The organism is Sivoneniella epilithica UHCC 1019 (assembly GCF_040830845.1).
Lineage (GTDB): Bacteria > Cyanobacteriota > Cyanobacteriia > Leptolyngbyales > Leptolyngbyaceae > ULC077BIN1.
In genome coordinates this window covers 1-56684 of record NZ_JBFPDP010000026.1, presented here as the reverse complement: position 1 = coordinate 56684, position 56684 = coordinate 1, and the positions used below count along the sequence as shown (strand labels likewise).

The window sequence follows — 56684 nt, the reverse complement described above, 5'->3', positions numbered from 1 at the left end:
AGCTATGCGATGAGCGGGGTCTTGATCCTTGGATTGAAGTGGATGGCGGTTTGAAAGGGAATAATGCTTGGCAGGTAATAGACGCAGGGGCAAATGCGATCGTGGCGGGGTCGGCGGTGTTCAATGCGCCAGATTATGCAGCGGCGATCGAAAGCATTCGTCACAGCAAACGCCCTGAACTCGCGGCTGTGTAGTTAGGTGATTTGTCAAGAGCAGATAGTCGGTAAAGGGCTGTCTGCTTTTTCATTCTTTCAGCTTCGTTGAATCAACGCTTCCACAATTTTGACTAACCGAGCAGTGGTTGCAGATTGCTCTTTAATCATTTCTTTGATTTCTGCAAAGTCTTGTCGAAACTTTTTTACCACCGTAAGTTCTTGACGAAAATCCTGAAATCCTATGGTTACTGCTTCTGTTAGCAGTGCCACCTGGTCAATTAGTATTTCTAGCTTTTCGTCTAGCTTTGAATAGTCATTGGTAGTGGTCATATAAAGTGAGGCGTTGCTGAATGCAGATATGAATTGCCCTCATCCCCAACCCTTCTCCCTGGGGAGAAGGGTGCTAGAACTCTTGTTCCCTCTCCTGTGGGAGAGGGCTAGGGTGAGGGCTGCAAAAGGCTTAAGCACAAAATCATAGTTCTATTCAGCAACGCCTAAAGTGAAGCTAGCTGTAAAGATATCTGCCTGCTGTCAGCAGAAAGAATAACATGAATTTACTGTAGAAGCGATCGTGGGCATCCTTGAGTCTGTCAGTCTATCCACCGAAAATTTACAGCAAGATTTTATATGGTTTTAAATGTTGGCGATCGCGCTCCTGATTTCAGCCTTCCCGATGCCCAAGACAACATCATCAATCTTGCCGATTTGAAAGGCAAGCGGGTTGTGGTGTACTTTTATCCCCGCGACAACACTCCCGGATGCACCACGCAAGCCTGTGCCTTTCGCGACTCCTATGCCGAATTCCAGAATCGGGATGTTGTTGTGTTAGGAATCAGCACCGACGATGCGAAATCCCATGACAAATTCACGACGAAATTCAATCTGCCTTTTCCACTCCTGATAGATGAAGCAGGCACCGTGGCAACCGCTTACGACAGCTATGGTTTGAAAAAGTTTATGGGTAAGGAATATGTGGGCATTACTCGCAATACGTTTGTGATTAGCCCCGAAGGAACGATCGCAAAGATTTATAAAAAAGTAAAACCTGCAACTCACATCGAACAAGTTCTTGCAGATATTGGCTGAAGCCAATGCCCAGTTTAGAATGGCAGATAGATTCATTGCGATCGTAATCATCGATTATTTTCTATCGACATTCAATTAAAGAGAGTTTGTTTGCACTCTTGTAGCGATCGCGATGCTTGCTTATTCTTTCACTATTCTGCTGGAGCAGTTAACGCAGCTTATGGGTCAGTTATGGCATTTTGCACAAACAGTTTTGGGGATTATTTTCCGTCATCCCGTCACAGGCACTAGCATTATTCCCTTATTGCCCGATGGTCAGATTGTTTTAGTCAAACGGCGAGACAACGGCAAATGGGCACTTCCGGGCGGCATGGTTAATTGGGGCGAAGATATCAAAACCACTGTTCAACGGGAACTCGAAGAAGAAACCGGACTCAACCTTGCCAAAGTACGACGCTTGGTTGGAATTTATTCCTCTCCAGAACGAGATGGACGAGTTCATTCAATTTGCATTGTAGTAGAAGTAGATGCCACGGGGGCAATGCAAGTTCGCGATCCAAAAGAAGTTTTAGACATCCAAGCCTTTTCACCAGAGGCAGTTCCCATTGGCACCCTATCTCACGATCACGATCGCCAACTGCAAGACTACTTCAATGGCGACACAACCCTGGCATAGCCGTTAATGTAACAGTTGATCTAACAGCAGTATTTTTTGTTATCGGTTTCTACGAGAATTCACATACAGCAGATGGACTGTAAACTTGGTATTCTATTTTTTTGATTGAAAAATCATTTGTTGTATAAATTAGCATTGCTGAATCAAGATATGAAATTCGTGGGGCAACTCCAAGGGATTGTCCTTCATCCCAAAGAGGGTAGGCACAAGGCGCTACCCCTACCAGTGGAAATCATGTCTGCATTCAGCAATGCTTATAAATTCTGCTAGAGCTATGGGTTCGGAAACCAAAGATAGTTGTTGCAGAATATTTGCTGTAAACAGAAGAATTTTTACTGCTTTTAGCAATCTACCCAACTGTTTTAGGAAGGGTATTTATGTCTCAAGCAACATCTGGCAGCAACGAACCCATGGAATGTGAGGGCAATCCCTTTCCTGAATAGGATGCAATCGCAGCTTCATACGGCTGCCATTCAAGCAAACGAACGTCAAGTGCTAATGCTTATTGCCCAAATTCCCGATGCTCACTCCGCTTTAGCCAAACAATTGACAGACTGCGTAAACGAATTTTGCTTAGAGAATATCATCAAAGTGACTGACCCTCGTTAATTGATCGCTAAATTATGCAAGAGCTTATGCTAAAAGGAGACATTCTAGTTGTAGATGATGTACCCGATAATCTACGGGTCTTATCGGCAATGCTGGGTGAGCATGGATATGAGGTGAGAAAAGTATTAAATGGGCGATTAGCACTAGCAGCAGCGAATTCTGCCCCCCCCGATTTGATTTTGCTTGATATTTGTATGGAAGGAATGGACGGGTATGAAGTGTGCCAAAATCTCAAAGCTTCTACCCAAACCTGTCATATTCCAATTATTTTTTTAAGCGCTCTCAGTGATGTATTGGACAAAGTTAAAGCCTTTGAAGTGGGTGGAGTGGATTACATCACCAAGCCTTTTCAGGTAGAAGAAGTTTTAGCACGAGTCAAAAATCAACTCACCATTCGCACGCTTCAAAAACAGCTTCAAGAACACAACACGGTTTTGGAGAATCGCGTAGAAAAACGCACCAGCCAACTTCAAACCATGCTGGAGTATGAGGCATTGCTGAGAGGAATTACCGATCGCGTGCGGGATAGCTTTGATGAACAGCAAATTTTGCAAGCGGCTGTGCAAGAAGTGGCAACCGGACTGCGGCTGATCTGTTGTGATGTGGGTATTTTTGACCATGAAGCCAATACCGAAACCATTCGCTACGAATATCGTGGTTCCGGCATTGCATCGGCTCAAGGTGAAGTGGTCAGCCTAGATCTATTACCTGGGCTTTATCAACAAAGCCTAGAAGGACATTCTACTCAATTTTGTGTGCTGCCATTAGCTGAAATCAAAGTTCGCGATATTGCAGGTCGGTTTGCGATTTTAAGCTGTCCTTTAATCGATGACCAGGGAGTATTTGGCAATCTTTGGCTGTTTAAGCCGCGAGAAGAAACATTTAGTAGTCTAGAAATTCGGCTGGTGCAGCAGGTGGCAAATCAATGCGCGATCGCCCTCCGCCAAGCCCGACTCTATCAAGCAGTGCAGGAGCAAGTCGAAGAGTTAGAACAGTTGCACCTATTAAAAGATGATTTTCTCAGCACGGTTTCCCATGAGTTGCGATCGCCGATTTCTAATATCAAATTAGCCACTCAGATGTTAGAAGTGATTCTCCAATCAACAGGCATTCTTGAAGATGCTTCTAGCAAAGCAGCCAACTACTTTCGCATCTTGCAAGATGAATGCCATCGCGAAATTCATTTGATTAATAATTTATTAGACTTGACGCGCCTTGATGCTGGAGTTGAACCCCTAACATCAATCAAAATGGATTTAGCCCCATGGATTAGTCACCTAGCAGAACCTTTCCTTGCTCGAACTCACGCACAACATCTACACTTGCATGTCGATGTTCCTAGCCATCTTCCTATCCTGACGACAGACCTGCACTATCTAGAGCGAATTTTGACTGAGTTACTGAACAACGCTTGCAAATATACTCCAGCAGAAGAAAGCATAATCCTTTCAGCCCAAGTGATGCCTCATTCTGAAGGCGATCGCGCTAATCCTGATCCCATCAGTCTACAAATTTGGGTCACCAACACCGGAGTTGAAATTTCTGAAGATGAACGCGATCGTGTGTTTGATAAGTTTTATCGCATCCCCAACAATGACCCTTGGAAACACGGCGGCACAGGGCTTGGCTTAGCGCTAGCCAAAAAAATGTCCGAGCATTTAGGCGCGACTCTTTCCGTTTTCAGCGCCAATCAGCAAACGTCTTTTGTGTTGGAATTGCCCATCTGAGTAAGGCGAGGGGTAAGAGGCGAGAGGAAAATGGCGAATGGCGAACTCAAAACTCAAAACTCAAAACTCAAAACTCAAAACTCAAAACTCAAAACTCAAAACTCAAAACTCAAAACTCAAACTCATCGCTTTTCTGCTTCTTGTAGATAGTGCTGAAACCGCTGCTGTAGCTGGTCTGAGGTGAGTGTTTTCGTCCAATATTCAGTGATTGCATGACCAAATGCCCAGGCGTTGAGTTCGGGTGAGGTGGTGTTGTCTAGCAAAATTGACCAGAGGGACAGCAGGTTGAAGTTCCGGGCGTTGGGGTTATCGTCGCTCAGCAGGGAAAATAGATCGTATGCCATTTGGAGTTTGCCAATAACGACGGGCAATTGTTCAACTGGAATTTGCTCTGCTAAGAGATAGGCAAGGTTTGGAGTGCCTGTGGTGAGGGTGGCGATAAAGGTGAGGACGGGGCTTTTGAGCAGGGCGGTTAATCCTTGAGTGGTCGCCATTTGAAAGGTGTAGCGATCGATGATTTTGGCGGCGGCACTGGTACGGGCTTCTAAGTTGCGAAGGAAGCGGGCAAGGCGAAGTTGCTTGGCAGGGGAGATCGCGTCTACCAGCCCCAAAGACAACGCTTCCAATCCCCAGGCAACCCGTCCGATTTCAGAATCTCCAGCCACCACGGGCAGCACCCAATCACAAAATTTGTCTAGTTGCTCCGCTCGATATTGGGTGGCTTCCCGAATTGCCGTTTCTTTGAGTGATGCGCCCGATCGCCAATCATAGGGTGGGTTCCACTCTCGAATCGGACGCAGCTTATCGACTTGGGTAACAGCGGCGATCGCGGGCAGGTCAGGGATTGCCGCTTTCACATCCGTCAGAAAATCTATATCCATTTGCAAAGCTGGATCTAACGCAGGCGTGACCAACAGCAGCACATCGGCTTGGGTGGCGCGATAGAGGACTAAATCTCGAAAGTCGGCGCGATTTGCCTGCTCATAACCAGGAGTGTCCCACAGGGTCAATGCGTCGCCAGTCGTGGATTGCCAGTGATAATCTTGGATTGCGTCGGTGCTGGGCAATAGATCTACAGTGGCTTTGTGTTCCACAAATAGCGTGTTGATTAAGCTGCTTTTACCGGCTCCAGTCCGCCCTACGAGCAAGATATTGACTGGCTTTTGCTCAACTTGGTCTAGCGGCTCTGCTTGGGACAAAATCTCTTGCAACGTTTGCGTTTTGACGACTGGAATGGTCAGCGTTGGGGCAACGTCTTCTAGAGTTGGCAGTTTGCCGCTATACAGCGCGATCGCCTGATTGCTCAAATTTCGCAGGGCGGCTTGCTTCAAAAGCTGGCTTAAATTGACCAATAGCTGTTGGCTTGCCTGATTGCCGTGGCGTTGGCTGGCTTGTCGGGCAAGAGCTACTGCTGGGTTTAAAAACCATTGTGCCCAGTTCCAGACTCGTAATAGTTTCCGTGCCGATGGTTCTAGCTTGCGATAGACCTCATAGGCTTGCACTGCTTGCCCAACGGTTACTTGGTTCAAGGCAGGAGAGAGTTTGCTCATCCATTGATCCATGTCGTCCACGGTGCCCCGAATCAAGGTATAGGCTTGCGGAATATAGATATTGAGCAGCGGTCGTTTGACTTCAGGGTGATAAACTTGGGCGATCGCGGTCACCAATTCCTGACAGCGCTGCCAAAAGGTTGACCAATCTTCCCATATCGGCGGATCGGCTTGCACAGACTCCAAAATCTGCTGTAATGCGGCTTCTGTTTGTTGCCCCATGCCTCCAGATCCGCCTCCAGACGCGATGGAAGAGGTGCTGGATGCAGCTTGCAGTTCTTCCCGGACTTCTGAAATCACAGCTTCTAGCGGATCGACCGCAGGGCGAATCCAGTGGACGAGCAAAAATCGCCAGCCCACAAGCATCAGGGTGAATATTGCCCAAACCCAACTTAGTCCCCAGGTATGAATCTGAACGCCTGAAGCGATTAGCAAAAAGCTAACAATTCCCGCGATCGGAAGTCCTAAAACTGCCCACTGCCAAAGCTTTAACCGCACCATTGGTTTATTTATGACTCGTCTGCTTCCCAGTCTAGAATTATTTGGGGATCGCAAAAGTAAAAAATAACCGAAAGAGACTATTTTTGATATTTAGCGCTGAATGCTATTTAGATTGATCTGGAACGCTTGCAGATTGCTAAAAGAACTGAAGTTGGATGGAATTGCGCCAGAGACGATCGCTAAAGCGGATGTGATGGCGATCGCATGAATGACTACAGAATAGCGATTTAAAAGTGAATCAGACATAGCAACAAGACCGATTTTAGGAACATCTTGTGCTTAGTCTGGCTCTTGTTTTGCAGATTAAAAGTGATATTTTGGCGTTTTTGTGGTGATGTCTATCACATATCTTCGTTTATTACATTTCTTCATAGCCCTGAATATTCTCTAGCTCAAACTGTCGCAAAATTGCCGTCGATTGGCGCGTTAAGACTTCTGAACCTTTCACAACAATTAAGTATTTGCCAGCACTCAAGCGGTTTCGATAGGGCAACGCATCCCCGCTACCAAAAGCAAGCCCCGCACCGCCGCCGACAAAAAAGCTTCCCATTGCCCCAGATGCTGCGCCCAACAAACCACCAATTACATGATCGCCAAATTCTCCTGCCCAGGCAAAAGTACCTAAATTTGTAATCGAGCTAAAGGCGAATCCGGCGGCAAACCCAAAGGGAACTAACCAAAAGGACATCAATTTTGCGGAACGAGAAGCCTGTTCTCTAGGATCGATCAAGCCATACTCATCCGCACTTTTATATCCCCGCCCTAAAATCGTAATGCCCGTCATCGGCAGCCCCTTTGCTTCCAAAGCAGAGTAAGCAGCCTCCGCCTGAATGCGATCGCTCAGCACAGCCACAAGATAATTCATAAACTCGATAATCCCATTTCTACTGCGACTCATCTTCTCTTTAGGATATCAGGAGAAGGGCGAGGGGCGAACGATGAATGACGAGTGGTGAATGACGAGGGGCGAGTATGAGAAGTTTTGTTCGCAAAGCGTCTCCGTAGGAGATATTTTGAGTTCTTTCTTCCTCTCACCTCTCATCTCTCGCCTCTCCCCTCTCGCCTTTTTCCTACCAATGACATCCTGATGTGATCAGTTCAACTACTTTTTCGGCTGTGAGGGGTTTGGAGAAGAAGTAGCCTTGTCCAAAATCGCAGTCGAGCGATCTCAGTTGGGCTAACTGTTGCGGTGTTTCAATGCCTTCTGCGACGACTTTCATGTTCATCGTTTGGGCAATTTTTACGATGATGGGAACTAGCCCCAACTGTTCTTCGGTGCCATCTAATGACATGACGAAGGAGCGATCGATTTTGAGATAGTCCATTGGAAAGGATTGCAGATAGCTGAGCGAAGAATAGCCTGTACCAAAGTCATCCATACTGAGTTGAATCTGCTGTTGTCGCAGTTTAGCCAAGATATCTGCCGCCGATTTAGGATTGTCCATAATGGCGCTTTCGGTGACTTCCAGTTTGAGGCAACGGGGAGACAATTCGGCTTCTGCCAGAATGTGAGTAATCTGCTGCATCAAATTCAGTTGGGCAAACTGACGAGCAGACAGGTTCACACTCACGCTAAAGGTTGGATCAATCACGCCTTGTTTCTGCCAATTGCGGATCTGATGACAAGCTTCTCTAAGAACCCAAGTGCCAATTTCGCCAATCAACCCGGTTTCCTCGGCGACAGGAATAAAGGTAGAGGGTGGAATAAAACCGCGATCGGGGTGGTTCCAGCGGATGAGTGCTTCTAGTCCGGCAATTTTGCCAGAATCGAGTGCCACAATGGGCTGATAGTTGAGGGAAAACTCTTGTTGGCTAATTGCGCGACGCAGGTCGCTTTCAGTTTGGAGCAATTGCAGCGCTACTCGATGCATCGTAGTTTGAAAGATGCGATATTGGGCTTTGCCGGCGGCTTTTGCATGATACATGGCAGTGTCGGCATCGCGCAGCAAGTGTTCGGGTTTGTCGTAGTCGATTTTGCCAAAGGCGATACCAATGCTGACATTGATGAAGACTTGATGATCGGCTAGAGCGAAGGGTTCAGCAAACGCTGCTAGGATTTGATCGGCAAATTGGATTGTGCTGTCTGGATCAATGATTTGGGTGAGCAGAATGGCAAATTCATCGCCGCCAAGTCGGGCTAAAGTATCAGTGTGCTTGAGATGCTGTTTGAGCCGTTGAGCGATCGCCATAAGTAACTGATCGCCTACAGAATGTCCTAATGAATCATTGACAATTTTGAACCGATCGCAATCTAAAAACAATACTGCAAACGGTAAATCTGGCTGGGCTTTCAACTGGTTTAGCGCTGCATCAAGGCGATCAATAAAAGCAGCCCGATTTGCCAGTTGCGTCAGCGAATCACACAGCGCCATTTCAAGCAGCCGAGCATTGGCAATTTCAAGCTGCTGCGTTCGCTCAATCACCCGTTCTTCCAAGTGAACATTCAGTCGATGAATTTTTTGTTCTGCGGTTCGGAGCGCCAATTGATGCTGCACCCGCGCCAGCACTTCCTCAAAGTGAAACGGTTTTGTCATATAATCTGCCCCGCCCACCTTGAACGCTTTCACCTTATCAAAGGCATCATCCAAAGCACTCAAAAAAATGACTGGAATTTCTGCGGTATGAGGCATCTCTTTTAAGTAAGCGCACACCGCATAGCCATCCATGTCGGGCATCATAATATCTAGCAAAATCAAATCGGGGACTCGCGCTTGAACTGCTGTCAATGCTAGCTGACCATTGATCGCTTTGCGAACTTGATATCCTTCACGAGTCAGCATGGTTGACAGCAGGCGCACATTCTCGGCAGTATCATCTACCACAAGAATATCAATAGGTTGGATATCGGAGGGTTGGATATCGGAGGGTTGGATATGGGAGGATTGGGTATCAAAGTGGTTGTAACTCATGTGATTTTTACAGGTTAAGCCCCAAATTCTGCGCGAGTTGAGTCAGAGTCATAATTTGATCAAACCGAAAGTTATTCACGAGTTTGGTTAAGGCGTGGATAAATTCAGTTTGATCGGGGGGAATCTCCTCAATCAGTTGCAATACCAGAGTATCGCTCCCTTGAGCCGCCGAAGAGTGCAGCTTTTCGAGCCAGTCTTTGGACATGATGGCTAAGGACTGGGCATCTAAAGTGAAATTGGCTGAGGGAGAAGGGAGAAAGTGTTGTTCAGGCGGCGGTTGACTGGGTTCATAACGGTATTTCACTCCTAGATACTCTGCCATTTTTGCCAGCACTTCGTCTCGTTGGAAGGGCTTACGGACAAAATCATTGCAGCCGCTTTCGAGAATCTTTTGGCGTTGCTCTTCAAATACGCTGGCAGTAACGGCAATAATGATGGTGGATTGTCCGATTGGATCTGATTTTATGTGTTGAGTTGCTTCAAACCCGTTCATTACAGGCATTTGCATATCCATCCAAATGATATGGGGTTGCCAATGTTGCCAGATCGCGATCGCATCTTGTCCATTCTTTGCCTCTTGTATATCAAATCCAATGCTTGTCAAGAAGCGTACCAAAATTAATCGATTAGTTGGATCATCATCCACGATCAACACTCGATAATTGGGCTGACCGGGGGCTAATCCCACAGCTTGTTTATACTGGCTATCTTTTTCTCTTACTTGGTCTGCGGCAATTGCGATCGCCGGAATCTCAAACGTAAAATCAGATCCTTGACCCGGTTGACTAACGACCGTAATAGCCCCCCCCATCAACTGCACAAACTTTTGGCTAATGGCTAACCCCAACCCCGTGCCCTCTGAAAATTTTGTTCCTGTTTCAGTTTGCCCAAAGGGTTGAAATAAATGACCAATTTCTGCCGATGTCATCCCAAGACCCGTATCACGCACTGTAAAGAGTAGGGAGTGCAGGGTTGGGAGTGCGGGGTCGGGAGCGCGGAGTGCAGGATTAGAAGTTAGATCTGTTGAACATTCGCCATTCGCCCCTCGCCATTCGCCATTTCCCAAACTGACTTGCACCCAAATATAGCCCGTTGGAGTGAATTTAATCGCATTACTCACTAGGTTGATCAGGACTTGATTGAGCTTGTTTTCATCGGTGCGGATGTATCGAGGTACAGCACTCTCGCGATCGCACACTAGTTGCAGCCCTTTAGATTGACATTTGAGTTGAAACAGCGCGGCTAAATTATCGAGGAGACGGTAGAGATCAAAGTTAGCTTCGCTGAGCGTGATCCGTCCGGCTTCGATTTTGGACATTTCCAAAACATTATTGATCAGCGCCAGTAAATGCTCACCGCTGCGGCTAATGATTTCGACATATTGACGGTGTTCGTCCAATAATAAAGGGTCGCGGCTCATCAATTGGGTAAAACCCAAAATGGCATTGAGTGGCGTGCGGAGTTCATGGCTCATGTTGGCTAAAAATTCACTTTTTGCCTGATTTGCAGCATCGGCGGTTTCTTTGGCGATTTGCAGTTCGGTCGCCTGGCGCTGCGTTTGGGCAAGGAGTTCAGCTTGTTGAACGGCAACGCCTAATTGAGAACCAATTTGTAAGACGATTTTAGTTTCGGTAGAATCCCATTTACGCGGGGCAGAGTTTTGGTAGGCAATTAGCGATCCCCATAGTTGATTGCCAGAGAAGATCGGTACGCTGAGATAGGCTTTTGCTTGAAATTGTTCTAATTGTTCAATATCCTGCGATCGCAGCCCCGCTTGATAAATATCACTGATACAGGAATAGCTGACTCCTAGGGTATCCATGCTGTCGTTTGCAGCCTGTAAGTAGTCAACAGAGATTTTTTCAGCATCTGATAGAGGATTGGATACGAGTGGAATCCATCCCTTTGCAACCGATTCTGCAACAATAGATTCTTGGTTGAATGGGTCGGTGCGAAAAATGACGACGCGATCGCACTGTAAAGCTTGCCGCAGTTCTTCTGTAGTCGCACTAAAAATTCGTTCTAGCTTGAGGGTTTGGCGCATTCGCTGAATCACACGGGCGATCGTCCGTTCCCGCTCCGCACTTTTTCGCAACCGCTCTTCTGTTTCTTTGCCCTCGGTAATATCTGTGACCAATCCATCCCAAATAATGCTCTCATCGGGCTGCAACTCAGGACGAGCATTGCCCCGCAGCCACTTTGTCTGTTGACTAATCACAATCCGCCAGACAAAATCCCACGGTTGCAAGGTACGGGCAGATTCGCCAATTGAATGATTTAAACCCGTAATATCTTCAGGATGAGTTAAATTCCAGCCTGCCCCCACATCGTGGATCAATGCTTCTGGTTCTCTGCCAAACAGATTTCGGCAACCTGGACTGACATATAGAAAGGAAATGTTACCTGTGGGCTTGAGCATAAACTGATAGATCATACCGGGCACATTTTCCGCCAAATTTTTATAGCGCGAGTTGCTGCGTTGAAGGGCATCTTCTGTTTGTTTTTGGTGGGTGATGTCGCTTAAGGTGCAGACGACACGCTCAATAGTGCCATCGGCAGACTGGTGCAGGTTCACGTTGACCAAAAGCCAGCGGCAACCGGAGAGGTCAGGACAAACGACTCCTAAGACGCGATCTCGAATGGGTTGGCGTTGGGCGATCGCCTGTTGAATCGGGAACTCGGCTGCCAACAAAGGGTGTCCATTGTCATCTAAAAATTGCCAGCCTGGATCAGTAGGAAGTTCAAATCGTTTCGCTTTCCCACTGATTCCTAGCAGTTCAATGGCGATCGGGTTACATACCAAAACTTCTGCTTCCGCATTTAATAGCAGCACTCCCACTTGCATGGTTTGCACCAATCGACAAAATTGGTCTTCACTTTTTTGCCATGCCCGCTGATACGTCTGGCGCACCAACAAAAACTGGGCGATCGCCACAATCAACAGAATTGCAATGCTCAAGCCGATCGCAAATGAAAAGGTATTAATGCCCTGAAAAAAAGGTACGGTTTCTAGCGGATAAAGCAGGTCGCCCATAAATTTCGTAGTGAAAAAACGTAATGGCAGCATTCACACCGAATCATCACTCGTATTATCGTCCTGTCCCGCAAAAAACGTAGCGGCTCACAAATCCCTAAGTAAAAGCCTTTATTTCAAAATGCTCATGCAGAAAAGAATACTTTACTTGCAAAAGAAAAACAGTTCAAATCACAGAAAAATCAACAGCACACCACTTCAGATAGAGTAACGCTTTAGCGAGTTGCAAGCCGAGAAAGGTTTTGAGTTTCACGTTTTAAAGGGAAAGCTTTAAACACAGTAAAACGCACCCAAGTAGCCGTAATGCATTAAACCAAGCTCACACCGAAGTCCACATGTTTGATTTTCGCTGGTTTCCCATCCAGTTACAGTGGCAAAATGGTCATACCGTAATTAACAGAAACTAACTATGACGATCGCAATGCTGAATGCTGCTTTAGAGCAGAGATGTGCTTTGAAGGTAATTAGTGGGCTAAATAATTTTGATCGCGATCGCGTTGCTGCCGTGGTCAATGCCGCCGATCAGGGTGGGGCGACCTTCGTAGACATTGCCGCTGATCCAGACCTGATTCGCATGGTCAAGCGCTTAACGAGCCTGCCTGTGTGTGTCTCTGCGGTGGAGCCTGCCAAATTGGTTGCCGCCATGCAAGCCGGAGCCAATCTGGTCGAAATTGGCAACTTTGATAGTTTCTATGCTCAAGGCATTCGGTTTGAAGCCGCTGAAGTATTGGCAATCACCCGCGAGACACGCCGCTTGCTGCCATCCGTAATGCTCTCAGTCACGGTTCCCCACATTTTGCCGCTGGATCAGCAAGTTGAATTGGCAGAACAATTAGTCAAAGCGGGGGCAAACATCATTCAAACCGAAGGCGGCACGAGTAGCGCACCGATTCATGCCGGAACTTTGGGCTTAATTGAAAAAGCGGCTCCAACGCTGGCGGCTGCTAGTGAAATTTCTCGTGGCGTAAATGTGCCAGTGCTGTGTGCTTCTGGGTTATCAAGTGTGACGGTGCCCATGGCGATCGCGGCGGGTGCGGCGGGCGTAGGCATCGGCTCTGCAATCAACAAACTCAACAGCGAGATCGAAATGATTGCAGTGGTACGAAGTTTAGTAGAAGCGCTGGCGGCAAACAAAGTTCGCGATCGTGTGTAGTTAGACTGCATAGAGACGCAATACATCGTGCTATTGCGTCTCTACAGAAAATAGCGGCTTTAGTGTTTGTAGAATAAATACCAAAGCTCAGCCAGCCCATCATTGAAAACAATGCCCCAAGAAATTCTTAAACAGATTATTAACCAATTACAAACTCTAGAGCCATCTGAATTAGAACAGCTTAGTCAAGCAATCCAGAGTTATTTGATAGACAGGGAAACAGCCGCTAAACGAGCCATATTCCATCAAGCATTGGTTGAAACAGGATTAGTGCGACAGATTAAGCACCCTACTGTTCAGCAAAGAACCCGCCCATCTCTGATTCAAATTCAAGGTGAGTCTGTTTCCCAAACAATTATTGCGGAACGCCGCTAGCGCAAATAGAGGGAGTGTTGTGAAACCACCGCAAACTTTAGAAACTCAGCGATTATCCTTGAGACAACCAGTCATTGAAGATGCTGTATCCATTTTTGAGCAGTATGCCCAAGACCCAAAAGTGACGAAGTACATTGGTTGGCAACCTCACAAATCTATTGCAGTGACCCATGAATTCATCAATCGCTGCATCTCCGTTTGGGCGGATGGTTCCGCGTTTCCCTATGTACTGATTCGCCAAGAAGATGCTCAACTCGTTGGCATGGTAGAAATTCGCATCACTAACTATAAAGCAGATTTGGGGTATGTTCTGGCAAAATCAGAATGGGGCAAAGGATATATGCCAGAAGCGGTACAAGCATTGACTAATTGGGCATTAGCGCAGGATCAAATCTATCGGGTATGGGCTTTTTGTGATGTTGAAAACTTAGCATCAGCGCGAGTGATGGAGAAAGTTGGAATGCAAAGAGAAGGAGTGTTAAGGCGATGGTTCATTCATCCAAATTTATCTAAGGAGCCACGAGATTGTTACTGTTATGCGGTGAGTAAATAAAGCTCAAATAGATTGTGTAAAGCAGTCTTGTTTATTTCTATTTGTTCTCCTTTGATCCTGACTTACTTGACTAGATTTGAGATTGTCGAAAAATTAGTACAGAGTGTATTAAAAGTGAATTGGAGATTGCTATGAATGCTCAAATTTCTACCCACTTCACTATTGAAACCGAACAAGAAGAGGATGGTCGTTGGATTGCTGAAATATTAGAGATTCCGGGTGTTTTGGCATACGGTGAAAATCAACAACAGGCGATCGCCCATGTTCAGACTTTAGCGTTACGAGCCATTGCCGATAAGCTAGAGCATGGAGAAATAGCTTGAATCTGCTGAATCGCGATCGCCCTCCTCTTCTTTCGCTCCGTGCCCTATTTCCCACTCTCTCTTAACGTTGCTTTCGCTTGTTGCCAAAGGGTTTCCAGTTCTGCCAGGGTATAGTTTTCCAAGGGGCGATCGGCGACGGCTTCCATCAGTTGCAGGCGTTGAACGAAACGTTTGTTGGTGCCTTGAAGCGCGGCACTTGGATCGAGGTCATACCAGCGGGCAAGGTTGATCACGGTAAACAATAGATCGCCCAGTTCAGATTCTTGATGGGCTTTATCTCCGCTGGCGATCGCGTCTTTAAATTCCGTCAGTTCTTCATTGAACTTCTCCCACACGCCATCTACGGTTTCCCATTCAAAGCCTGCTGCTGCTGCTTTTTGCGAAATTTTTAAGCTTGCCATGATCGGGGGCAGCGATCGCCCATAGCGACTTAATTTTTTGCTCAAAGGCTGGATAACATTAGGATCTTCCCCTTTTTCCACCGCTTTAATCTGCTCCCAGTTTTGGTGTAGCTCGTCAATTGTTTGCACTTTCACCTTCCCAAATACATGAGGATGGCGACGAATTAATTTTTGACTGATTCCCTCTGCCACATCTTGGAGCGTAAATTGTCCTGCATCACTAGCCACTTGAGATTGCAGCACTACTTGCAACAATAAATCACCTAACTCTTCGCAAATGGCGGACGTATTTCCACTCCGAATGGCATCCACAGTTTCGTAAGCTTCTTCAATTACATAGGGAATCAGGGTCTCTGGAGTTTGGGCAAGATCCCACGGACAGCCGCTATCGGGCGATCGCAACTGGGCAACTACTTCGACTAACTGCTGTATAGCGCTCAGAACTTCGGCTTGTTGAGGCGTTGGCTCAAAAGTGCCCATGTTACACCCTCTACGATTAATTCCATGCTTTAACTTTAGCGGCAGTTGGAAACTTTGCTATGCTACAACTGATTCGGGTAGTTTAGTGAGATTCTGCTGTTTTCCTTTAAGTTTTATCCCGCAACAGGGCTTGAAACCGTTGATCGGTGCGGATGCGGTTGAAGTTGGGGTCAGTTTTTGCCATGAGTTGACACAAGTAAGGGCTATAGCCGATCGCTTGCTTCAAGTGTTCGATCGCCCGATCTAAGTTATTTTGCAAGGCATAGCAGCAAGCTTTACCGTACCAGGCATTGGCATTATTCGGCTTTACCTGCAAGGATTTATCAAAACTGGCGAGGGAGTCTTGAAACTGCTCTAGCTTAGAAAGCACCATGCCGCGATAGTTCCAGGCATAGTGGCAGCTAGGCTTGATAATCAACGCATTGTTAAGGCTCGTGAGTGCTTCCGGATAGCGGTTCAGGCAGCTTAGGGCGACTGCCTTGTTATACCAAGCCTTGTAGCTGTCGGGTTTGCGAGTTAACACTTGCTCAAAACTGGCGATCGCGTCCTTATAGCGACACAACCCCATTAAGGCTTTACCGTGGTTTTGCCACGCCCGATAGTCTTCGGGTTGAAACTTTAACGCCCGATTAAAACTGATAATGGCATCTTCATATTGAATCAGTTTTGCTAAAACAATTCCTCTTCCCTGCCATGCGGGGGCATACTTGGGCTGGAGCGCGATCGCCCGATCAAAGCTAACCAGCGCATCTTCATACTGCCCCGCGCTTTCCAAAGCATAGCCCCGACAATTCCACGCTCTATGATCGCGGGGATGAGCGGTTAAAATGGCATCATATTTATCTACCGCCCTAGCATGGTGCCCTAGTTCGCGGAGAACATGCCCATGACTATATAAAATTTGGGAGTCTTCGCTGTGATTCATAGGGACTCTTCAGATATTCACACTCACTCAATGTACCAACAGCGCTAGCTCGTAGAAACTGATTAGAATCTATGCTAATAGAATGCCCCCAACTTTAGAATTTGTTTCTTGAGATTTTAGAATTGATTGCTTGAAGTCATTCATTAACTAGCTTGCAAAATTAAGGTTGCAAACCGCTCATCTGCTCGCAATCCATCAAAATCTGAGTTGGTTTTAGCAATTTCTCGATATTCTTGCGGGCTGAGTTCAACGGCTCGTTGCAAACTAGCAAATGCTAAATCATACTCTTCTTGAAGCGCATAGCAACACGCTTGATTGTAAAAGGTATTGGGGCTGTCGGGCTTTAAAGTTAAGGCTTTATTGTAGCTGGCGATCGCGGCTTCCAAATAACCTAAGTGATACAGGGCATTGCCGCGATTTGTCCAGGCTTCCTCAAAATCGGGCTTAAACTCTACCGCTTTGTTATAGGATGCCACAACGCTTTTCAGCTTTCCCAATTGTTTCAGCGCGAGTGCCCGATTATACCATGCCCAGTAGTAGTCAGGTTTAAATTCAATGGCGCGATCGTAGCTGTTCACTGCTTCGTCATAGCGCTCTAGGTTCCGTAGGGCAATCCCTCGATTATACCAAGCCCAGCAGTAGTTGGGGCGATATTTTAGGGCTTGATCGTAGCTGGCGATCGCCGCTTCATACTGGTGCAAGTCATCCAAGGCACTACCGCGATTGTTCCAGGCTTCCGAAAACCCAGGTTCATATTCGAGCGCCCGATCGTAGCTAGCAATGGCAGCTTGATACTGACCCAAACGGTAAAGGGCATTTCCCCGGTTATACCAAGCATCAGGATAGTCGGATTGTCGCATCAGAACTGCGTCATAGCTAGCGATCGCAGAACTGTAATCCTGCTGTTTATTCAAATACAGCCCTTTTTGAAAAAAGAAAATGACTTCTATTTCTTGAACGTCTGTCATGGTCGGTGCCGTCAATGTGAAAAGTAATCAGGGGGTATAGCAGTACGAGGAGAAGTCAAGACAACAACTGTCCGTTATTCCTTACTTCTCAAGGATTTTTGTGTCCCAAACTATCCATCCGTTGCTATATCTCTAAAGTGCCCCAACCCACCGACTAGATAAACAGCAAATATACAGAAGACTTTGCGGCAAGCTAAAATTTACTCAGTAAACTCCTGTATATCGGACCGTAAAGTTCTATCTGGCTTAGCGGTCGATTTAATATCGGTAATTGTTTGACCTGAGATTATTGAGCGTCAATCAGTTTATGAACAATCAAATTCATTGGCTTGTACCGGGCGATCGCCCGGTCGTCGATTTTGCGGCTCTGGCTCCAGATAAAAATAATCACACCAAGTTAAATGGAGAATGCGACAGATCTTCGGTTGAGACCATGACTGAGTAAAGCTTCTACAATTCAAAATATCTCCTACGGAGACGCTACGCGAACAAAATTCAAAACTCAAAATTCAAAACTCAAAACGGTATCACATTAGGGAGTCACCACAAAGGGGGAGATGATTGGATCTGCTTTTCCGGCATTGACGAGAGCTTGATAGACGATCGCGGCTACTTCTGCCCTAGTTGCCTCCCGATTGGGGTTGAGTTGAGCTAAGGTCGGATAATTAACGATAACCTGACGCTGGGTGGCGGCTGCCACATAGCCCTTTGCCCAAAAGGGAATGCTGCTGGCATCTTGATATCGCATGAGTAAGCTAGGGCTGCCATTACCATAGTTCAACCCACTGGCGAGGGCAACTAAAACCTGCACCCTGGGAATCGGCTGATCGGGTCTGAAATCGCCTTCTGGGTAGCCACTCATAAAGCCCCCTTGCACGGCGGTCTGAATAAATGGATAGCCCCAAAAGCTAGCGTTTACGTCTTTGAATTCTATTCGGGTACGGCGAGGTGCTGGCTCAAACGCTCGACTAATAATCGCCGCATACTGGACTCGTGTCACGCGATCATTGGGCAAAAATACTCCGCCCGGAAAGCCACTGATGACATTTCGCTTAGCGAGGGCTTCGATATATGCCTGTGCCCAGTTACCCTGCACATCCGAGAAGGGCGATCCACTGGAACCACCATTCGTCGAGCCACTAAAATCAACGAGTCCGGCAATTTTTTTTATATCAAGTGTATTGCCATAGGAAGTCACCGTATCGGGCGTGGCGTTGTCGATATCGTATTGCCCATTGTCCCGAAATACATTGTTGCCTGGATCAGTTGCCGTGCCCAAATCGGGTTTCGCCCGCGCCGTCAGCACGATCCCATCTCGCTGATTGTTAGCAATTAGGTTTCCCCGCAGCACCGGACGCGCTGCACCATTGAGATACAGCCCATCCACGTTTTGAATAAATTGGTTGCGGATAACTCTAGGCTGGGCATTCTCGCTCAGGCTTAAACCAAACCCGGTATTTTGAAACAGATTACTTTCAATTTGACCTTTGGCGTTGTTGGCGATCGCGATTCCATTGCCGCCATTCAGCGTAAAGATGTTGTTGGTAATGATCGGATTGGCGGTGCCTGTGACAAAAATTCCTTCCCGATTATTTTGGGTGAAGGTACAGTTTTCAATTGTAGGGTTAGCAGACTCGATCCAAATGCCCGTACCGCGAGTCACTTTATTGGTTACCGTTACACCGCGAATTTGGGCAGTTTTGCCGACCCACAGAGCCATGTTTTGTCCGGCAAAGGTGGGGCTAATCCGATACCCACTGCCTGTAATGATCGTGTTTTGCCCCCGCGACACTTCATCGCCCTGCAAAATCACGCCTTCAGGAATCACCAAGGGGAAGGTTTCGCCTGTTTGCTGGCTATAGGTGCCCGGTGCCAGTTTGACGGTAGTTCCAGATTTTGCCCGTTGGAGTGCGGCAGCGATCGTTCGGAGCGGACGCGCCAAACTACCCTCTGCCCCATCTTGCCCACTATTGGCATCGACATAGAGAATTGCTGCACTCAGGGGCGTTTGGGCAAGCATTGGAACTGCTTTTTGAATGGGCAATTGCGCTAATGCCCGATCATTAACACTGAGCATCAAAAGGCTGGATAGCAGAGCTAGAGGTTTGGTCTGGCAAAAAAAGTGCGTGGGTCGATTCATTGAATTCGCGTGCGGTGAGGAATGGTGGCGGTAAGAAATGGGCGATCGCAGAGAATGATCACCGCTCCACTGAAGCACTTTAAAGGGCTTGCCCAAATTTCATAGAGTTTATGATGATTCTTAACTGAACTTTGGCTATTTTCCTTTGAATTCCTCAAAAAAATTTACTTCAAAGCCGAGATGTGATTTGTTAGGGTGGATAGGCAACTTAGTGGGTTGGGTTGTCGTCAATATTTATTAAGTAGGTTCTGGGGGTTTTAGTATGCCATTTTCAACGTCTTCGCTTTATCGCACGGTGGGAGTGGCGATCGCCAGCGCCATTTTTTTGATGCATACACCCGCTGCTGAGGCGGCGGATAAAGTGGTGGTTCGCTACGGTATTTTGCGCCAGTCACTCTCGGTCGCAGAACTCTCAGCGTTTGCGGAAAAGGGCGAAATGTCTAGAAAGGTGGAACGCTACTTAGACATGACGAAGAGCGATCCGGCTGAGATTCGGCAAGTTTTGACTAAGCCGATTGATATTAGCTCTGGCACCGTCAATACTGCATTGAACAATCCTTTGGGCGATCGCATGTTGGATGAACTGGGTCGGATGATTCAAACCCCAGAAAATGAGGGTAAGGGCAACCGGGATGCATTGCGAACTGCGATGGTTCAATCTGCTGCCAAAGATAATCAAGTGTCGATTTTAGAAATCATTCAAAACTATCCCGCCGATGAGATCCATCTAGATGCTAAACGCATTATCAAAACCTATAACACGCTGGCAAAATTTCAAAAACCGATTGAAGGCGTTTTGAATAACCTAGGACCCGTTCGCGAACTCTTACAAAAGCAGGGGATTAACCTACCTGATTTTCTCAAGTGAAAACATCTTGTGTAAGAGCGCGGCATACCCTACGGGAAGCAAGCTACAGGCATATAGTTTGCTGGCTAAAGTGGAGGTTGATTACCAAATGCCACGCCCCTACAGACCTTCCCGCGATCGCTGCAAAAAGGGCACCTCTACTAGCTCACCCTGACTGGTGCCTACCTGGACTTTTAAGCCAGCGCCGCCTGCCTTTGTGCGAATATAGCCTAACCCAAATATACCTTGGGCAGTTTCAGTTAAGCTGGTGAGAACGCCAACTTTTTCCTCGTTTACGGTAATCACGGTTCCGGGTGTCGCCACCGTGTCGAATCGAATTCCCCAGATCTGCTGCTTTACACCTTTGTAGGTATCCAATCGGGCAATCGTTTCCTGCCCAATGTAGCAGCCTTTGTTGATGGAGATAGCTTGCCACAGACTGGCTTCCACGGCGTTGTAGTCTTCGGTTAATTCCGCATCGGGCATGGGACGACCCTGTTCAATCCGCAGTTGTTCCCAAGCGAGATCGCCCATTGGTACTGCTCCAGCTTGGGCGATCGCATCCCATACTGCCGCTGCATGATCTGTCTCAACAATCAGGGTATAGCCTTCTAAACCCAACCCATTTCCCACCGCCACCCGTACCGGATGATTGGCAATCTCTACCATGCAATGATTGCCATAGGGCTGAGTTTTCATCGCATCTACACCCAACTTCTCAAGTAGCGCTGAACTCTGGACACCCATCAGACTAAACAGTGCCGTTTCTGCGGTTAGGTCTTTCAACTCCACCTTATCGCCAAAGAAAATATAGCGCTCAAGCCATTGGATTAATTGATGACGGCGGCTGGGCGAAACCATGATCAATACGGCATCTTCTAACACATAAGCAGTTGCCAAATCGATGGTTCGGGCTGTGGAGGTGACAAATATCGTGTCGCAGCCTTGCCCTGGCTTCAAAGCCTTCAGGTCATTAGTACTTTGATTGTGCAGAAACGTTTGCCGATCAACGCCGCTGAGTTGCAGTCTGCCCCAACGAGTGCGATCGCAGACCACTACTCCATCCCGGGCTGCTGCGATCGCGTCTACATCATTGCCAAAATCAATGGGTACAGTAGAATCTTCCTCAAATCGGGCACCCTGCTGTTGTTGAACCTCTCGCAAACTCTGAATCATATCTATTCTGTAATCTGCTAATAGGATTCAGCTTATCGCGATTTGCCCATTGTCAACATTGCACAGTCCGAAGTGGGTTTGAGATTGAGATCGCGCAATATCCCTAACGGTTGAGGATTAGATCAATGGATACATCAATATCCGGAAAGGCAAGAGGATGGATGATGCCACTGGTGAGAATGATTTTTGAGGTGTAGTCGCCATTTTGCGGAGCGCGAAATACTACGAGTTCCATGGATTTCAGGTTGATGACCCAATATTCAGAAATGCCAACTTCTGCATAGATCTTACTTTTCACGTTCAGATCTTTATCTAAACTGGAATTGGCATATTCGATTAACCAAAAGATGTTTTCAGGATATGGATGATGCGATCGATATTCTCGCCCCAATCGCCGGACGATCGCTAAATCAGGTTGCGGTTCTGAATGATTCGGCAACGTTACTGGATGATTTTGTCGAACTTTGGCTTGATCGCTTAATAACCCAATTAAATATTCTCCCGCCTCATCACTGGAATAAGCATGTGGTTCTCCTTCCGCTGCCATTTCTACAATGTCTCCCTTTAAAAGCTCCACCCGGCGCTCGTCTAGAATGCCTATTTCAACTAAACGATGGTATTCTTCAAGCGTCCATTTAGCAGTGGTTAGGGTCATAGTAAATTGTCCCCGTGAAATTGATTTAGCTTAGCGTGGTTGAGTGGTTGCATTTATTTTAATTATTATTTCTATCCCTAATGTTGTAGCCTTTTTGACCTAAAACCGCGATCGCTCTCTAATCCAAACAACAAAAAAGCGATCGCCCCTTTGTGAGAAGCGATCGCTTGTCGAATATTTGATTTTAGAAAGGGCTAGCGTTCTAACCCTTAAACCTCTTCTAGTAATCGAAGTCGCCGCCGCCCATGCCACCGCCGCCGCCAGCAGGTGCGCCATCTTTTGGTTCGGGCTTATCAACCACGATGCATTCGGTGGTCAACACCATGCCCGCGATCGACGCTGCATTTTGCAGAGCAGAACGGGTTACTTTGGCAGGGTCAACGATGCCTGCTTCAAGCATGTCTACGAACTCATTGGTTGCTGCGTTAAAGCCAACGTTAAAAGATTTCTCTTTCACACGTTCAGCAATCACCGCACCGTTTTGACCCGCGTTTTCAGCGATTCTCTTTAAAGGCGCTGCCAATGCACGCGAGACAATCAGCGCGCCTGTCAGTTCTTCACCAACTAGCGTGTTATTTGCCCAAGTTTCTAACTCAGGACCCAAGTGAGCTAGGGTTGTACCGCCACCGGGAACGATGCCTTCTTCCACAGCCGCTTTGGTTGCGTTGATGGCATCTTCCAACCGCAGTTTGCGATCCTTCATTTCGGTTTCGGTTGCTGCGCCGACTTTGATTACTGCAACGCCACCTGCCAATTTAGCCAAGCGCTCTTGCAGCTTTTCTTTATCGTAGGAAGACTCGGTTTCTTCCATTTGACGACGGATTTGCTCAACACGCGCTTGAACTGCGCCATCATTGCCTTCTGCGACAATGGTGGTGTTGTCTTTAGTGATGGTGATGCGGCGAGCTTTACCGAGACTATCTAGTTTGACAGCATCTAGTTTCAAGCCTGCATCTTCGGTGATTACTTGTCCACCGGTGAGTACAGCGATGTCTTCCAGCATTGATTTGCGGCGATCGCCAAACCCAGGAGCTTTCACAGCCGCCACATTCAACACACCGCGCAAACGGTTGACGACTAGGGTTGCCAGTGCTTCTTTCTCAATATCTTCCGCAATGATCACCAAAGGACGACCGGAGCGCGCCACTTGCTCAAGTACAGGCACCAAGTCTTGCACCAAAGCGATCTTTTTGTCGGTCAACAGGATGAAAGGCTCTTCCATCACGGCTTCCATCCGTTCCATGTCGGTGGCGAAGTAGGGAGAGATGTAGCCTTTATCGAAGCGCATCCCTTCAGTGACTTCCAGTTCGGTCGTCATGGATTTGCCTTCTTCCAAGGAAATCACGCCTTCCTTGCCCACTTTATCCATAGCGTTGGCGATCATGGCACCCACTTCTTCGTCGTTTCCGGCGGAGATAGCACCCACTTGAGCGATCGCCTTAGAATCTTCAACAGGACGCGCATGTTCCGCAATCTTGTCTACCAAGAATCCGGTTGCCTTGTCGATCCCGCGTTTGAGGGCGATCGCATTAGCACCCGCTGCCACGTTCCGCAGACCTTCTTTGACCATCGCATGAGCCAAAACGGTTGCAGTGGTGGTGCCGTCTCCGGCTGCGTCGTTGGTTTTGGAAGCCGCTTGACGAATCAACGCCACGCCAGTGTTTTCCACATGGTCTTCCAATTCAATTTCCTTAGCAATGGTGACCCCATCGTTGACAATTTGGGGTGCGCCAAATTTTTTCTCTAGAACGACGTTGCGACCTTTGGGACCCAAAGTGACTGCCACCGCTTCAGCCAAAATATCCATGCCGCGCTCTAGGGCACGACGAGCGTTTTCGTTGTAAATAATCCGCTTAGCCATAAGTCTGTGTTGCCTTTGTGAATAGTAGAAATGGTGTAGAAGGAGATAGAACGGAAAATTTTGAGCGTTGAATTTTTAATTTTGAGTTTTTGAACGACCGTCTGAATTCAAAACTCAAAACTTAGAACTCAAAACTATTCCCTAATCCACGATCGCCAAAATGTCCTTCTCAGACAACAAAACGTACTCTTCAGTACCTAGTTTGATGTCGGTGCCAGCATATTTTGAGTAAAGAACCTTGTCTCCGATTTTCACTTCGGGTTCTTGGCGAGAGCCATCTTCACTGCGCTTACCAGGACCCACAGCCGCAATTTCGCCGACCTGGGGCTTCTCTTTTGCGGTATCTGGCAACAAAATGCCGCCAGCGGTTTTTTCTTCAGAAGGGCTGACCTTCACAAAAACGCGATCGCCTAAAGGTTTAACAGTAGAGACGCTCAACGATACAGATGCCATATGCAATGCTCCAAACTAGCGGGTTGACCAAAGAAAATTTTTCAGAAGATGTGGCTGATCTGAATGAGAGACTTCATTCCAAAAAAGGCTACAGCCCAAAAAACCACAAATAACGATAGGCTTAGCCAAAAGATTGTTGACTAAACGCCAAACGTTACGTCTGTTAATAGTCTAACGGGTTAGAGCCATTTTTAGCACTCTCACCTCTTGAGTGCTAATTTAGCGAAACCACTAGGATGAATGCAATCTTGGGGACTGTACGGGTTTCCGTACTGAGAATTACCATTTTTTATAGGCTAGGAACTTACCGTTCATCGTCACCTTAACGCGATCGCCCTTGGGATCTTCCACCTTGTCGATATCCAGCGTGAAGTCGATCGCGCTCATGATTCCATCCCCAAACTTTTCGTGAATGATTTCCTTCATCGGCATCCCATACACCTGCATGATCTCGTAGAAGCGATAGATCAGCGGGTCAGTGGGCACGACAGGACCTAACCCTTTTGCAGGGCAAGCCGTTAGTTCAATCACAAAATCTTGGCTGAGTCCCAATGCCTCAAGTAGTTTGCTGGCTTCATCCTCTGAAGCGCTGGCTTGCCCATAGAAAACCGCTGCAATCCAGACTTCATCTCGACCCAGCAATGCTTCCAAATCGGTAAAAGTGATCCCTTTTGCTTTTTTTGCCGTTAATAGCGTTTGGGTAATTGCGGAAATTTCAACACTTGCCATGAATAATCCAATTCCTTTTTATATAGGGGTTAAGGGTGTTGCTGAAGCAAGCATGATTTGCCCTCATCCCCAACCCTTCTCCCAGCGGGAGAAGGGAGCTAGAAGTCTTGTTCCCTCTCCCGCTGGAGAGGGCTAGGGTGAGGGCGAATTTTGATATTCATACCTCAATTCAGCAACGCCGGGTTAAGAAACTATCAAGTTTCCCTCCGCAGAATAGGATGCAATTAGGGCGTAAACGGTATAGGTTGTAACTCTGAAAAGTATGACTAAATAATGCAGTTGAGATCACCAGCACGACGAGAAAAACGAAGATTTTCCTGATAATCCACTGGGCAATCAATTACGGCTGGAACATTTTGTTCTAATGCTTCCTTTAAAGTGGGAATTAAATCGGCACAGGATTCCACTCGATAGCCTTTTAAGCCCATGCTTTCCGCTAGTTTGACAAAATCAGGATTGGTAAATTTGACAAAACAGGATGAGCCAAACTGGTTTTGTTGCTTCCATTCAATCAAGCCATAGCCGCCATCGTTGAAGATCAGCGTGACAAATGGCGTATCGACTCGCAAGGCAGTTTCCAATTCCTGGCAGTTCATCATAAAGCCACCATCGCCTGTAACTGCAACCACACGGCGATCGCGATGCACCAGTTTTGCTGCCAGTGCCCCTGGAATCGCAATGCCCATTGCGGCAAACCCATTGGAAATAATGCAGGTATTGGGGCGTTCGCAGTGATAGTGCCGCGCCATCCACATTTTGTGAGCGCCCACATCTGAGATCACAATGTCATCGGCTTCCATCACTTGGCGCAGGTCATAGACAATTTTTTGCGGCTTAATCGGGAAAGATTCATCATTGGCGTACTGGACATAATCTGCCCGAATTTCGTCGCGCAGTTCTAGGGCGTAGGGGGCGGGTTGATGAGTGCGGTCGCAGCGTGCCAAAATTTCTGTCAGTGAGTCGGAGAGATCGCCCACCACTTCGGCGATCGGAATATAGCTGCTGTCTACCTCCGCTGGCGTTGTTCCAATATGAATGATCGGCACCGCGCCATCAGGATTCCACTTTTTCGGCGAATATTCAATCAGGTCATAGCCCACACAAATTACTAAATCTGCCTTGTCAAAGCCACAGCTAATATAGTCGCGCTGCTGCAACCCCACTGCCCACAGCGCCAAAGGATGGGTGTAGGGAATTACACCTTTGCCCATAAATGTGTTTGCCACGGGAATATTTAGTTGGGTAGCAAACTCGGTCAGTGCAGCGCTGGCATTTGCCCGAATTGCGCCATTGCCAACCAAAATCAATGGGTTTTGTGCTTGAGAAATGGCTGCAACCGCTGTTTCAATGCTGTGAAACGACGCATAGGATTTTTCCTGCCCATCGGTTTTTAGCGGTTTGCCCGTCGCAATCATCGCCGCAATATTTTCTGGCAAATCGATATGCACGGCTCCAGGTTTTTCAGCCTGCGAGATCTTAAATGCCTTTCGCACAATTTCAGCCGTGTTGCTGGGGCGAACAATCTGGGCGTTCCACTTGGTCACTGGCGCAAACATCGCCACCAAATCTAAATATTGATGGGATTCGATATGCATTCGATCGGTGCCGACTTGTCCAGTGATGGCAACTAGAGGAGCGCGATCGAGATTCGCATCTGCCACACCCGTCATCAAGTTTGTGGCACCGGGACCCAAGGTAGACAAGCACACTCCCGCTTTTCCCGTGAGGCGACCATACACATCCGCCATAAATGCTGCGCCTTGCTCGTGGCGGGTGGTGATGAATTGGATTGAAGACTGCTTAAGGGCTTCCAACACATGCAGATTTTCTTCACCCGGCAACCCAAAAATATACTGAACTCCTTCGTTTTCCAAACATTGGACTAACAGTTCTGCCGTGTTGATTTGAGTGAGGTGTTCAGGGCTTTCGACTCCGTGCTGTTGGGATACAGCATTGGTGATGTCTAGGTTTTCGGGCATGGTGTGTCCTCTTGGCTGATCGGCGATCGCGATTGACATAGCGCAAATCGTGCTTGAGATTAGTGCTACTTCTAAGATTCCTTTTCTAAGCCGCTCTTTCCCAGCGATCGCACGAATCTATTAAACTCTTAAACTCTCTTCAAATCTCGCAATCTTTATGGGAAGGTGTTGGGTGTCAGTTTCTAGAAGTAAAGCAGAGGATATTTTCACCCTGCGATCGCCCCTAATGCTTTGAGTCCAACTTTTTGTGCTTCAGAAATGCCCGTTACTCCAAGGATATTCATCCCTTCGTAAGGAAGCTTTCTGCTTAAAGTTTGGACTGTTTTGCCAGTTTTCACATCCCACAGTTGGATGGGTTGTTCATAATAGGACATCGCCAACAGATCACTCACTGGGTGCCAATCCGCATCCATGCCCCAATTTGTGCCCTCAATGACGCATTCACAGTCGCCTGTGCTGACCTGCCAAATTCTGATCGTCGAATCAGTACAAACACTCGCCATCTGACTACCATCGGCACTCCAGGTTACGGAATTAATATATCCAGGTGCGTGCCCGTGTAAGGTATTCAAACACTTTCCAGAGTCTACATCCCAAAGTTTAACCGTACCTACGTGGTCTCCACTTGCCAGAGTCTTACCATCCGGACTAAAGCTAAGTGATTGGACAGGATAATTCACATCAATGACGCGATCGCAGACACCCCGGCTTAAATCCCAAAATCGAATGGTGCCATCTGTACTGCCGCTGGCAATGCGATTACCTGCTGGAAAGCCAATCACGGAATTCACCTGATGCCGATGATCAGATAGCGTTAACAAACATTGCCCAGAATGAATATCCCAAAGTCTCACGGTTTGATCGTTGCCACTACTAATCACATAATTTCCATCCCGACTCCAAGTAACTGCCTTGACCCAATGGTGATGTCCAAGTAGTACATTCAAACACCTCCCAGTTTCAACATCCCAGATACGAACAGTGGCATCTGCACTACAACTCGCAATCAAACGTTCGTCCGGACTCCAGGATACAAACAGCACTTCATTGTTATGTTCCTGAAAGAGTCTGAGACATTCACCCGTTTGGCTATTCCACAGTTGCACGGTATGATTCGTGCTACTACTCAAAAGGCGAATTCCATCCTTGCTCCACTTGATACACCAGGATGAATTGCTATGTCCTTGCAAGGTTTTGACACAGTGCCCAGTTTGAGTATTCCAAAGTTTCACAACGTGGTCAGGGGATACAGTGGCAAGGGTTTTACTATCCCGACTCCACGCAACTGCCCAAACCCAGCTTTGGTGTTCCTGAAACATTTGCAGGCATTGCAGTGAACAATCCCACAGAGTGGTAGTACAATCGGCGCTTCCTCCAGCTAACATTTGCCCATTGGGGCTCCACTCCAGCCGCCAAGTATAATCCCGTGTGGCGATCGCCTGTAAACATTTCCCTGTTTGCCAATCCCAAAGTTTGACGGCTTTATCATACCCACTGCTGGCGAGAATGTTGCCATTGGGATGCAACGCCAGAGACAGCACCCAACCTTCATGGGCTTGAATCACTCGAATACAGTTACCAGAAGCGACATCCCAGAGTTTAATCGTATGATCCATGTAAGCTCCTGCCAGCACTGTTCCATTGGCAAGCCATGTGGCAGAATAAATCCCACAACTCTGACGACTGGGTTCGCGGACTTGTAAACGAGTCACACACAATCCGGTTGTTCTGTCCCAAACTAGAATAATCGGAACTTGCCCGCCACAAGCCAGTCGTTGACCGTCGGGACTCCAGGTTAGAGTATAAACGGCATCAGGATAACCCTGTAAGTCCCTGAGCCATCCACCCGTGCGAGTATCCCAAAGTCGAACCGTTGGACCAACTCCAGTGGCGATCGTGGTTCCATCAGGATGCCAAGCGGCTGCCCAAATCCAGGCTTGATGAGCGTGGATTGTGAGCAACGGCTGCATCGTTTGAAAGTGCCAAATATGCACCTTGCCGTTGGTATCTCCAATCGCAAAGCGCTGTCCATCAGGACTAAATCGCACCCATACCCCTCCAGCAAAGATTTGGGTAAAAGAGGATTGAGCAAAGTGAGCAGCTTGAAAATTAATCTGCTGTAAAGTCGCTCCCTGGAGATCGGCATGGCGGATGGTCGAATGGGAGAAGTCGTATCCAGTCAGGTCGATTTGTAAGTGCAAACATAAGTTGATGAAGTTTCCCACACCATAGCCGAAGTTCGACTCAGGGACATTTCGTAATCTTGTTAGAAGCGATCGCAGGTGTTGCTCTAGTCGTTCGGCATTGTGATGAAATGAGTTTTTTAATTGTTCAATCAGTGGTTGTAGAATTAATCGAATTTGACTTTCTCGAATGTAGTCTAAAACGGTTGTTTTAGTTAATGCATAGTGGTTTAAAGATGATGTTTGAGCCATGACTAATTCAATGGCAAGCTGCCGAATTAACCAGTCTGTGACATATTCCATCACGACAGGCTGTTGGGTGTATTCGCTCGATGGTTGCGCCTCGCCTTGAGGTGTGCGCCGTTCGATTAAGCTGCGCCAGGTGAGCGATTCCAGCGATTCCAATAGACTGGCACGGGAAACTGTGGGGACAATATCAGCTTGCAGTTCGGCGATCGCAGTCCATTCACGATTGATCGCCAGCCAAACCATGATGGTCTGTTCTAAAGATGACAACCGCTCAAATTGCTGATCGAGCAAACGACGAATTCCATTGAAGATCGGAGTCTCTTCTTTCAAAAAGGCGGCAATTTCCCCATCAAATAAGCTCTGGATTGAAGAGGCAACCATTTTCAAAGCCAGTGGATTACATCGATATAATTCGCACAGTTGGCGTTTTTCCGCGTCAGTTCCTACCAGTCGCCTAGACTCAATCAATACCAATGATGCCTCCCAGGAACCGCGCAGAGAGAGCGAAGCGCAAGCGCGACGACCAGTCGTTCGCACGGCTCCATCGTAGTCTTCTAAAAGTGCAACTTCCGCTGATTTCTCTCGACTCGTCAACACAATACAACTTTGATGACTGGCTTCTCCCAGCATCCGAAATAAGTCACCGTAATTGGCAAACTCTGGCTGGTAGCGTCCAGCGTGTTCTCCGGGTTGCAACAGAGTATCTTGATTATCCAAAATCACCAGACAGCGATGAGTTTGCAGCCAGTGCAGCAGTCGTTCTGGCTTTGGCTGAATATCTTGCTGGCGAGAAAGAAACGGCACCAGTTCAGCCAATAAGGTTTCTAAGGATGGAGCATTGCGGAGCGATCGCCAGATGACATACTCAAAATTTTGAGTTTTAAGTTTTGTTCGCGTAGCGTCTCCGTAGGAGATATTTTGAGTTGATGAACCTGATTGAAAACTCGTAACTGAGAACTCATAACTCTCTACCACTTGCTGTGCTACCTTCGCTGCTAAAGCACTCTTACCCATGCCACCCATACCCACGATCGCCACCAAACGACAGCGGTCATGAATGATCCACCGAGTCAGTTGTTCAATCTCCTCAACTCGACCGTGAAAGGTAGAAACATCAAGTGCCTCGCCCCAACTAATCGACCGTTGAGTGTGCGATGAGATTGCGGGGATTGGATCATCCAGATGAGTCAGGATGGCACGTAGCGTAGTTTTGTTGACCTTGTGATCCAGTGCCTTACTCAACAGCTTCCAGAACTTGGGACCAATATCCCGTTGCAAGTAGTTGATGGTGTAGCCCGATCGCTCGGCAATGCGATCGTAGGTCAACTTATTCCAGGCACCGTACAAAAGAGCTTCTTCGGCTGCGGTCAGCGGTCTACCAATTTTTTGAGCGAAAGCACGCCGAACAGCCTCCAATGCCTGCCCAAATTCCATGTATTTTCTCACCCTGATAAAATATTAGTCCGAATTAAACCATACTTTCCATACTCAATTCCATACTTTCCTGTAAAACGCATCCCGGGTTTTTGATGATTTCTAGACAATTCAAAGCATGGGGAGATTAAGCACGAACCCTACTTGTAGATGTAGACATTGGTTTATTCACGTTTTTCAATGGGTGAACGATACACTCGAATCAGTTTGCCAGCTAGCGAATCTTCAACCGCGATCGCCTCATGAATGCGGGTGGCTAATCCCTGCCGATCCAAATCTTCAGTGCAAACAATAATGCCTGCATGGTCTGCACTAAGACGATGTAAGCGAATAAAGTCATCTCGGTTGATGGTTAGTACCGTCCTGCCCTGATTTGTTGCAAATGCCAGAACTTGATCATCAGAAATTCTCTGGTTTGCTTGACCCGCTTCTTGTACCGTCAGCACATCATGACCAAACTGCCGAAGTAGCTGTGAGACTACTCTGGGAAATCCTTCATCAGCATATAACAGCGACATGCCTAGGCAGCCTCTTGTCGGGCGATCGCGGCTTCAATCTCATTTTGAAAAGCCTCTGCATACTGCCATGCATTCACCAGATCAGCCGCCGTCAGCGTCGGATAATCCTCCAACAAGTAAGCTTCGCTGGCTCCCTGATGGCGCAGGCTAACCAATAACCAAACTGGAATCCGAGTTTGCCGAATACAGGCATCTCCTCCCATAACGCCAAGTGTCTTCTCAATACCAACCCATTGATTGCTTAGACTTGCTGCCAAAATTTGAATAGCCTGCGCCTTTTCTTCTGGAGACAGGGCTAAAAGTTGGGATTGTAGCTCTTTTAAAGTCATCGGAGGCATCAATGTGCTGTCACTTTTTATCATACTGCTCAGCCCACTTTGTAATCGACAACAACGCAACATTTGGCAATGCGATCGTCGGTCAACTGGTTCCAGGCACCGTACAAAAGAGCTTCTTCGGCAGCGGTTAGCGGTCTACCAATTTTTTGAGCAAAAGCAAGCCTGACAACCTCCAATACTTGCCCAAATTCCATATATTTTCTCACCCTGATGAAATATTAATCCAAATCAAACCATACTTTCCATACTAAACTCCATACTTTCCTGTAAAGACATCATCTTGAAATTTTGATACTGTGTAGAGGAATTCATCGTCGCGAGAGGTTTATCATAGGTTCTGTCTCTGGGCACACATACGTCTATTTCTGATTAACAAGCTACCTATCAAGGAGGCGAATATGGCAGCGGTCAAGCTAACGCAGGAAACCGTACTCATATAGTATAAATTCACTTTACTTTCTACAAAACTGACCAAGGAAATATCATGAGTGATCAACAGGGTAAAGAACTATCCGCTCTAGATTTTGGCTCCATGATTGGCGGACCGCTTACTGCGATCGTAAAAGCCCAAGCTCAAGCTGCGTTGGCTTCAGCAACCTTCATCAAGCAAGTCGGCTTTCATCATAAGAAGGATGGTAATGGTAACGACACTGAAGAGATTACTGAAGCAATTAATGTTGAATTCAAATACAAAAAGCCAATTCCAGGAGGGGGAACACAAGAAGCTACTTTATCTGTTCCAATTCTCACAATTTTGCCTATCCCGTTTCTTCGAGTTGAGGAGGCAGAGATCGAGTTCAATGCAAAGCTGTTATCAGTCACACATAATGAGCTTCTAAGCAACTCTCAGGTTGGAACTTCGACATCAGCAAAGACTGGAGGTGTTTTCTCATGGTATGGTAGCGCTCAATTGACCGCAAACTATTCTAGCCAAAGTGTGCAGCGCAGCGGAGCCGAGACAAAAGATAGCTATGGGCTTTATGTGCATGTTAAGGCATCTCAGGCTGAAATGCCAGCAGGAATGGACAAGATGTTGAGCATTTTGGAGGCGCTGATCGAGGAGAAAGTTATACCTATCCCTCCAGCAACACCGCCCAGCCTTCCAGCAACACCGACCATTAGTAGTGCAGTATATGCCAACAATATTGTAACAGTTACAGGTACTGGCTTTGGAGCTTCAGTAGGATCTAGTTCTGTTCATATTCTCAATTCTTCTGGTCAGCCTGTTTCAGTACAAGGGACGAGTACGTGGAACGACACAAAAGTTGTGACAGATACGTTCACTTCTCCACTGCCTGCTGGTAACTACACGGTTAGTGTATCTGTGAACACTGTCCAATCGCAGACTTATTCATTCACTGTTTGATAAAATTAGCTAAGGACTCTTCATAGAAGATATGATAGGGTCTTGCAGAAGTTGTATCTTTGAATTCTTAGTGTGCTGGTTGGTGTCAATCTATTGGCATCGACCAGGATTTTCAGTCTAGGAAGCTTGGTAAGTGAAGTGAACACCTATGCCGACGTTTGGACAATTGCTTGGGGCACTGATGGCAGACATCACTCATGCTCGTCGTATCTCTGACGAATGTGCAGTTCGGCTTGCTGAATATTATCAAAGCGAACCCCTATTGCAAGGGTTACCCGTTCCGCGTGTGAGGCTCCCGGAGATTGTGATTGAAATTCCCGTGCTTATCGATCGCTATGTAAATGGTTCAAGCTCTGAGGTGAACAATGCTGCTGATTTGGCTCATCACTTTGGTCAAGCTGCAAAACTCGTTTTAGAGCAGCAAGAAATTCTGATTGATGAGTTTGAACGTAAATTTCAAGGGTCTATCCAACCTCGGCTGGCATTAGCGATCAGCGCTACTTTACCAGGGTTTGAAGGAGTTTCTATGAGAGCGCGAGTTTTCCAAGCTGCTCAGGATGCTTTTAATGATGTCCTACATACCCATAAACTAAACGTTTCTGCTCAAGTTAAGAGAACTATATACAGAGAACTAAAATTAGTGGCAGAGATGGAAACCTTCGAGTCTCCGGCACAAGATCCAACAATCTCACTCAAGGTTGAATCGACTGCCTTGAAAAACCATGTCAAAGTTCAAGGTCTTTCTAGTACCCTGACAAATTTACGTGTTGTCATCAAGGAAGAAGAGATTGAGTGGCATCATGTTGATCACATTGATGGGACACGAACCTCTCATCTTAAACCTCAGTAAAAGCGATGCGGAGTGTTTTACGAGAGCAACTGCTTGAATGTCTGAGTACGGCTTCACTGTTAACCGATGAATATGCTGATTTAAATCCAAACTATGTAGAAGACATCATCCTCTGGCTGAAAGACCTAGAAGAAAGGCTTCAGAAGTTTCGCAATTCAAACGCTTCTGTGATAACGCAAGAGCGAGCCAAGCTCTTAGCTTTTAGAGATGGTGGGCTTGAGCCAGGTTTGATCGATCAAAGCATCCCAAGACGCAAAGCTCACCGTATCTTTGCATCAATGTGTTTAAGTCGGGTTGTTGCTTCTGTACATTTCCAAGTTGAGCAAATTGATCAAGATTTTGCTCAGATGCGTGAGAAGATTGCCCAATTACTCGCTTTAGCCTCCACTAGAGCATCAATCTCGATGCCACCTTCTGGTAATCGAGAACTTTGGCTCATTCAGACTTGGAAAAGTCTAGCGGGTGGCGACACGCATAGTATGTACTCATATATCAATGCGACTTTGTCACTTGTAGATCGCTTGTATATTTTGGATGATTTATTAGACAACTTGTTAGAATCAGTTGAACTTCACGACTAGACCTTTTGATGGAGTAATGAACAATGGGAAAGTTCAAAGTCACTTATCTAAATCAGGACTCACAAGAAGTAGAGGCTGACGGCTATTATCAGAAGAATAATCAATTTGAGTTCTATCAAGACTCGGCGGTGGGAGAGCAAAGGGTTCTCTCTCTGAGTGGTACAGAGGTCGCACATATTCAAAACTTGGAGGAGAAAGCTAAAGTGACAGATTCACAGAAATACCAAATTGCTTACCATTCTGGTCAGGAAGAAGAGATTCAATTCGACGGTTATCACGAGAATGGCGACTGGTTCGATTTTTATCGGGACTCGGTTGTCGGAGAAAAAACGATTCAAAGTGTGAAAATGGAAATCGTTCGACAGATAGAGCAGCTTTAGAGAGCTTCAATTTTGGCGGACGGTGGAATGAGCCGCGATCGCGGTTCTGTTTTTGGCAGGAATCACTGTTTCGGGAAAAGGGCGATCGTGCTTGAGAGAATTAGTCATCGTAGTGAAATCGACAACTCAAGATAGTGACCTCAGTTTCAGTCATTCGATACACTAAACGATGCTCATCCGTAATCCGTCGTGACCAACACCCGCTCAACTCATGCTTTAGAGGTTCAGGCTTACCAAGTCCAGCAAATGATTGACGAAGAATATCGTTAATTAAGGTGATAATCTTGCGATGAATTTTCTTATCTTGTGCTGCCCAGTCGTTAAATTGCTCAAATGCCTCAGGAGCGAATGTTATATTCTTCATTCCATTGCTCAGGCGTAAAACTGACCAAGTGGGTCTTGGTTTCAATGTTTTGAATAGCAGTCATCAAATAGCGGCGATTCGCTTTGGTAGACAGCAGGTACTCTGTTTCATCCTGTTGAACAGATGAACTGGTATTTGTTTCAGCAAGATCTTGTTCAACTAAAACAATGACTTCAACAATACTTCCTTCTACTAATTCAGATGTTTGAATCTCGATTTTGCCGTCCTTGCCAACAACGACCTGCTGTTTAATGCCACTGAACATGATTGAACCCTCAAGGTGTCATATCTCACATTAACTTCAGTGTAGCTTAGTACAAGATTGGTGAGGGAGAGATCGCGATCAGGCATGAGTTGAAAGGGCGATCGCATTGGATGATAGCTGAAGAGCGATCGCGGTTAGGCATGAGTTGAAAGGGCGATCGCGTTGCAGAGAGAGGGAGCGATCTCTATTTAGGAAAGAGGCGATCGCGTCATGTTTGTCATAATGAGAGCATTATAAATTTTATGGCTAACTGCAATGTCTCCTTTGAGTGAGCAAATCTTACAAACTATAGAAGCTTTACCAGCGGAAGATCAGCAACAGGTTTTGAATTTTGTGGAGTTCCTTCAGACAAAGCGTCAAAAGCCAATTACTAAAGAGTCTGAAATTCTTGCTCGATCGTTTTTTGAGGTTGCCCATGCTGCAATTGGAGCAGGGGAAGGTCCTGGAGATCTATCAACCAACCCGGACTATATGTCAGGTTACGGTCAATAATGCTCCATCAAGTAATTGTTGATACAGGTATTTTGGTATCTCTGATTGATCGGAGAGATCGCCACCACACTTGGGTAATAGAGCAATTGACCCAGATTTCTCCACCTTTGCTAACTTGTGAGGCTGTCATTTCAGAAACGTGGTTTCTACTACAACGGGTAACGAAAGGTCGGGAAACGTTGCTTCAACTTTTAGAGCAACAGCAAGTCACAGTTCAGTTTGACTTAAATGCGGAGTTGCCAAGAGTCATAACGTTGTTAACATCCTACCAATCAGTACCAGTTTCTTTAGCTGATGCGGAATTAGTGCGAATGGCAGAGCTTTATCCCGATAGTCTCATTTTTAGCTTAGATAAAGACTTTCAGATTTATCGCAAGAACCGCAACCGCCCGATTGCGCTACTCAGCCCTTCGTAAGTGCCTGATACGATCGCCCCTTGCTGTATAGGTTGAAGTATCAAACTAAACAATCTCATTCTTGTTGGGCTTCGCAACACTGAATACCAACCTACTAACTTTGCGGTACATGAGTTGAAGAAGCGATCGCAGTTCTGTTTTTGGGGAGCGATCGTCGTTAGGCATGAGTTGAAGGGGCGATCGTATTGGATGATAGCTGAAGGAGCAATCGCGTGGTGGAGAGAGGGAGCGATCGTATCTGTTGTCAAAATTTCCGGAAATGGGGTGCTGAAACAGTGTAATTGCTGATGGTGGGGAGTCCAAAGGCTATGGGCAAATTGCTAGCATTAAAGACTCACCCCATTTCTGCCCATTCACGAACGGAAAACGAACTATGAAACTGATCAACGCCCTCTTGATTTCACTATGCGTTTCGGGTGGATCTCTACTTTATTTAGGCAATGTTTCTGCAAAAGATTCTGCTTCCCTCACTTCAAGGAATTCAGCGTCAATTGCGCCCGATAGGACGATCGCCCTGAAACCAATCGCCCAAGCAAAGCCAAGTTTAGCAGTGTTAGCACTCGACTCCCAGGGATTACGAGTGGTGAATGCTTCTACGGGAGCAACCCGGGCGATCGCATTTGGCACCAAGGAAGCGGATGTGATTTCAATCCTCACAAACTTACGGGGAAAGCCCCGCGATCGCGGCGTGAATCAGGAGTGCGGTGCAGGTCCGCTCAGCTTTGCCAGGTGGGCAGATGGATTGTCCCTACAGTTTAATAAAGGTCGCTTTGCGGGATGGAGCATCGATGGTCGCAGTAAAGGAGCTAATAAACTGACGACTATCTCCGGAATTGGCACTGGCTCAACTCGAACTCAACTCAATAAGGCTTACACCGTCAAAGTAAGCCAAAGTACTCTAGGAACCGAATTTTCTGCGGGTAGTCTTGGAGGGTTGCTGAGTGGGCGTAAGCCAACCGATCGCGTGACCAGCCTATGGAGCGGCACCACCTGCTTTTTCCGGTGATATAGCGTCGGTCAGAAAGCTTAGGACGTGACTGTTTGAGCAAAGCTGTTTCGCCTATTTGCAGATCCCACCATTGAATTGATTGTTCTGCATCAGCGATCGCGTTGCTTCTGTAAGGAGGCGACCTTGGTTTAGGTAAGGGGCGATCTCATTTAGTGGTAAGTTGAAGGGCGATCGCAGCCCGTCGGAAGCGATGATGACAGTCAAAGTGTTCAAAAGTGCAGCAATAGTTCAGTCATCCGGTCGGCATGGAGGGAAATGCAACCTGAGCAAACCCAAGAATCCGGGTAGGCATGGTATTCAGCCCAGATAGTAATTTGATGGCAGAGGTTTTGTGGAGAAGGGTGGAAGGGAGGCAAATGCAGATAAAAATGGTTGTAAAGCTGATTTTGAGCCGATTTTGAATGGATGGTTTTTTAAATTTAAACAAGCCTGTAGGTTTCACGTCGCATGACTGCGTGGCAAAATTGCGGCGATTGTTGAACACAAGGCGAATCGGACACGCAGGTACCCTTGATCCTTTAGCAACAGGTGTTTTACCGATCGCGGTCGGGCGGGCAACTCGGCTGCTTCAGTTTTTGCGATCAGATAAAGCTTATCGAGCCATCATTCGGTTTGGGATCAACACTACAACGGATGATTTGGAAGGAGAAATCCTTAATCAGCAGCCTGTTCCACACCTGAATTTGGCGGACGTGAAAACTACGCTCCAGCAATTTCAAGGCACCATTCAGCAAGTGCCGCCGATTTATAGCGCGATTCAAGTAGATGGTAAACGGCTCTACGATTTGGCGCGATCGGGGAAAACTGCGGACGTACCTGCACGAACAGTAGACGTGTCAGACATTAAAATCGTCAACTGGCAGCCTGGAGAATTTCCTGAGTTAGAGATTGCTATTGCCTGTGGGGGGGGCACCTATATCCGGGCGATCGCCCGTGATCTGGGCACTGCGTTACAAACCTTCGGCACTCTCACAAACCTGATTCGCACCCAAAGCAGCGGCTTCGACTTAGAAAACAGCCTTACCCTAAATCAATTAGAAGAACAGCTTCAGCCGCAGACCTTTCAGCCTATTTTGCCGGATGAAGTATTGGGACATCTAGAAGCGATCGCCCTTCCCCCCCCCCTTGCCCAACGCTGGAGTCAAGGACAACGCATTGCCCCCTATGACCTGCCAGAAACCTTCACCACCAGCCGTGCCCCACTCCGGATTCACACTGAAACCGGAGCCTTCCTCGGCATCGGACAACTTACCGATCCCCCCACCGGAACCGTTCTTACAGCCCGGATTGTCTTCTTAGATAGCGCAGAGGCTTATAGACAAGAGTGAACTACCTCACATCAATTTAAATGGAGGACACAACAGATTTAGATTGAGACCATGACTGAGTAAAGCTTTTACAATTCACAACTCAAAATTCACAACTCAAAACAGTATCAAAACCCCGCATCTGGAACTCGAAACTTTATCCCTACTCTTCGTATCGCATCAGCTTTTTGTAGAAATTCTGAGAAAAATCTGCCAGCCGCATTCGTTTAAAGTTCAGAATCACCTCAATTAAAAAATCAATAAACTCAAAATTTGCCATCATTAGCTCGTAGCTTAAATCAGCTTCACTATCAAACTGAATTCGGCAGCGGGTTAAATCAGCGGGTAGCGCCGAAATATTCCAGGTTGCCACAAAAGGAATGCTCTCGCCCCCTTCAATTCGGCGCTCTCCTTCTAGGTTGCCTTTTTGATACAGACTGATTGCATAGGGCAAAATCGATCGCTTGCCTTGCTGCGGATAATACGGAAGATAAACTCCTACTTGGGGTTGAGGCGCAGCCTGTAGCTTGTCAATAGCCATACCAGATAGTCCTAAAGCTGTTTATGTTTAGTTTATGCACGTAATATTAAAGCCCATCTTTGAAGCAAGCCATCTTTTAGAGCAGTAAATGTTGCTTTTTAGGTAACCAGTCATTCCAGCTTTCTAGAATAGTAAGTACAAGAAGAATCTTAATCTTGTTGAGAATGGACAAAAACCTTGAGTAAATCGCAATTAGGCTCAAAAAACTTCACATTTAGAGACTTAGCATTTAGACGAACCTGTGATTAGCAGTAACCTTTGATAGAGGTCAAACCCAATCATGCGGGTGCTTCCAGATTGTTTTCTGCCCCCCAAACTTCTTCCCTTCTTCGGCAGGTGCTTGTGTTGCATCTCTCTAACGCTTATTCTGGACTTCAATGAATCTTGACAATTTCTCAAAAATCTCACTGTTAGGACGCTAGTACGACGTTATGGCACCCTTGGTTGCAAACTATTATCTTACCTATCGCTGTAATGCCCGGTGTCATTTTTGTGACATTTGGGCATTAGATCCTAAACAAGAAGCAGAATTTGACACAATCCGTACCAACCTGATAGATCTGCGTCGGCTAGGCGTGAAGTATATTGACTTCACAGGGGGAGAGCCGTTACTGAGAGCCGATGTGCAGCAGATCTACGCTGAGGCGAAACGGCAAGGCTTCGTCACTAGCATGACTACCAATACGATCCTGTATCCCAAACGGGCAAAAGAGATGCAGGGATTGATCGATTTTCTTAACTTTTCCTTAGATGGACCGGATGCCGAAACCCATAACCAATCGCGTGGAGTACAAATTTTTGACACGCTGGTTGAATCGGTGGAACTGGCTCACTCTTTAGGCGAATATCCAGTTTTAAACCATACGGTGACCGCGCAAAACTTCGATCGCATCTCAGAAGTGGCAGAACTGGGCTTACGGCTTGGTTCACGAGTGTGGCTGAATCCAGCTTTTACTGCCTACAGCAACTATAACTCGAAGAAAAACCCGACTCCCGATATGGTGCTGGCGATCGAGTCTGCTGCGAAACAATACTCCAACGTTGGTTACAATAAAGCTGCACTCGCTTTTATTGAAGCAGGTGGAAATGATACCCAAAATCCGCGCTGTAAAGCAGTGGATGCCGTGATTGCCATCTCACCAAACGACGAATTGCTATTGCCCTGTTATCACTTTGCTCAAACTGGTTTGCCGATCAACGGTCGCCTCTATGAGCTTTACAAACAGTCGGAAGAGGTAGAAAGCTACCGTCAATCGCAAGGCAAACTGTCTGTTTGTGAAGGGTGTACAGTCTGGTGCTATCTAATTCCTAGCTTCTTCAAAGGGATTGACAAGTATTGGTGGTTAAATCAGGTGACCTATGCGGGAGAATTCCTGGCGCGAAAGCGATTCATTCAACGACCTTCCTCCTATCAGCGCTCTGCTAGCTGATTTATCCGATCTGGTTGAACCGGATGAAGATCCAGATCCCCACATTTATGGAACTGGGAATCGGCGGCGCAGGGCAGCGATCGCCCTAATGACGATCTGGAGCGGCACGATCGCCCTCCATTTCATGGCTTGGAGCTTTTGGTTTGTTGCAGGTTTAACCACGTTGGTGGGTATTCATGCAGTACGAATTTTGTTTGCGCGTCCCTTGCCGCCTGCTAAACCGCTAAACACTCTAGACCCGATTGATCCTGCTTCTTTGCCTGTTGTATCGGTTCTGGTTGCTGCTAAAAACGAAGAATCCGTGATTGAACGATTGGTGACAACCCTGTGCAGTCTCGATTATCCGGCAAGTCACTATGAGCTTTGGGTGATTGATGACAACAGCACGGATAAAACAGCGGCTTTGCTTCAGCAATTAGCTCAACAGTATGAACAACTGCGAGTATTTCATCGTCCCGTGGGATCTGCCGGGGGAAAGTCGGGCGCGCTTAACCAAGTGTTACCGCTGACCAGAGGCGAGATCATCGCGGTTTTTGATGCCGATGCTCAAGTCACGCCGGATCTATTTCGGCGAGTATTGCCGTTATTTGATCGGGCAGAGTTGGGCGCGGTGCAGGTGCGGAAACAAATCGCCAATGTATCAGGCAATTTATGGGTTCAAGGACAAATTGCGGAAATGGCGCTGGATTCGTTCTGGCAAGATCAGCGGATTGCGATCGGGGGCATTGGCGAACTGCGCGGCAATGGTCAGTTTGTGCGACGGACGGCGTTGGATCGCTGCGGTGGTTGGAACGAAGAGACGATCACGGATGATTTAGATCTAACCTTCCGCTTACATTTAGACGATTGGGATATTGATTTCACCACCTATCCTGCGGTTGAAGAGGAAGGGGTAACAGACGCGATCGCCCTCTGGCATCAACGTAGCCGCTGGGCAGAAGGGGGCTATCAGCGCTATTTAGACTATTGGCAACCGCTGCTGCGGACTCGCATGGGCATTCGTAAAACGGTTGATATGGGTGTTTTTTGGGTGTTGCAATATGCGTTGCCTAGTGCGACTGTACCCGATACGCTGATGGCAATTTTGCGGCATCAACCCCTGTTGTTTGCCCCGCTGGCTGGCTTGTCGGTCTTGATGTCGCTGGTGGGAATGACCTTTGGCTTACGGCGAATCCGGCGCTCAACGCGATCGCTGTCCACGCCTCCCCCAGAAACTAATGCTTCTACCCTGCCTTCTCTAATTCTGCTCAGAGCAATCTACGGCACTTTATATATGCTGCATTGGTTGCCCGTAGTTGCCAGCACCACCGCTCGAATCTCTGTTCGCCCTAAACGGCTGAAGTGGGTCAAAACAAGACATTACGGACAGGATGAGGCAGCGTAGGAAGTTTAAAAAGGAATATCGTCATCGTCATCGTCTAGATCGGAATCTAGGTTTTGGGTTTCAGTAAGCCTTGGCTCTTCCGGCTCGATTTCGGGTTCAGGAACTTCTAGATCTGGATTGATCGGCACGTCGGCTGCATCTTCATCATCCACGACCTTGCCTGCAAAAAAATCTGCAAGCCGATGAGCAGCATCCGTAACTTCATCCTGCTTCCAGCTAGGGCTGCCGTCTATATCTTTGTTTATGTTTTTTGGGGCAGTTTCCTTGCCCAAAACTTCTTCAAGCGATTGATTGGGCGACTCTGTTTTAGGTAAGCTTTGTGGGGGAACTTGCGGCGGATCGAAAGACTGCGATTGCGGTGGGGGTGACGAGTCAATTCGTGGTTTGGGCTGGGGATGAGCGGGAGGAACAGGCGGTGGGGCTTGGGCTTGAGGCTCTACAATCACTTGTTGTCCTGGTGCGGCAACCTCTAAGGTAATCCGAATTTTTTGTCCAAATACCTGTTCAAACGCTAATTCAATATTGGGTAGCTTTTCCTGCGCCAGTTTCAATAGGGGCGGGGTACTCACGGCTAGCCGCGCTTGCTCTCCATCAAACGCGACCAAATGGCACCGCTGGCGCACCATGACTTGGGATGAAAAAGGTTGAATTTGGAGAATAACCTGTTGCCAGGTAGTTTCTAAATCACTCGGTAAAGTCGGTAGCGGCGGTGTTGATAATGGAGGTGTCGGAAGCACTGGCTCAGTCTGGGGTGCAGTTCCCGTAGGGAGTCCTGTGGAAAGCTTCGCTAACGTTTCACGAATCGCGTCTGCTGGTTCTAAGGCTTCCGCTGGTTCCGCTGGACGAGGCTCTGCTGGTTGATTTGAAGGGGCAGGTATATTTTGCGGTATGGCAGGAACAACAGAAGATGCGGCTGGGGCGGAAGTGCCTGATTGTCTCAGAGTGGCGGGTTTATGGAGTGTGGAAGCCGGACGTAGTTGAGCAGGGCTGAGGTTAGGGAGCGCGATCGCGGAAGTATTAACCGCAGAGGGCAATAATCCCATCAACGTCACTTCCAACCAAAGGCGGGGTTGAGTGGTGTTTTTAAGCTGAATTTCGGCGTTACGGAGATGCTGCTGACTGGTCAGAATTAACCCAATGTCGAGAGCTTGGGTTAGGTCGCAAAGTTGCTGCCAGGTCGCCAATGTGAGCGCAACCAAGTCGTTTCGCTGCGGAGCCGTTTTAGCAATCAGCATATCTCGATAAAAACTAGCGAGATTTTGCAGCACAATTAGTGGTTCTCGACCCCGATCCATCAGGCGACGAGTACTGTCCAGCACTGCTTCTGGGTCATCCTGGGCGATCGCACCTACTAACTCCAGCAAATCCCGCTCTGGCACTGACCCCACCAGATCCCACACTTGCTCTACGTTAATTTCAGTAGGCAACAGGCTCAATTGATCCAGCAAACTTTCCGCATCTCGCAAGCCGCCTTGGGCAATTTGCGCCACCAACGTCACTGCTTCCGCCGTAATCAGAATGCTTTCTTTGTCGGCAATGTGCCGCAGATGATCTGCCATCGGCTCCAAAGGAATTCGCCGATAGTCAAACCGTTGACAGCGAGAAATAATTGTGGGCAAAACCCGCTGGGGATCAGTGGTTGCCAAGATAAAAACCACGCGATCCGGGGGTTCTTCCAATGTCTTCAGCAGCGCGTTGAATGCCGCCGTACTCAGCATATGAACTTCATCGATAATGTAAACCTTGTAGCGGCACTGCACCGGGGCAAACTGCGATCGCTCAATCAGTTCGCGAATATTGTCTACTCCTGTATTGCTAGCCGCATCAATTTCAATCACATCCAGGGCATCTCCTTTAGCGATCGCGCGACACACCTCACAGATGCCACAAGGCTTTTCAGTGGGAGTTTTGCTGCTGAGGCAATTGAGCGATTTTGCCAAAATTCGAGCGCTCGAAGTTTTCCCCGTGCCCCGCGCCCCAGTGAATAAATAGGCGGGTGCAATTTTCTCCTGGCGAATTGCATTTGTTAGCGTTGAGGCGATCGCTTCCTGCCCCACCAACTCCGCAAACGTTTGAGGTCGATATTTATGATGGAGCGGTTCATAAGACATAGAAAGGCAGGCAGAAAGATTTAGTATCGAATGACGAATATCGAGGGTCAATATCGTAGGAATTCCTCCTACTCCTTACATCCCTACTCTTTATTCTGCATAAAGTAAAGGATCTTATTGGCGAACATTTGAACTATTCTACTCCTTCCTTTTTGTTTTCCTCGAATCCCCAAACCCGAAACCCACTATATATTGCCTTTCTTTGCTGAATATTTCAGATTGTTGCAACCCTGAGTCTGAATGCTTTAGCGGTGAACACTCCGGTGTAAAGTATCTGCATTAGCTGTGTGAGTTAAGCAAATAAGGGAAAACACTCATGGTTCAGCGTGGTTCTCAAGTCCGTATCTTGCGTAAAGAGTCCTACTGGTTTCAAGAGGTCGGCACTGTTGCCTCTATCGACCAAGGCGGCATTAAATACCCCGTTATCGTTCGCTTTAATAATGTTAATTATGCTGGGGTAAACACCAATAACTTTGGTCAAAACGAAGTTGTTGAAGTTGCGCCTCCTTCTAAGAAGGGTAAAACCACTGCATCAGGTGGCGAACAAACTCCTATCAATGAAAGCATCCGCAGAACTGGTAGTAATGTTGTTACCGACGCGAAGTCAACTGCCAAAGCCGAATCAGGTGAAGGAAGTGGCGTGGTTGAAGGATCTCCTAATCAGGGAACTGAAACTCGTTAAGCAAGTCTAATTGAGTTTATAGATGGCTTACCCTTTTACGAGATCAGTCATACTCTAGGCTTTTTAGAAGTTCATTCGCGTTTTTGGTGAATGGCTGCATCTCTACTAAAATGAATGTTATTACGATATTTATTTTGTGGTGGTGCTGTGCCTGAATTGCCCGAAGTTGAAACGGTTCGGCGAGGGCTTAATCGGCTGACCCTCAATCAAAAAATCCAGGGTGGGGAAGTGTTGCTTGATCGCACCATTGCCCACCCTATTTTTGTGTCTGAATTTCTATTTGGGCTGGCTGAAACCGCGATCGCCCAATGGCATCGACGTGGTAAGTATTTAATTGCAGAACTGGTTCAGGATGCTGTTGCCGAGCAGTCTTCTCTTTTCCCTGTTCCCTGTTCCCTTTCAACTACTCCTGCTGGCTATCTTGGCGTACATTTGCGGATGACCGGACAACTGCTTTGGGTCGATGCTGCTGAGCCAGTGCAAAAACATACGCGGGTGCGGCTATTTTTTCAGGGCGATCGCGAACTGCGATTTGTTGATCAGCGCACCTTTGGGCAACTGTGGTGGGTGCCGCCAAACTATCACCCTGAGCAGATCATCACCGGATTGCAGGCACTTGGACCCGAACCTTTTTCGGCTGGCTTTTCGGTGGACTATTTTTATCAGCAGTTTCATTCTCGCCAGCGCCCCATCAAAAATGCCTTGCTGGATCAACGTATCGTCGCTGGATTGGGCAATATTTACGCCGATGAAGCCCTCTTTTTAAGCGGCATTCATCCCCAAACCCTATGCAGCACCTTAACTCACAATCAGGTCAAACTTTTGCATAGCACTACTTTGAAGGTCTTGCAAGATAGCATCGACGCAAACGGCACCACCTTTAGTAGTTTCCGTAGTGTGGAGGGCATTAATGGAAACTATGGTGGCAAAGCGTGGGTGTATGGGAGGGATGGAAAACGGTGTCGCATCTGTGAAACGGTGATAGAACGGTTGAAAATGGCAGGGCGATCGGCACATTTTTGCCCCCAATGCCAAAACTAGTGACGATTGACGAACGAAAAATGGCGAGTGGTAAAGGGGTAAGGGTAAAAGGGGTTAATCTGGATAATGTGTTGGGTTTTGGGCGGCAGGACGATGGTGTTATGAATGGTGTGTGGTTGAAAGGTTTAGTAGCTGGAACTGGGGCGATCGCAACGCTCCTAATTCCCGCGTCTGCGTTTGCCCAGTCAGCCGCAGATTATCGCCAGCAAGGGCTGAGTTTGCGCGAACAGGACCGCTATCCAGAAGCGATCGCGGTGCTACAAAAATCCGTAGAACTGGAGCCACAAAGTCAATCGGGGCGAGTGTTGCTGGGTTGGACACAGCACAAAGCCGGACAAACTCCCGCTGCCGAAAAAACCTTACTCGATACCTTTAGCCTAAACCCGTTTGATGTGCCGACACTCAACGCTTTGGGCATTGTTTATCTGGTTGGCGGTAAACTCAACAACGCGATCGCGGCTCATTCTTGGGCGGCATTGCTCAAACCGAACAACGAAATTGCCCACTACAACCTCAGCTTGGCATTGGAGCGAGTTGGACAATATGACTGGGCGATCGCCACTGCAAAAGAAGCCGCCAAGCTAGAACCGAGCAATCCCCATCCCCTTGTAGCCGAAGCGATCGCTCATTTTGGCAATCAAGAAACTTCCCTCGCCCAAACCCTATTACGCCAAGCAATCGCCCTAGACTCGCGCTACAGCGACCCCAACTTTTTGATTTACCTGAACGAAGCAGGCTTTAGTGCGGATCAAATTCGGCGATCGCAAACTGTGCTGCGATCGCTCTAGTCAAAGTCTATTGAGTCGTTATAGCAACTCGCGAACATCAGTAACTTGACCCGTAACCGCAGCGGCGACGACCATCGCGGGACTCATCAGCAGCGTGCGACCCGAAGAAGATCCTTGGCGACCTTTGAAGTTGCGGTTGGAAGAGGAAGCGCTGAGTTCGCGTCCTTGCAGCTTATCGGGATTCATCGCTAGACACATGGAACAGCCTGCTTCGCGCCATTCAAATCCAGCAGATTCAAATATTTTGTCTAGTCCTTCGGCTTCGGCTTGCTTCTTAACGCGCTCGGAACCGGGCACAACAAAAGCTTTTACGCCGGGAGCAACATGGCGATCTTTGGCAAATTTGGCAGCTTCCCGCAGATCAGAAATTCGCCCATTGGTGCAGCTACCAATAAAGCAAACATCTACTTTAGTGCCCTGAATCGGGTTTCCGGGTTGTAAATCCATGTAGCGATAGGCTTCTGCGGCGATCGCCCGTTCTTCTTCTACCATTTCCTCTGGGGTTGGCACCTGTTCGGTTACGCCAATCCCTTGACCGGGTGTGATCCCCCAAGTAATCGTGGGTGAAATGTCCACGGCATCAAAGATAACGACATCATCGTACTCGGCATCGCGATCGCTGGCGATGCTCTTCCACCACGCGATCGCCGCGTCCCAATCGGTTCCTTTAGGGGCTGCATCTCGCCCATGCAAATAGTCGAAAGTCACTGGATCGGGGTTAATGTAGCCGCACCGCGCACCGCCTTCAATCGACATATTACAAACGGTCATCCGTTCTTCCATGCTCATTTGCTCAAACGTAGTCCCAGCAAACTCATAGGCATAGCCTACCCCGCCTTTCACGCCCAGCTTACGAATGATATGTAAAATCACATCTTTAGCATACACACCCGGATTCAACACCCCATTGACTTCGACACGACGTACCTTCAGCTTGGCAAGGGCAAGGGTTTGAGATGCCAACACATCACGAACTTGACTAGTGCCAATGCCAAAGGCGATCGCCCCAAAAGCACCGTGAGTTGAGGTGTGACTATCTCCACAGGCGATCGTCATGCCCGGTTGCGTCCAACCCTGCTCCGGAGCGATCACATGGACAATCCCCTGATTGCCTGACCCAACGGGATAAAACGTGATATCGTTCTCCTGGCAATTTTGTTCCAATGACTGCATCATTTCTTCTGCCAAGGAATCGAGTAAAGGGCGATCGCGATTGTTAGTGGGAATAATGTGATCGACGGTGGCGATCGTGCGATCTGGAAATAAGACCTTTAGCTCTCGCTCTCGCAGCATAGCAAACGCCTGAGGGCTGGTCACTTCATGGATGAGATGTAACCCAATAAACAGTTGGGTTTGCCCAGAAGGAAGCACCCCAACCGTGTGTGCGTCCCAAACCTTATCAAACAGGGTTCCTCTGCTCATGAGTGTCTACCGCAAATGAAGAATGCGCTTTAATAGCAAGCTCCTAATTTTATCAGCTAATTGAAGAATCTGTGGGTTAAACCGTTTTCTGGAAAGTGCTTAGTGTTCGATGACACCCTGGAACACTAAGCCTGGAATAGATCGCCCCATACTCGTGTTGTTCTCCTACTAGATTTTAAAGCACCCAAAGGACTATTTACCCTAACCCAAAAAAGCCCCTCAGCCTGAAAAGGTAGGTTTCACACTTACAGGATTATTCAAAGGTTTTGGCAAGAAAACTTAAAGCATTTTCACACCTGCTACAACCGATTGAGCGATTAGAGAGGTAAGTTTAAATTTAATCGATGGTCTTAAAATCTTTGGAGCTTACTAAATTTTGGGCTGCTTGAGAAATCACCTCATCAGCCCCTGGCTGTAGCTTAGGCTTTTTGGTATACCACCCTGCCCATAAAATTAAAGGAATTTGAAAGGGAAGCCTAAACCAATACAACAAAGGGTAATCAGGAATGCCATCAATTGGAATACTATTAATTGCCTGATTAATATTGGCTGGAAATACCGCAATGAACAAGGCAATGATTCCCCATGCTGCTAAAACACTAACCAATGGAATCAACAATCCAATGCCACCAAGAATCTCAAAAAAACCGCTGATGTAGACCAACGCAACTGGATTAGGAAGCTGGGGTGGCACAATCCGAACAAACTGCTCCGTATGAGTGAAGTGTGTAATTCCAACAATAATTAATGGTGCTGCTAGAAACACCCGAAGAATCTCTTTGCGCGTATCTTTTTGATTAATCATAACTATCAACTATAAACTATAGAAATGTTAGCTACCTGGTTTATATAGCTACCTGGTTTATAACTGTCTATAAAGCTGATTAACCAGACCCTAGATAAGAATTGTAAAGTAAACAACTAGCCTATCCTAATAAAAGGCAATTTTTTGTCTAACTAAAGTTGTGATTTATAATTACTTTTCACTAATTTTTATACTTCTTCAGAGAGAAGCCAAAACACTCTGTTTTCATGATGCTTGAGTTAGTCTAGTATTTTTATTCAAACTTTTAACGAAACAGGTTTAGTTATGACCTACACAATGGAATCTGATCCTAGTATTATTGGGGCTTTTGCGGATCAACAAATTGCTGAGAAAGCGCTTAATGCATTGCAGGAGTCTGGTTTGCCAGCAGAAAACTTTTCTTTAGCATTACAAACTCCGCCTGTTAGTGCAACCAAGGCAGGAAAAAATGCTGAAAAAGGGGCGATCGCGGGTGCTTTGTGTGGGGCGATCGTGGGGTTCATTTTGAGCTACGGTAGAACTAATTTTGCTCAAACTATTAGTAGCGATAGTTCTATCAGAAATATGATAGGAATGATCTTAGCGGGAAGTCTGGTTGGGGCTGCTGGATTGGGGGTAATGGCTGCAATCACAGGTGTAAATGTTATGAAGCAAGACGGCGCTGAGATTTCTGCTTTAGAGCCTAACTTTTTGGTATTTGTTAAAGATTTACAGTCAGAGGACATTGTAAAAGCTAAAAGGATTCTTATCCAGAATGGTAGTCAAATTCAGGAGTAGTTTTTGCTCAAAAAGCTTGCTTTTTGTGGGTGGAAAACCCTGCTTCAAGTAGGATGGGATCTAGGCAAAATGGCACACCTTTAAACTGTTTAAGTTGGTGATACTAAAGATAGTATCTGAACTGGAGAACTCTCTTGTCTACTGTTGCGATCGCACCCGTTACGGCTTCATCTCAACCTGTCCAATCCTCAGCACGATTATGGATGCCAGAGCAAGTTTTGTTCACCCCTACTGCATTAGAAGAGCCTTGGGGTCAGCAAATTTTATCTAGAGTTCAGGGATTAAACTTACCGATTGAAAAGTTATCTCGCAATCGGTTAGTCGGTTTGCGAGGAGATACAGAACGAGAAACCTATGATATTTCCAAGCGAACTTTGGCGATTGTTACGGCTCCACCTAGCAATTTTAAGCTGAGTCCGATTCCCCCCTCTGCTGATTGGCAGTTCCACTTAGCCGAAGGGTGTCCTGCCCATTGCGAGTACTGCTACTTAGCAGGCAGTTTGCAAGGACCACCTGTGATTCGTGCCTATGCGAACTTGCCGCAGATTTTAGCTGGCTTAGGTACTTATGAGCAATCCAAGGCAACCTCATTTGAGGTCAGTTGCTATACTGATCCGCTGGGGATTGAGCATTTAACGGGTAGTTTGGCGGAGTGCATTCGCTATTTTGGGACTCGTGAAGCTGGCTATCTTCGTTGGGTTTCCAAGTTTGACGGCGTAGATCAGCTACTCGATATTCCTCATAGTGGGCATACTCGCTGTCGATTTAGCGTCAATGCTGCACCGATTTCCAAGCGCTTTGAAGGGGGAACTGCGGCTGTGTTTGCCCGATTACAGGCATCGCGGAAGCTGGCATTACCGCGATCACAAGGTGGTGGCGGATATCCAGTGGGTTTAGTGATTGCCCCAATCATGGCAATGGAGGACTGGCGAGATCACTACACTAATTTATTCGACTCTATTAGGACTGCTTTAGATTTCGACTGCGATCTCACCTTTGAGTTAATTACCCATCGTTTCACGCCCGGTTCCAAAGAAGTACTAATGGGTTGGTATCCCTATAGCCAGTTAGATATGGATGAGTCAAATCGAAGTATCAAGCGGAATAAATTTGGCGGAGTTAAATATGTCTATGATTCTGACACGATGAAGAGTTTACGCCGATTTTTTGAAACTGAGATTAATCAGAGATTTCCTCAAGCCAAACTCCTTTATTGGACGTAGTGAAGTTTAGAGTGCAACTAGACTTATAATGTTTTGCCTGTTGCACTCTAAACCTATTCTTTTTCAGAAAAAGTCCAGGTTAAAACTTTAATGGGTGCTGATTGAAGTGCTTTCACGAGTGCCTCGTTGTCTTTAAACTTGAGTTCTGATAAACAGGAAGCTTCTACATTGACAGTGAACTCCTCTTCAAATGGCCAGGGATCAACGGTTAGATGTCCATTGCTGAGTTGACGGATATCGTAGCGTTGATTATCAATACCGCTGGTGATTTCAAGCGATCGCTGATCGTCTGGAATTTGTTTTTGTGCGAGGATGAGTGAGAGGCGATCGCACCACAGCATAAACTGATAAGCCCGTTCTACTTCATCTTTTTCAACCCCTAATTCTTTGATCCATTTCTCCTGATTTTTCACTTGCTCATTTAGAAACTCATCCCATTCTTTGGAAGCTCCCCATTTATCTTGACTCAGATAAGTGATGTGTTTGGAAGTCAATAATGTGACCCAGCGTCCACGATAACGAGCATTAGTAAGATGCCGCTGGAGTGGCTCCGTTGAGTCTCCTCGACCTAGGGTAAAGTCTAGCGGTGCGCCTGCTTCGGTTAGTTCGTCGCCTTCCCACTCTTTTTCTAGATCGTCATGGTGAGAAATCGCGGCAATAGTTTCATAAAAACGCTTCGGAGCGTTACTTTTGCGCCAATGCCCTGCAAGTTGGGCAGCTAGAAGAGCGTGGGCGCGGTGATAAATTACTTCCCAGCCATCTTGAGCAAGGTTGACAATCATCAAACAACTCCTGGATTAGTAACTCAACGATAAACGTTAGAGATTAGCGGTTACGTAAGCGATCGCTAGGGGAGTAATTGCTTGCTCGACTTCTGTCATAATTGTGCGATCGCTGGCTGTCCAAATTCGAGACTGACCAAAGATGCAAGGCTGCAAAATTCCCCATAGCTGCCCGTCTTGACGTAAGTGGGCATGAATTAAGGCACGATGTCCAAAGTTCTCTTGCTCAAAGTCTCGATTCACAATTTGTGGATCGGCTGTTTCCACATCTTCTACGTACACTGATTGTTTCGCGTGTAAAGCAGCGGTAAACAGCGGATCTTGATCTAATGATTTAGGTTCAGGTTTCCAGTCGATATCAAGTATTTCGGGAATGTCAAGATTACGTCGCCAGCAGAAAGGCACTTTGCCAAGCTGAGTATTAGGATTGCGTAAGTAGAGGAAGCAGCGATCGCACTGGAGAATCTCGCCTAAAACGGGCAGCAAAGCGGCAAAAACCTCGTCTGGAGTCGCTTGCGATCGCAGGATAGCCTGCAAGTGAGCGTGTGTTTGACTAATCATTCGTTGTTTAAAAGAGGGATCAGGTTTCAGGCAGCGGATAGCGGTTATTTCGCTGACCCCTGAAACCTGAAACCTGCTTTCCACCGTCTAGTTCAAGAAGATGCCTAGTCCTCTTGTTGCCCCAAGCCACCCGGCTAAAGCGGAGGCTAGGGCAGAAACTAGCGCAGTTGAGAATAACCACCAAGCAGCCGTGGCAGCCGCTTTACGAGTATCTTCCATTTGGCGCTGCGTTTGCACTTTCACATCTTCTAGACGACGCTGCACTTCGGTTTGAACAAATTCAGCACGCTGTAGCACATTATTTCGTGCGCCTTCGATTTGATCGATGATGCGATTTGCGTCTGCTTCTGAGATATCGTCACGAGAACTCATGATGGCAACGAGTGTGTTGCGATCAAAATGACCTAACCGATTTCGCAGCGCATCAAAGCCCGCTTGAGGATCATCAAATAAAGTGCGAACATCGGTCTTGATGCTTTCGTAGTTTAGCTCTGGGCGATCGAGTGAGTTAAGATAATCGCGAATGCGACCAAAAATCCGATCAATCACTTCTTGAATCCGATATTGCACGAGACGCATTTGATCCATGAGTTGATCGCGAACTGATTCAACTTGGTTAACAATGCGCTCTGCTTCCTCTGGGGTCATATCCTCGCGTTGAGAGAGCAATGCAATCAAGGTCGAACGATCAAAGTGAGATAAGCGATCGCCCAGTTTTTGTAACCCGGCTTTGGGAGATTGAGTCAGCAGAGCCAAATCGCGCTTAATCCCTTCTGGGCTGAGTTCGTCCTTATCGGTATTGCGAAGATAGTCTTCCACAGTCGATTCAAAATCCATGACTCGCTGCTGAGTCCGCAATGCCAAACGACGCGGCGATCTCACCACTTCACGAATGGCTTCTTGCACTTGATCGATCGCTCGATTAACTTGGTCTTCACTCAAATCTTGGCGTTGGCTGAGCAACTGCACTAAGGTTTGTCGATCAATCTTCGAGAGTCTGCGACGTAATGCCAGTGAGCCTTGTTTAGGATCATTTAACAGCGTCTTTAAATCGCGTTGAATGCCTTCAGGGTTTAGCTCTTCTAAATTCGTGCGACGTAAATACTCGGCGATAGCGGTTTGAGTATCGTCTACTTTCCCTTTCACATTATCTGCAAGGATGCTGGGTGAACTGATAAATGTATTCCAGTTCGATTCCACTTGATCGATCACTTGATTAACTTCGGCTTCAGTCATGTCTTCACGTTGACTAAGCAGTTGCACCAATGTATCGCGATTGATTTTAGAAGCTCGATTTCGCAGTGCATCAAAGCCTGACTGCGGATCATTCATCAATAGTTGCAAGTCGCGTTTAATCCCTTCAGGATTTAACTCTGATTTGCCCGTGTTTTTCAGGTAAGCTGCCAAGCGTTGCTGAGATGCTGCCAGTCTTTGCTTGGCTCGTTCATCTAAGGATTGGGCATCAAACAACACGCGATCGCGGGTCGATTCCAGCGCGTTTAAGATTGGCTCTATATCCTCTGGCATCGTATCTTGCCGTTTTAGCAGAATTTGGCGTAGAGTTTCGCGATTGTAAACCGATAAGCGCCGTGCCAAAGCGTCTGCATCGGTACTGTCATCTTGCAAAATCGCTGTAAATGCTGGCAGTACATCGTCAGAACGCAGCTGATCGAGCGGGGTTAGAGTCAAGTAGATGTTGACTCTTTCCTGCAAGTCGGTTTCGACCTCAATTTCCTTAGCAGCTAAGGTTCCGGCTAATACATTGCGCCGAATCGATTCGAGTTGATCGGCAAGCTGCTGGATTTTATCTTGGGTAAAAACCCCGCGAGCAGAAAGTTTATCAACAAAAAACGCGCGATCAAGCTGCATCAACTGTTGAGCAATTTCTCCGGGATCTGCTTGGGGATCAAACAAAATCTCGCGAAATTCTTTCTCAACCGTGTCCCGGTTCATTTGCCAGGAATATTTAGTTTGTAGATATTGCTCAACATCATTGCGAATCGGGCTGTAGGTAGGGTCGGCTGCTCCTTTTAATCCTAGCGCCTGAGCGCCCTGAGCAACCTTTCCAGGAGCTAGCTTTAATCGGCTCAAAAGTTGCTCAACATTTAAGTCTGATAGGTCAGTGCGTCCGGCTAGCAAACCAGCGAGAGTCGTAATACTTGATTGCACCGTAGTCTGAAAACCTCCGGGGGCTGCATCTGGTGAAGATGTTGGCTGATTTTGTGCTGCTAATAGTTGATCTAGCTTGGCGTTTAGCTCTTTAATCTGCAATTGCCCAGGCTGAGTAGACTGCAAATAATCAGTCAGTTCTGCCATCGGATCACGGCGCGATCGCTGCCCAATGGTTTGCTTCCACACGCCTTCTAATAAATCGGCAATCCGGTTCACGTCACTTTTTGAAAAGTCGGTGCGCTTGCTGACCAAATCCACAAAAGTTTGACGATCGACATTACGCAAGCCATCTGCGTCTGCCAATGCCGCAATTTCAGGGTCATTCAAGATCCCTTCAAAATCTTGACGCAACTGAGACGTATCAAACTTGGGAAGGGGCAACCCCCGAATGTAACTCTCAACCGAGTCTCGAATGCTAGTAGGGTCGATCGCCGATCCCAACTCATTCCGCACAGTAGCAGCAACAGCTTCAGCCGTTGAAATCACCTGCTGTTGAGCCATTTTGCTGCCAATGGCGGAGGTTGCGGCACCCAACACGCTTTGAAAACCAGAGGTGGCAGCATTGACTACAGAGCCAACTAACGAGCCAATTGTGCTAGAACTTACCCAGACTAACAGCGTAAAATAAGCCGCCCAAATGACTAAACCTGTGATGGCACCCAGTTTTGCAGTGGGTAAAAAGCTGAGTTGCACGGCTAGATAGCACGCGAAGAATAGGGCGATCGTCACCGTAATCAGTGTCCAAAGACCAACGCCCGTACCAATTTTGCGAACCGACGAGCCACTGCTACTATCGGAATGGTGATCGCTAGAACTGGAACTAGACCGTCCTAGATAAGAAATGCCAGCCGCAACAGAAAGATTGGTTAGCAAAAGTTGCATGGCAAACGCTAACAAAATTCCTGAAATTAAAGCAATAAAAAATTGTGGTCCTGTAAACAATGCTGGAACCACCACTGGGGCTGAGGAGCCTGATATGACGGGTGCTTGGGCGATCCAAAGCTGATTTAGATTTATTGGTAGCGGCATGGGTGAAAATGTAGGTTGAATCATATACTCTCCTTCGAGTGCCAATCGCTCTTTCAAAGCTGCCAGTTTTAGTAACCATGGCTGAGACGGCTAAGGCTAGAAATACCTCTGTAGTCTAAGAATCCCTGCTGTAAAGGGGATTTACATCTCCCTTTTGGTTGAAATACCTGGAAGATACATTAAAGGAAGGAAAAATGAAAGGAACGATAGAAAAAAGTAACGGCAGGAAAATAGATTGGCAGAAACTTGCGATCGCTCTGGGAGAATGACTGATGAAGATCGTCCCATACATTGAAAATATGCCACGGTTCAAGGGGCAGTGCTTAAGGGGAGCCGCACTGTAAAGGTGTTTTGCCCTAAGCTACTGGTGACATGAATGCTACCGCCCAAACTCTCAACCAACTTTTTTACCAGAGCCAGCCCTAACCCAGTGCCGCCCCGCTTCCAAGGATCAGCGTGAGGGACACGATAAAATTTTTCAAAGATTCGGAGTAATTCAGTTTCTGGAATTTCCGATCCTGAATTGCGAATGGCTAACTGCACATGGGAGGTTGTAGAGTCGGCTGTTACTTGGATATGCCCATCCGGTGGGGTATATTTGCAGGCATTATTCACGAGTTCCACCAAAACACGCTCCAAACTCGGCTGGTCGGAAACGAGCATGGGGGTAAATGGGGCGCTATTTCAATGTCGAGGGTTTGTTGGTGAGTCTCTGCCCGTTGATATAGCTTTACGCAAGAACATTAGGACACTGATTAAACGCAGCATCAACACAATCACGAAAGGTGCCAAACTCATCCCATCGTTGCCGCATCCAATTTTTGAGTACAAACCACCAAGGCTCAATCTTGTTCAAGTCTGGAGAATAGGCGGGAAGATACCAGATCTCACATCCTGCCGCCGCCACAATTTCATTGATGTATTGAGAGCGGTGAAAACTGGCGTTATCTATGACAATCGCGTCACCAGGTTGCAATAG

Annotated in this window: 58 protein-coding genes (1 of these 58 running past the window's edge); 26 read left to right on the top strand and 32 right to left on the bottom strand. The window is 47.1% G+C overall.

Annotated features, from left to right (window positions below; all coding sequences use genetic code 11):
• Window positions 1-194, top strand: partial view of a ribulose-phosphate 3-epimerase gene (rpe, locus tag AB3R30_RS16180; RefSeq protein WP_458650241.1) — the final stretch only. It extends 502 nt beyond the left edge of the window; the window shows 194 of its 696 coding nt (coding positions 503-696); its start codon lies beyond the left edge, outside the window; it ends in the stop codon at window positions 192-194.
• A 57-nt stretch (window positions 195-251) separates the two neighbouring features.
• Here the strand turns inward: rpe and AB3R30_RS16175 are convergent, their stop codons facing one another.
• On the bottom strand, window positions 252-485 hold the full coding sequence (locus AB3R30_RS16175) for a hypothetical protein (RefSeq protein ID WP_458650240.1): 234 nt from the start codon (window positions 483-485) through the stop codon (window positions 252-254).
• Between the two features lie 297 nt (window positions 486-782).
• On the opposite strand from AB3R30_RS16175, the gene bcp reads away from it, so the two are divergent.
• From bcp to AB3R30_RS16155, 4 genes are all read left to right on the top strand, one after another.
• Entirely contained in the window at window positions 783-1241 is a 459-nt protein-coding gene (bcp, locus tag AB3R30_RS16170) for a thioredoxin-dependent thiol peroxidase (RefSeq protein WP_458650239.1), read from the top strand.
• A 112-nt stretch (window positions 1242-1353) separates the two neighbouring features.
• Complete coding sequence (locus AB3R30_RS16165; RefSeq protein WP_458650238.1) at window positions 1354-1857, top strand: NUDIX hydrolase; 504 nt, start codon at window positions 1354-1356, stop codon at window positions 1855-1857.
• Window positions 1858-2301: 444 nt separating this feature from the next.
• A complete protein-coding gene (locus tag AB3R30_RS16160; RefSeq protein WP_458650237.1) occupies window positions 2302-2466 on the top strand; it encodes a hypothetical protein in 165 nt (54 codons plus the stop codon).
• Window positions 2467-2480: 14 nt separating this feature from the next.
• The gene (locus AB3R30_RS16155; protein ID WP_458650236.1) at window positions 2481-4193 is read left to right on the top strand and encodes a hybrid sensor histidine kinase/response regulator; all 1713 of its coding nucleotides are present in this window, start codon (window positions 2481-2483) and stop codon (window positions 4191-4193) included.
• Window positions 4194-4315: 122 nt separating this feature from the next.
• Here AB3R30_RS16155 and AB3R30_RS16150 read toward each other — a convergent pair whose 3' ends face one another.
• The 5 genes from AB3R30_RS16150 to AB3R30_RS16130 form a co-directional block, all read right to left on the bottom strand.
• Window positions 4316-6244 (bottom strand): GTPase family protein, encoded by a 1929-nt coding sequence (locus tag AB3R30_RS16150; protein ID WP_458650235.1) that lies wholly within the window; start codon window positions 6242-6244, stop codon window positions 4316-4318.
• A 90-nt stretch (window positions 6245-6334) separates the two neighbouring features.
• Window positions 6335-6490 carry a hypothetical protein gene (locus AB3R30_RS16145; RefSeq protein WP_458650234.1) on the bottom strand — a complete coding sequence of 52 codons (156 nt, stop codon included), beginning with the start codon at window positions 6488-6490 and terminating at the stop codon, window positions 6335-6337.
• A gap of 112 nt (window positions 6491-6602) precedes the next feature.
• On the bottom strand, window positions 6603-7109 hold the full coding sequence (locus tag AB3R30_RS16140; protein WP_458650233.1) for a hypothetical protein: 507 nt from the start codon (window positions 7107-7109) through the stop codon (window positions 6603-6605).
• A 205-nt stretch (window positions 7110-7314) separates the two neighbouring features.
• Complete coding sequence (locus AB3R30_RS16135; protein ID WP_458650232.1) at window positions 7315-9153, bottom strand: putative bifunctional diguanylate cyclase/phosphodiesterase; 1839 nt, start codon at window positions 9151-9153, stop codon at window positions 7315-7317.
• Between the two features lie 7 nt (window positions 9154-9160).
• Window positions 9161-12220 (bottom strand): response regulator, encoded by a 3060-nt coding sequence (locus AB3R30_RS16130; RefSeq protein ID WP_458650231.1) that lies wholly within the window; start codon window positions 12218-12220, stop codon window positions 9161-9163.
• Between the two features lie 376 nt (window positions 12221-12596).
• On the opposite strand from AB3R30_RS16130, the gene AB3R30_RS16125 reads away from it, so the two are divergent.
• From AB3R30_RS16125 to AB3R30_RS16110, 4 genes are all read left to right on the top strand, one after another.
• Window positions 12597-13340 carry a DUF561 domain-containing protein gene (locus AB3R30_RS16125; RefSeq protein WP_458650230.1) on the top strand — a complete coding sequence of 248 codons (744 nt, stop codon included), beginning with the start codon at window positions 12597-12599 and terminating at the stop codon, window positions 13338-13340.
• A 111-nt stretch (window positions 13341-13451) separates the two neighbouring features.
• Entirely contained in the window at window positions 13452-13715 is a 264-nt protein-coding gene (locus AB3R30_RS16120; protein WP_458650229.1) for a hypothetical protein, read from the top strand.
• 19 nt (window positions 13716-13734) lie between these two features.
• Entirely contained in the window at window positions 13735-14268 is a 534-nt protein-coding gene (locus AB3R30_RS16115) for a GNAT family N-acetyltransferase (RefSeq protein ID WP_458650228.1), read from the top strand.
• Between the two features lie 131 nt (window positions 14269-14399).
• Window positions 14400-14591: a type II toxin-antitoxin system HicB family antitoxin gene (locus tag AB3R30_RS16110; protein ID WP_458650227.1), complete on the top strand. Its 192-nt coding sequence runs from the start codon at window positions 14400-14402 to the stop codon at window positions 14589-14591.
• 44 nt (window positions 14592-14635) lie between these two features.
• Here AB3R30_RS16110 and mazG read toward each other — a convergent pair whose 3' ends face one another.
• The 3 genes from mazG to AB3R30_RS16095 form a co-directional block, all read right to left on the bottom strand.
• Window positions 14636-15472: a nucleoside triphosphate pyrophosphohydrolase gene (gene mazG / locus AB3R30_RS16105; RefSeq protein WP_458650226.1), complete on the bottom strand. Its 837-nt coding sequence runs from the start codon at window positions 15470-15472 to the stop codon at window positions 14636-14638.
• 106 nt (window positions 15473-15578) lie between these two features.
• Window positions 15579-16397 (bottom strand): tetratricopeptide repeat protein, encoded by an 819-nt coding sequence (locus AB3R30_RS16100; RefSeq protein WP_458650225.1) that lies wholly within the window; start codon window positions 16395-16397, stop codon window positions 15579-15581.
• Between the two features lie 143 nt (window positions 16398-16540).
• The gene (locus AB3R30_RS16095; protein WP_458650224.1) at window positions 16541-17365 is read right to left on the bottom strand and encodes a tetratricopeptide repeat protein; all 825 of its coding nucleotides are present in this window, start codon (window positions 17363-17365) and stop codon (window positions 16541-16543) included.
• Window positions 17366-17672: 307 nt separating this feature from the next.
• On the opposite strand from AB3R30_RS16095, the gene AB3R30_RS16090 reads away from it, so the two are divergent.
• Window positions 17673-17810: a hypothetical protein gene (locus AB3R30_RS16090; protein WP_458650223.1), complete on the top strand. Its 138-nt coding sequence runs from the start codon at window positions 17673-17675 to the stop codon at window positions 17808-17810.
• An 87-nt stretch (window positions 17811-17897) separates the two neighbouring features.
• On the opposite strand, the gene AB3R30_RS16085 is transcribed toward AB3R30_RS16090, so the two are convergent.
• Window positions 17898-19442 (bottom strand): DUF1565 domain-containing protein, encoded by a 1545-nt coding sequence (locus tag AB3R30_RS16085; RefSeq protein WP_458650222.1) that lies wholly within the window; start codon window positions 19440-19442, stop codon window positions 17898-17900.
• Between the two features lie 325 nt (window positions 19443-19767).
• Here AB3R30_RS16085 and AB3R30_RS16080 point away from each other — a divergent pair, with 325 nt between their 5' ends.
• Entirely contained in the window at window positions 19768-20373 is a 606-nt protein-coding gene (locus tag AB3R30_RS16080; RefSeq protein WP_458650221.1) for an alpha/beta hydrolase, read from the top strand.
• 99 nt (window positions 20374-20472) lie between these two features.
• On the opposite strand, the gene ygfZ is transcribed toward AB3R30_RS16080, so the two are convergent.
• From ygfZ to AB3R30_RS16030, 10 genes are all read right to left on the bottom strand, one after another.
• Window positions 20473-21528 (bottom strand): CAF17-like 4Fe-4S cluster assembly/insertion protein YgfZ, encoded by a 1056-nt coding sequence (gene ygfZ, locus AB3R30_RS16075; RefSeq protein WP_458650220.1) that lies wholly within the window; start codon window positions 21526-21528, stop codon window positions 20473-20475.
• Window positions 21529-21631: 103 nt separating this feature from the next.
• Complete coding sequence (locus tag AB3R30_RS16070; RefSeq protein ID WP_458650219.1) at window positions 21632-22183, bottom strand: Uma2 family endonuclease; 552 nt, start codon at window positions 22181-22183, stop codon at window positions 21632-21634.
• Window positions 22184-22403: 220 nt separating this feature from the next.
• Window positions 22404-24044 (bottom strand): chaperonin GroEL, encoded by a 1641-nt coding sequence (groL, locus tag AB3R30_RS16065; RefSeq protein ID WP_458650218.1) that lies wholly within the window; start codon window positions 24042-24044, stop codon window positions 22404-22406.
• Between the two features lie 141 nt (window positions 24045-24185).
• Window positions 24186-24497 (bottom strand): co-chaperone GroES, encoded by a 312-nt coding sequence (gene groES / locus AB3R30_RS16060; RefSeq protein WP_458650217.1) that lies wholly within the window; start codon window positions 24495-24497, stop codon window positions 24186-24188.
• A 279-nt stretch (window positions 24498-24776) separates the two neighbouring features.
• Complete coding sequence (gene cynS / locus AB3R30_RS16055; protein ID WP_458650216.1) at window positions 24777-25226, bottom strand: cyanase; 450 nt, start codon at window positions 25224-25226, stop codon at window positions 24777-24779.
• Between the two features lie 266 nt (window positions 25227-25492).
• On the bottom strand, window positions 25493-27244 hold the full coding sequence (locus AB3R30_RS16050; protein WP_458650215.1) for an acetolactate synthase large subunit: 1752 nt from the start codon (window positions 27242-27244) through the stop codon (window positions 25493-25495).
• Window positions 27245-27411: 167 nt separating this feature from the next.
• Window positions 27412-31071, bottom strand: coding sequence for a WD40 domain-containing protein (locus AB3R30_RS16045; RefSeq protein WP_458650214.1), 3660 nt, complete (start codon window positions 31069-31071; stop codon window positions 27412-27414).
• 164 nt (window positions 31072-31235) lie between these two features.
• Window positions 31236-31589 (bottom strand): DUF5615 family PIN-like protein, encoded by a 354-nt coding sequence (locus tag AB3R30_RS16040; RefSeq protein WP_458650213.1) that lies wholly within the window; start codon window positions 31587-31589, stop codon window positions 31236-31238.
• Between the two features lie 2 nt (window positions 31590-31591).
• Complete coding sequence (locus AB3R30_RS16035) at window positions 31592-31927, bottom strand: DUF433 domain-containing protein (protein WP_458650212.1); 336 nt, start codon at window positions 31925-31927, stop codon at window positions 31592-31594.
• A 29-nt stretch (window positions 31928-31956) separates the two neighbouring features.
• Window positions 31957-32121, bottom strand: a complete 165-nt coding sequence (locus tag AB3R30_RS16030) for a hypothetical protein (protein ID WP_458650211.1) — start codon at window positions 32119-32121, stop codon at window positions 31957-31959.
• Between the two features lie 290 nt (window positions 32122-32411).
• Between AB3R30_RS16030 and AB3R30_RS16025 the strand changes: the two genes are divergently transcribed.
• The 4 genes from AB3R30_RS16025 (at window position 32412) to AB3R30_RS16010 (ending at window position 35104) form a co-directional block, all read left to right on the top strand.
• On the top strand, window positions 32412-33293 hold the full coding sequence (locus tag AB3R30_RS16025; RefSeq protein ID WP_458650210.1) for a DUF2589 domain-containing protein: 882 nt from the start codon (window positions 32412-32414) through the stop codon (window positions 33291-33293).
• Window positions 33294-33441: 148 nt separating this feature from the next.
• Complete coding sequence (locus AB3R30_RS16020) at window positions 33442-34143, top strand: hypothetical protein (RefSeq protein ID WP_458650209.1); 702 nt, start codon at window positions 33442-33444, stop codon at window positions 34141-34143.
• 5 nt (window positions 34144-34148) lie between these two features.
• Window positions 34149-34724: a hypothetical protein gene (locus AB3R30_RS16015; RefSeq protein WP_458650208.1), complete on the top strand. Its 576-nt coding sequence runs from the start codon at window positions 34149-34151 to the stop codon at window positions 34722-34724.
• A gap of 23 nt (window positions 34725-34747) precedes the next feature.
• Complete coding sequence (locus AB3R30_RS16010) at window positions 34748-35104, top strand: hypothetical protein (RefSeq protein ID WP_458650207.1); 357 nt, start codon at window positions 34748-34750, stop codon at window positions 35102-35104.
• A gap of 100 nt (window positions 35105-35204) precedes the next feature.
• Here the strand turns inward: AB3R30_RS16010 and AB3R30_RS16005 are convergent, their stop codons facing one another.
• Complete coding sequence (locus tag AB3R30_RS16005) at window positions 35205-35468, bottom strand: Txe/YoeB family addiction module toxin (protein ID WP_458650206.1); 264 nt, start codon at window positions 35466-35468, stop codon at window positions 35205-35207.
• The gene (locus AB3R30_RS16000) at window positions 35443-35733 is read right to left on the bottom strand and encodes a hypothetical protein (RefSeq protein WP_458650205.1); all 291 of its coding nucleotides are present in this window, start codon (window positions 35731-35733) and stop codon (window positions 35443-35445) included. Before AB3R30_RS16000 ends, AB3R30_RS16005 begins: the two co-directional genes overlap by 26 nt.
• 255 nt (window positions 35734-35988) lie before the next feature.
• Between AB3R30_RS16000 and AB3R30_RS15995 the strand changes: the two genes are divergently transcribed.
• The 3 genes from AB3R30_RS15995 to AB3R30_RS15985 all read left to right on the top strand — a co-directional run bounded on the left by AB3R30_RS15995 (window position 35989) and on the right by AB3R30_RS15985 (window position 37647).
• The gene (locus AB3R30_RS15995; protein ID WP_458650204.1) at window positions 35989-36225 is read left to right on the top strand and encodes a DUF2281 domain-containing protein; all 237 of its coding nucleotides are present in this window, start codon (window positions 35989-35991) and stop codon (window positions 36223-36225) included.
• Window positions 36225-36641 carry a type II toxin-antitoxin system VapC family toxin gene (locus AB3R30_RS15990; RefSeq protein ID WP_458650203.1) on the top strand — a complete coding sequence of 139 codons (417 nt, stop codon included), beginning with the start codon at window positions 36225-36227 and terminating at the stop codon, window positions 36639-36641. Before AB3R30_RS15995 ends, AB3R30_RS15990 begins: the two co-directional genes overlap by 1 nt.
• A gap of 373 nt (window positions 36642-37014) precedes the next feature.
• Window positions 37015-37647, top strand: a complete 633-nt coding sequence (locus AB3R30_RS15985) for a hypothetical protein (protein WP_458650202.1) — start codon at window positions 37015-37017, stop codon at window positions 37645-37647.
• 54 nt (window positions 37648-37701) lie between these two features.
• On the opposite strand, the gene AB3R30_RS15980 is transcribed toward AB3R30_RS15985, so the two are convergent.
• Window positions 37702-37863, bottom strand: coding sequence for a hypothetical protein (locus AB3R30_RS15980; protein ID WP_458650201.1), 162 nt, complete (start codon window positions 37861-37863; stop codon window positions 37702-37704).
• A 188-nt stretch (window positions 37864-38051) separates the two neighbouring features.
• Here AB3R30_RS15980 and truB point away from each other — a divergent pair, with 188 nt between their 5' ends.
• Entirely contained in the window at window positions 38052-38978 is a 927-nt protein-coding gene (gene truB / locus AB3R30_RS15975; protein WP_458650200.1) for a tRNA pseudouridine(55) synthase TruB, read from the top strand.
• A 142-nt stretch (window positions 38979-39120) separates the two neighbouring features.
• Here the strand turns inward: truB and ebsA are convergent, their stop codons facing one another.
• Window positions 39121-39498 (bottom strand): type IV pilus biogenesis protein EbsA, encoded by a 378-nt coding sequence (gene ebsA, locus AB3R30_RS15970; protein WP_458650199.1) that lies wholly within the window; start codon window positions 39496-39498, stop codon window positions 39121-39123.
• Between the two features lie 431 nt (window positions 39499-39929).
• Between ebsA and AB3R30_RS15965 the strand changes: the two genes are divergently transcribed.
• Together AB3R30_RS15965 and AB3R30_RS15960 are read left to right on the top strand one after the other, a co-directional pair.
• On the top strand, window positions 39930-40928 hold the full coding sequence (locus AB3R30_RS15965) for a radical SAM protein (protein ID WP_458650198.1): 999 nt from the start codon (window positions 39930-39932) through the stop codon (window positions 40926-40928).
• A complete protein-coding gene (locus tag AB3R30_RS15960) occupies window positions 40858-42312 on the top strand; it encodes a glycosyltransferase family 2 protein (protein WP_458650197.1) in 1455 nt (484 codons plus the stop codon). The genes AB3R30_RS15965 and AB3R30_RS15960 overlap by 71 nt, the downstream gene beginning before the upstream one ends.
• 5 nt (window positions 42313-42317) lie before the next feature.
• Here the strand turns inward: AB3R30_RS15960 and AB3R30_RS15955 are convergent, their stop codons facing one another.
• Window positions 42318-44423 (bottom strand): DNA polymerase III subunit gamma/tau, encoded by a 2106-nt coding sequence (locus AB3R30_RS15955; RefSeq protein WP_458650196.1) that lies wholly within the window; start codon window positions 44421-44423, stop codon window positions 42318-42320.
• A 316-nt stretch (window positions 44424-44739) separates the two neighbouring features.
• Here AB3R30_RS15955 and AB3R30_RS15950 point away from each other — a divergent pair, with 316 nt between their 5' ends.
• The 3 genes from AB3R30_RS15950 to AB3R30_RS15940 all read left to right on the top strand — a co-directional run bounded on the left by AB3R30_RS15950 (window position 44740) and on the right by AB3R30_RS15940 (window position 46934).
• Window positions 44740-45105: a photosystem I reaction center subunit IV gene (locus AB3R30_RS15950; protein WP_458650195.1), complete on the top strand. Its 366-nt coding sequence runs from the start codon at window positions 44740-44742 to the stop codon at window positions 45103-45105.
• A gap of 147 nt (window positions 45106-45252) precedes the next feature.
• Window positions 45253-46146 (top strand): DNA-formamidopyrimidine glycosylase, encoded by an 894-nt coding sequence (locus AB3R30_RS15945; RefSeq protein ID WP_458650194.1) that lies wholly within the window; start codon window positions 45253-45255, stop codon window positions 46144-46146.
• On the top strand, window positions 46134-46934 hold the full coding sequence (locus AB3R30_RS15940; RefSeq protein ID WP_458650193.1) for a tetratricopeptide repeat protein: 801 nt from the start codon (window positions 46134-46136) through the stop codon (window positions 46932-46934). Before AB3R30_RS15945 ends, AB3R30_RS15940 begins: the two co-directional genes overlap by 13 nt.
• 18 nt (window positions 46935-46952) lie before the next feature.
• Here the strand turns inward: AB3R30_RS15940 and leuC are convergent, their stop codons facing one another.
• Complete coding sequence (leuC, locus tag AB3R30_RS15935; protein WP_458650192.1) at window positions 46953-48356, bottom strand: 3-isopropylmalate dehydratase large subunit; 1404 nt, start codon at window positions 48354-48356, stop codon at window positions 46953-46955.
• A 337-nt stretch (window positions 48357-48693) separates the two neighbouring features.
• Complete coding sequence (locus tag AB3R30_RS15930) at window positions 48694-49161, bottom strand: DoxX family protein (protein ID WP_458650191.1); 468 nt, start codon at window positions 49159-49161, stop codon at window positions 48694-48696.
• Between the two features lie 285 nt (window positions 49162-49446).
• On the opposite strand from AB3R30_RS15930, the gene AB3R30_RS15925 reads away from it, so the two are divergent.
• Window positions 49447-49938: a hypothetical protein gene (locus AB3R30_RS15925; RefSeq protein ID WP_458650190.1), complete on the top strand. Its 492-nt coding sequence runs from the start codon at window positions 49447-49449 to the stop codon at window positions 49936-49938.
• Between the two features lie 134 nt (window positions 49939-50072).
• Window positions 50073-51161 carry a spore photoproduct lyase family protein gene (locus tag AB3R30_RS15920; RefSeq protein WP_458650189.1) on the top strand — a complete coding sequence of 363 codons (1089 nt, stop codon included), beginning with the start codon at window positions 50073-50075 and terminating at the stop codon, window positions 51159-51161.
• A 53-nt stretch (window positions 51162-51214) separates the two neighbouring features.
• On the opposite strand, the gene AB3R30_RS15915 is transcribed toward AB3R30_RS15920, so the two are convergent.
• From AB3R30_RS15915 to AB3R30_RS15895, 5 genes are all read right to left on the bottom strand, one after another.
• Window positions 51215-51943 (bottom strand): DUF3891 family protein, encoded by a 729-nt coding sequence (locus AB3R30_RS15915; protein WP_458650188.1) that lies wholly within the window; start codon window positions 51941-51943, stop codon window positions 51215-51217.
• A 36-nt stretch (window positions 51944-51979) separates the two neighbouring features.
• A complete protein-coding gene (locus tag AB3R30_RS15910; protein WP_458650187.1) occupies window positions 51980-52504 on the bottom strand; it encodes a GAF domain-containing protein in 525 nt (174 codons plus the stop codon).
• Window positions 52505-52591: 87 nt separating this feature from the next.
• Entirely contained in the window at window positions 52592-55729 is a 3138-nt protein-coding gene (locus AB3R30_RS15905; RefSeq protein WP_458650186.1) for an MFS transporter, read from the bottom strand.
• A 285-nt stretch (window positions 55730-56014) separates the two neighbouring features.
• Window positions 56015-56368, bottom strand: a complete 354-nt coding sequence (locus AB3R30_RS15900; protein WP_458650185.1) for a sensor histidine kinase — start codon at window positions 56366-56368, stop codon at window positions 56015-56017.
• Window positions 56369-56435: 67 nt separating this feature from the next.
• Window positions 56436-56684 (bottom strand): transposase (locus AB3R30_RS15895; RefSeq protein ID WP_458650184.1); only part of this gene is annotated, 249 nt, incomplete at its 5' end.

Excerpts from the sequence above, each read along its gene's own strand:
- truB (WP_458650200.1), top strand. The coding sequence starts at position 38,052 with ATGGATGGTTTTTTAAATTTAAACAAGCCTGTAGGTTTCACGTCGCAT.
- AB3R30_RS16160 (WP_458650237.1), top strand. The coding sequence starts at position 2,302 with ATGCAATCGCAGCTTCATACGGCTGCCATTCAAGCAAACGAACGTCAA.
- AB3R30_RS16080 (WP_458650221.1), top strand. The coding sequence starts at position 19,768 with ATGCCATTTTCAACGTCTTCGCTTTATCGCACGGTGGGAGTGGCGATC.
- AB3R30_RS15915 (WP_458650188.1), bottom strand. The coding sequence starts at position 51,943 with ATGATTGTCAACCTTGCTCAAGATGGCTGGGAAGTAATTTATCACCGC.
- AB3R30_RS16175 (WP_458650240.1), bottom strand. The coding sequence starts at position 485 with ATGACCACTACCAATGACTATTCAAAGCTAGACGAAAAGCTAGAAATA.
- AB3R30_RS15965 (WP_458650198.1), top strand. The coding sequence starts at position 39,930 with ATGGCACCCTTGGTTGCAAACTATTATCTTACCTATCGCTGTAATGCC.
- AB3R30_RS15955 (WP_458650196.1), bottom strand. The coding sequence starts at position 44,423 with ATGTCTTATGAACCGCTCCATCATAAATATCGACCTCAAACGTTTGCG.
- ygfZ (WP_458650220.1), bottom strand. The coding sequence starts at position 21,528 with ATGATTCAGAGTTTGCGAGAGGTTCAACAACAGCAGGGTGCCCGATTT.
- AB3R30_RS16015 (WP_458650208.1), top strand. The coding sequence starts at position 34,149 with ATGCGGAGTGTTTTACGAGAGCAACTGCTTGAATGTCTGAGTACGGCT.
- AB3R30_RS16165 (WP_458650238.1), top strand. The coding sequence starts at position 1,354 with ATGCTTGCTTATTCTTTCACTATTCTGCTGGAGCAGTTAACGCAGCTT.
- AB3R30_RS16120 (WP_458650229.1), top strand. The coding sequence starts at position 13,452 with ATGCCCCAAGAAATTCTTAAACAGATTATTAACCAATTACAAACTCTA.
- AB3R30_RS16100 (WP_458650225.1), bottom strand. The coding sequence starts at position 16,397 with ATGAATCACAGCGAAGACTCCCAAATTTTATATAGTCATGGGCATGTT.
- AB3R30_RS15960 (WP_458650197.1), top strand. The coding sequence starts at position 40,858 with ATGCGGGAGAATTCCTGGCGCGAAAGCGATTCATTCAACGACCTTCCT.
- AB3R30_RS15995 (WP_458650204.1), top strand. The coding sequence starts at position 35,989 with ATGTCTCCTTTGAGTGAGCAAATCTTACAAACTATAGAAGCTTTACCA.
- AB3R30_RS15990 (WP_458650203.1), top strand. The coding sequence starts at position 36,225 with ATGCTCCATCAAGTAATTGTTGATACAGGTATTTTGGTATCTCTGATT.
- AB3R30_RS15985 (WP_458650202.1), top strand. The coding sequence starts at position 37,015 with ATGAAACTGATCAACGCCCTCTTGATTTCACTATGCGTTTCGGGTGGA.
- AB3R30_RS16040 (WP_458650213.1), bottom strand. The coding sequence starts at position 31,589 with ATGTCGCTGTTATATGCTGATGAAGGATTTCCCAGAGTAGTCTCACAG.
- AB3R30_RS16050 (WP_458650215.1), bottom strand. The coding sequence starts at position 27,244 with ATGTCAATCGCGATCGCCGATCAGCCAAGAGGACACACCATGCCCGAA.
- cynS (WP_458650216.1), bottom strand. The coding sequence starts at position 25,226 with ATGGCAAGTGTTGAAATTTCCGCAATTACCCAAACGCTATTAACGGCA.
- AB3R30_RS15925 (WP_458650190.1), top strand. The coding sequence starts at position 49,447 with ATGACCTACACAATGGAATCTGATCCTAGTATTATTGGGGCTTTTGCG.
- AB3R30_RS15900 (WP_458650185.1), bottom strand. The coding sequence starts at position 56,368 with ATGCTCGTTTCCGACCAGCCGAGTTTGGAGCGTGTTTTGGTGGAACTC.
- AB3R30_RS15910 (WP_458650187.1), bottom strand. The coding sequence starts at position 52,504 with ATGATTAGTCAAACACACGCTCACTTGCAGGCTATCCTGCGATCGCAA.
- groES (WP_458650217.1), bottom strand. The coding sequence starts at position 24,497 with ATGGCATCTGTATCGTTGAGCGTCTCTACTGTTAAACCTTTAGGCGAT.
- leuC (WP_458650192.1), bottom strand. The coding sequence starts at position 48,356 with ATGAGCAGAGGAACCCTGTTTGATAAGGTTTGGGACGCACACACGGTT.
- AB3R30_RS16145 (WP_458650234.1), bottom strand. The coding sequence starts at position 6,490 with ATGTCTGATTCACTTTTAAATCGCTATTCTGTAGTCATTCATGCGATC.
- AB3R30_RS16010 (WP_458650207.1), top strand. The coding sequence starts at position 34,748 with ATGGGAAAGTTCAAAGTCACTTATCTAAATCAGGACTCACAAGAAGTA.
- AB3R30_RS16090 (WP_458650223.1), top strand. The coding sequence starts at position 17,673 with ATGAACAATCAAATTCATTGGCTTGTACCGGGCGATCGCCCGGTCGTC.
- AB3R30_RS16070 (WP_458650219.1), bottom strand. The coding sequence starts at position 22,183 with ATGACCCTAACCACTGCTAAATGGACGCTTGAAGAATACCATCGTTTA.
- bcp (WP_458650239.1), top strand. The coding sequence starts at position 783 with ATGGTTTTAAATGTTGGCGATCGCGCTCCTGATTTCAGCCTTCCCGAT.
- AB3R30_RS16125 (WP_458650230.1), top strand. The coding sequence starts at position 12,597 with ATGACGATCGCAATGCTGAATGCTGCTTTAGAGCAGAGATGTGCTTTG.
- AB3R30_RS16130 (WP_458650231.1), bottom strand. The coding sequence starts at position 12,220 with ATGCTGCCATTACGTTTTTTCACTACGAAATTTATGGGCGACCTGCTT.
- AB3R30_RS15930 (WP_458650191.1), bottom strand. The coding sequence starts at position 49,161 with ATGATTAATCAAAAAGATACGCGCAAAGAGATTCTTCGGGTGTTTCTA.
- AB3R30_RS16025 (WP_458650210.1), top strand. The coding sequence starts at position 32,412 with ATGAGTGATCAACAGGGTAAAGAACTATCCGCTCTAGATTTTGGCTCC.
- AB3R30_RS16095 (WP_458650224.1), bottom strand. The coding sequence starts at position 17,365 with ATGACAGACGTTCAAGAAATAGAAGTCATTTTCTTTTTTCAAAAAGGG.
- AB3R30_RS16140 (WP_458650233.1), bottom strand. The coding sequence starts at position 7,109 with ATGAATTATCTTGTGGCTGTGCTGAGCGATCGCATTCAGGCGGAGGCT.
- AB3R30_RS16135 (WP_458650232.1), bottom strand. The coding sequence starts at position 9,153 with ATGAGTTACAACCACTTTGATACCCAATCCTCCCATATCCAACCCTCC.
- AB3R30_RS16000 (WP_458650205.1), bottom strand. The coding sequence starts at position 35,733 with ATGTTCAGTGGCATTAAACAGCAGGTCGTTGTTGGCAAGGACGGCAAA.
- AB3R30_RS16155 (WP_458650236.1), top strand. The coding sequence starts at position 2,481 with ATGCAAGAGCTTATGCTAAAAGGAGACATTCTAGTTGTAGATGATGTA.
- AB3R30_RS16020 (WP_458650209.1), top strand. The coding sequence starts at position 33,442 with ATGCCGACGTTTGGACAATTGCTTGGGGCACTGATGGCAGACATCACT.
- AB3R30_RS15950 (WP_458650195.1), top strand. The coding sequence starts at position 44,740 with ATGGTTCAGCGTGGTTCTCAAGTCCGTATCTTGCGTAAAGAGTCCTAC.
- groL (WP_458650218.1), bottom strand. The coding sequence starts at position 24,044 with ATGGCTAAGCGGATTATTTACAACGAAAACGCTCGTCGTGCCCTAGAG.
- AB3R30_RS16030 (WP_458650211.1), bottom strand. The coding sequence starts at position 32,121 with ATGGAATTTGGGCAAGTATTGGAGGTTGTCAGGCTTGCTTTTGCTCAA.
- AB3R30_RS16110 (WP_458650227.1), top strand. The coding sequence starts at position 14,400 with ATGAATGCTCAAATTTCTACCCACTTCACTATTGAAACCGAACAAGAA.
- AB3R30_RS16035 (WP_458650212.1), bottom strand. The coding sequence starts at position 31,927 with ATGCCTCCGATGACTTTAAAAGAGCTACAATCCCAACTTTTAGCCCTG.
- AB3R30_RS16150 (WP_458650235.1), bottom strand. The coding sequence starts at position 6,244 with ATGGTGCGGTTAAAGCTTTGGCAGTGGGCAGTTTTAGGACTTCCGATC.
- AB3R30_RS16085 (WP_458650222.1), bottom strand. The coding sequence starts at position 19,442 with ATGCTCAGTGTTAATGATCGGGCATTAGCGCAATTGCCCATTCAAAAA.
- AB3R30_RS16045 (WP_458650214.1), bottom strand. The coding sequence starts at position 31,071 with ATGGAATTTGGGCAGGCATTGGAGGCTGTTCGGCGTGCTTTCGCTCAA.
- AB3R30_RS16005 (WP_458650206.1), bottom strand. The coding sequence starts at position 35,468 with ATGAAGAATATAACATTCGCTCCTGAGGCATTTGAGCAATTTAACGAC.
- AB3R30_RS15905 (WP_458650186.1), bottom strand. The coding sequence starts at position 55,729 with ATGATTCAACCTACATTTTCACCCATGCCGCTACCAATAAATCTAAAT.
- AB3R30_RS15940 (WP_458650193.1), top strand. The coding sequence starts at position 46,134 with ATGCCAAAACTAGTGACGATTGACGAACGAAAAATGGCGAGTGGTAAA.
- mazG (WP_458650226.1), bottom strand. The coding sequence starts at position 15,472 with ATGGGCACTTTTGAGCCAACGCCTCAACAAGCCGAAGTTCTGAGCGCT.
- ebsA (WP_458650199.1), bottom strand. The coding sequence starts at position 39,498 with ATGGCTATTGACAAGCTACAGGCTGCGCCTCAACCCCAAGTAGGAGTT.